Raw genomic sequence first — 55,079 nt, 5'->3', positions numbered from 1 at the left:
CGGAGCGGCCGTCGCATGCGCAGTTGCAAACGCCACAGGCAAGCGCGTCCAGGCACTTCCCTTGACCCCGCCACGCGTGCTCGAACTCCTGCTCGATCGCAAGCAGGATCTGACCCTTCACCACATTGCCGATGCGTGGGCCGACAATCTGATACGTTCGCATCAGACAGCTGCCAATACGTAGCAACAAGCTGGCGGCAGACCATTCCCGCAATAGCACGGGAGCACAGCTTCACCGCGCCCTTCAGGCTCGCCGCGCCTCCGTTCAACTCGTCAACGCGGTCGGCCGTGTCGCTAGACCCAGCCGCCGTCGACGATATGGCTCTGGTTGGTGCAGGCGCCGCTGTCATCGGCGGCGAAAAAGAGGACGACGCGGGCGATGTCGTCAGGCACGAGCTTGCGCTTGAGGCATTGGCGCTGCATCAGCTCGGCCACACCTTCGGGCGTCAACCACAGATCCTGCTGCCGCCGGGTCATGATCCATCCCGGCAGGATGGAGTTGACCCGCACGTTGTGCGGCCCGAGATCGCGGGCCAGCGCCCGGGTGAGGCCCTGAACGGCTGATTTGGCCGTGGTGTAGCAGGGCATGTTGCCCTGACCGATCACCCAACTCACCGAGCCGATGTTGACGATCGAACCGCCCCCCGCCTGTTTCATGTCGGGTGCGACCGCCTGGGCGCTGAAGAACTGATGCTTCAGGTTGACGGCGATCCGCTCGTCCCAGAATTCCGGCGTCACGTCCTCGATCGCGTGACGGTCGTCGCGCGCCGCATTGTTGACCAGGATGGTGATCGGCCCGAGCGCCTCACGGATGCCGGTAACCGCGCGCCGCAGTGCGGCGATGTCGCGCAGGTCGGCGTGTTCGAAGTGCACGCGGGCATGCGCCCCCAAATCGGACAGCAGCTGCTCCGAGGACGTCACATCGATATCGATGAATCCGACCCGCGCGCCCTGGCTGATAAACTGGCGGACGATGGCCTCGCCGATGCCGGAACCGCCACCGGTTACCAGGACGGTCCGGTCCTTGAGGCTTGGATAGATGGCACCCTGCATTGGCATTCTCTCGCTTTGGCGCCTGAAGCGCGTCGGTTGCGTTGCTGCGGCTCCGGCCAAGAGCCACGGCTCCCGAGGTTCACTCGGTCGTCTCCATGTGGTTTCGGTCCACGACCCGCAGCGTCCGCCGCACCATGCCGTCGACAATCGTCGCCGACTCGCTTGGACGCACATGGATCGCGGTAGACTTGAGCAGCCACGGCAACACTGCCCGTTCGAGCCGCTCCTCATAGGCACTGCGCATCATGTCGAATGCCTGCAGGCCCGGACCCGCGAGGATGATGTGATGTGGGCGCAGCACCGATATCGTCGTGGCGACCGCATCGGCAAGCGCGTGGCCTGCCTGCCGGAATAACTGCTCGAGACGGGGATCGCCGGCGCGCGCCCGCGCGCGCAGCAGAGCCATCTGCGCCTCGGACGGCTGCTGCGATACAGCCGGCGGCAGGTCGAGAAAGGTACGCGCGTCGCGGTAGAGCGCATAGTCGGCGAGATGGGCCTCGATGCAGCCGCGCTGACCGCAGCGGCATTGCGGACCGTTCGGCGCCAGCTTGACATGGCCGATCTCACTGCCTGCGCCGGCACCGTCGCGCGCTTCACCGTCGACAACGACGCCCATGCCGACGCCGTGGCCCACCATGATCGTGGCCGTGAGGCCCTGCGCCAGCGCCGGCTCGGCGGCTGCGAGGGCCAGCGCAACCGCAACCGCGTCGTTCGCCATCACGACTTCGACGCCGAATGCCTGGCGGACCGGCGTCGCCAGATCGACGCCGGTGATCGACAGCGCCGGGCTCCACAGATGCCGGCCGGTGTCGGAGTCAACGATGCCCTGCAACGCAATCCCGATTCCCAACAGCCGATGTCTCGGCGTGGCCGTCGCATCAATCATGGCGTCGATCTGCGCGATCACGAGATCGCACAACGCGGCTGCATCGAGCGCGCGTGTCGTCAGCTCAAGTCGCGACTGCGCCAGGGCGGAGCCGCTGAAATCGGCGATCAATGTCTCGATCAGATTCATGCGCAGCGAGACCGCAATGATGCGGCCAAACTCGGGGTTCAGGGTCAGCAGGACCGCCGGCCGGCCGCGGCGGCGGCCGTTCAGGCCATCCGTATCCTCTTCGTCGGTATCGTCGGGCCACAACGTCGCCGTCTCAGTCACTGCTTCGCACAGCAGGTCTTCCGCCATCAGTTTCGACGTGATGGCCGATATGGCCGGGAAGCTCAGCCCCGTGCTGCGTGCCAGCTCGACGCGCGGCAATGGCCCCTGACGCCGCAAGACTTCGACGAGCCGGCCGCGGTTCGATCCGCGGGCCAAACTCGAAGCGCGTCTCAGCGGTTCGGGCTGTTCATCCATATCGGCTTTTTTAATTCTCTTGATGAAGTTATTCAACGCGAGCAGCCCGTATAATGGTCAGAAGGCGCCGAGAGTGGCAACAATACATCAGCATAACACTATTCTTGCTTGAAGATACGGGCAGCAACACCCTTGACTGGACATTTTGTCGCGCTAATTTATTAGTTACGTGAATAAAATAAGGCGTGAAAAGCGCCGAGCGTGAAAGCCCCTCACCGGGGGTGTCGACAGGGAGGTGCATATGAATGACTCAATGAGAAGATTGATCGTGCCGCTGTTGGCGGGCGCGGCCGCGCTCGCGATGGCCATAGGGATAGCACAGGCACAGCAGAAAAAGACCATCGCGCTGGTGACCAATGTCGCGGCCGACTTCTGGACCATCGCGGGCCGCGGGCTCGAGAAGGCGCAGAAAGAGCACCCGGAATACAATATCGAGCTGATCGTCACCAACGAAGGCACCGCGGCTGGTCAGCGGCGCGAGTTGGACGACCTCTTGGTGCGCGGCGTCGCCGGCATCTCGATCTCGGTCGACGATGCGCCGCATGCAACCGAAGAACTCAACAAGGTCGCGGCCAAGACCGTGCTGATCACGACGGACAGCGACGCGCCGCAGAGCAACCGTCTCGCCTATATCGGCACCGACAACGTCGCGGCCGGGCGGCAGGCCGGCGAGGAGATCAAGAAGGCGCTACCGAACGGCGGCAAGATTGCGCTGTTCGTCGGAACGATGGACGCCGACAATGCCCGCGAGCGCGTACAGGGCATCAAGGAATCGATCGCCGGCACCAAGGTCGAACTGGTCGACGTGTTCACCGACCAGGTGGACTTTGCCAAGGCCAAGGCGAACATGGAGAACGTGCTCGTCAAATATCCCGACATCGCGCTGCTCTCCGGCCTGTGGAGCTACGAGACCCCGCTGATCTATGATGCGGTGAAGGCCGCAGGCAAGGCCGGCAAGGTGAAGATCGTCGGCTTCGACGAGGACCAGCGGACGCTGCGGGGCATTTCCGACGGCACGATCGAATCCACGGTCGTGCAGCAGCCCTACGAGTTCGGCTATCTCTCCGCCACCAACATCATCAAGACGCTGAACGGCGACAAGTCCTGGATTCCGAAGGACAGCAAGCTGATCGTGCCGACCAAGGTGATCAGCAAGACCAACGTCGCCGAGTTCGCCGGGCAACTGAAGGAACTGCTGAAGAAGTAACCTCAGTCGGCTTCGCCGCCCGGCCGCCACAGGCCGCCGGGCGGGATGCAGGAGGACAAGCCGAATGCCGGAGACGCTGCTCGAACTCAGCGGTATCAGCAAGACCTATCCCGGCGTCAGGGCGCTCGACGACGTCAATCTGCGCGTCTGCCGCGGCGAGGTGCTGGGCCTGATCGGCGAGAACGGCGCTGGCAAATCGACGCTGATGCGCGTGCTGGCCGGCGTGATCGCGCCGAGTGCGGGCGTGATCCGCATCGGCGGCAATGACCACGCAAGGATGACGGTGAACGAGGCGACACTGGCCGGCATCGCTTTTGTGCACCAGGAGCTGAACCTGTTCGAGAATCTCGACGTCGCGGCCAATGTCTTCATCGGACGCGAGAAGCTCGTCGGCGGCCCGCTGAAGCTGGTGGACAATGCGGAGATGCGCGCCCGCGTGACGCCGCTGCTGGAACGGCTGGGCGCCGATTTCACGCCGAGTACGCTGGTCGACAATCTGTCGATCGCGGAGCGCCAGATGGTGGAGATCGCCAAGGCGCTTTCGATCGACGCTCGCGTGATCATCATGGACGAGCCGACCTCCAGCCTGACAATTACGGAGACGGAACGGCTGCTGGGCGTGATTGCCGACCTGAAGGCGCACGGCATCTCGGTGATCTACATCTCGCACCGGCTCGGCGAGATCATGAGCTGTGCCGATCGCGTCGTGGTGCTGCGCGACGGGCGCACGGTGGGGGAACTGGCGCGGGACGAGCTGAGCTATTCCGCGATGATCCGGCTGATGATCGGCCGCGACCTGAAGGCGCTGTATACGCCGCCGGCGCGCTCGCCGCAGCCGGGCGGCTGCGATATCGCCGGCGTCGTAACGACCGCCTTTCCCGACCGGCAGATTGACCTTTCCGTGCGGCGCGGCGAGATCCTCGGCCTCGCCGGACTCGTCGGCGCCGGCCGCACCTCCCTTGCCCGCGCGGTGTTCGGCGTTGACCCGCTGCTGGGGGGTGAGATCAGGATCGACAACGAACCGGTCGGTGTCGCCTCGCCGCGCGATGCGATCAGGCAAGGAATCTATCTGGTGCCGGAGGACCGCAAGAAGTCCGGGCTGGTGCTGGAATTGCCGATCCGGGAGAACGTGACGCTCGCGAGCCTGCTGGATCATGCGCGGATGTGGCTGGTCAACGGCGCGGCCGAACGCAAGATCGCGAAAGACCAGGCCAGGAGCCTGTCGATCAAGGCGCCGAGCATCGACATCGAAGCCGTAACGCTCTCCGGCGGCAACCAGCAGAAGGTGGTGCTGGGCAAGTGGCTTTCCATGCAGCCGCGCGTGATGTTCTTCGACGAGCCGACCCGCGGCATCGATGTCGGCGCCAAGAGCGAGATCTACGCGCTGATGCGCAGCCTCGCCGACCGGGGCGTTGCGATCGTGATGATCTCCTCCGACATGGAAGAGGTCATCGGCGTCTCCGACCGCGTCGCTGTGATGCATGAAGGCAGCGTCAGCGGCGTGCTCGAGCGCGACCAGTTCAGCGAATACAACGTGTTGAGGCTGGCAGTCGGCCAGGCGCTCGAAACCCTGGAGGCCGCTGCGCCATGATGAAGAAGGAACTCGGCCTGTTCTTGCTGCTGGCGGTGATCTCCGCCATCACCGGCGCGATCAATCCGGCCTTCCTGTCGTTCGTGAACTTGCTGAACATGGCCAATTTGATCGGCCTGTTCGGTGTGTTCGCACTGGGCGAAGGTCTCGTCATCATCACCGGAGGCATCGATCTTTCGCTCGGCTCGATGTTCGCGCTGCTCGGCGTCGTCTTCATCGACCTTCTGACGACGTATCAGGTGCCATGGCCGTTCGCGCTGTTGCTGGTCCTGATGGGCGGGCTGGCGCTGGGCGGCATCCAGGGTTTCCTGATCACCCGGCTGAAAATGCAGCCCTTCATCGTGACGCTGTGCGGGTTGCTGATCTATCGCGGCGCCGCGCGCTATTATACCAGCGATTCGACACGCGGCTTCGGCTATGGTGACGAGGCCAGCACGCTGGGCAACGTCGCCTCCGGCAATGTCGCGGGCATTCCGAACACCTTCATCTTCCTGATCGTCCTGGCGCTGATCCTCGGCGTGCTGCTGCATCGTTCGGTCTACGGACGCTGGCTTTATGCCGTGGGCAAGAACGAGGAAGCGGCGCGCTTCTCCGGTATCAACACAAATATCGTGATCGCGACCGCCTATGTCATCAGCGGCGGCCTCGCCGGCGTTTCGACCGTGATGTTCGTCTTCTACACCAACTCGGTCTCTCCGAGTTCCTTCGGCAATTTCTACGAACTCTATGCGATTGCCGCTGCGGTCCTCGGCGGCTGCAGCCTGCGCGGCGGCGAGGGCTCGATTCTCGGTATCGTGCTGGGCACAGCGCTGCTCCAGGTGCTGCAGAACCTCGTGAACATCCTCGGCATTCCGAACTCCCTGAACTTCGCGGTGATGGGGACCGTGATTTTGATCGGCGTTCTGGCGGATCAGCAATTGCAGGCCCGCCGGCGGCGCAAGGCGGCGCTGGCCGGCCTCGCCCGCACGGCGCCTCGAGCAAAGGAAACCACAATTTTGCAAAGCGCATCTGCGCACGGCGCGACGGCGTTGCCGACGAGCGCGGGAGATCAGGCGTGACTCGACTGCGAAGAATCTCGACCGGGAATATAGCCACGGCGTCTCGAGTAGAGGACAACGGGAGGAGTTCGATGCGCAAGACTGATCAAGCATCCGAGGCTCACGTCCACGTTGGCGCCGCAGGTCGAGCCTGGCCGGGCCGCTGGCAGACCCTCACCACCGTCCTCAAGGGCTTTGGCGCGCGTGGATTTTCTATCTCAAGTTGACGGATCGCTACACTGAAAGGAGCGCGTTCCAGGCTGAAGGGCTTTGGGCGGGAACGCGACACAAAAATGGACAAAGCCGGGGACGCTGGGAGTGCAGAAAATGTCACTTTGGTCTGTAAACACCGCGCGGGCATGCGGCGTGGGGATCGCTTTGTTATCTTTGTTCAGCGGCGGCGCGCATGCGGCCGATCTCTTAACGAAAGCTCCGCCCATTCCTTACGCTGAGACCGATGATTTCTGGACGAGACCGTATCTGTTCGGCGATCTCGGCAGAACGCAGCTGAAGGAGCGGGGTATCTCGCTGGCCCTAACGCTGGGCGACGAAGCCGTCGGCAATCTGTCGGGCGGCAACAAGAATGTCGGCGCCAACGCCGGACAGCTGTTCTTTCAGGCCAAGTTCGATATGGCGAAGCTTGCCGGCATCCAGGGCGGCCTGGTCGGCCTTACGCTGGTCGACCGCTTCGGCCACAATCTGAACGACGACGCAGGCATTCCGGCCTTGCAGCTGACCAACGAAGTGTTCGGCCGCGGCAATATCCTGCGCCTCACCGAACTCTACTACTCGCAGAAGCTTTTCGATGACCGCCTTGAACTCAAGGGCGGCCGTCTTCCGGTCGGCTCCGACTTCTTCTTCGGCCTGTGCGAGTTCATCAACCTGACCTTCTGCGGCGGTCAGCCCGGCAATATCCAGGGTGGCTACATCTACAACTGGCCAGTGAGCCAATGGGCCGGTGTCGCACACTACAACTTCACCAAGGAATGGCAGCTTTCGGTCGGCGTCTACGACGCCAATCCAAACTATCTGACGACGTCGGACTCCGCGACCTACTTCCTGCCAGGCGTCCCCGGTTCGAGCCGAGCCTCCGGCGTGCTGGTGCCGGTCGAGGTGGTCTGGGCGCCGAGCGGTCCCCTGAACGGGACCTGGAGATTCGGCGGCTGGTATGACAGCGCGTCGACGATTGACGGCGGCCTCCCCGGTATCATCGCGATCGCCCCGGGCATCGGCGGCGTCTCGGACCAGAATCTGGGCGATCAACGCGGCCGCTATGGCGTCTATGAATCGATCCTGCAGCGACTGACCGTTGAGGGTGCAAAGGCACAGGGTTGGTACATGTTCCTCAATACGACCGTCGCCGATCACCGGACGTCGTATCAGGACTACCAGGTCGCCCTGGGCTTCAGGCACACCGGAACGTTCTCCTGGCGCCCGGAAGACGAAGTCGGCTTCGCGGTGGGTACGACCCACGTGAATTCCGCTGCGCTCACCCTGAATGCGGGCGGAAACGAAGTTCCGATCGAAGCCTGGTACGGGTGGCAGGCGACTGGCTGGATGAACCTCAAGTTCGACGCCCAGTACGTGATCAATCCCGGCGGGCGCGGCTATAATGCCGCCGGCATCAAGACCGAGAATGCCTGGGTCCTTGGTCTGCGCACGCTGGTGCACTTCTGAGCCGGAGGGGGTTTGCCAGCATGCCCGAGCGAGGCCAGCCATGGTAACCCCTCACGACGCCGGGCTGGCCGTCCTGGAGCTGAAAGGCATCGGCAAGGAGTTCGGCGCCATTCGCGCGTTGCATGGCGTCGACCTGCGCGTTTCTCCCGGCGAGGTGGTCGGCCTGATGGGAGACAACGGCGCCGGCAAGTCGACGCTCGTCAAGATCATCGCCGGCAACTTCCCGCCAAGTCACGGCGAGATCCGCTTTGACGGCAACCCGGTTCATTTCGCCCGGCCGATCGATGCCCGCACGGTCGGAATCGAAGTGGTCTATCAGGACCTCGCGCTCGCCGACAATCTCACGGCAGCGGCCAATGTCTTCCTCGGCCGTGAGCTCAAGCGCAAGCTTGGTCCGTTCGCGTTTCTCGACCACAAGGCGATGGCAGCCCGTGCGCTGGAGCTGTTCGGCGAGCTGCGTTCGGAGACCCGACCGCACGATCTCGTTAAGCAGATGTCGGGCGGCCAGCGTCAGGCGGTCGCGATCGCACGGACTCGGCTGTCCAATGCCAAGCTCGTGATGATGGACGAACCGACGGCCGCGATCTCGGTCCGCCAGGTCGAGCAGGTGCTGAGCCTGATCCATCGCCTGAAGGAACAGGGCGTCGCGGTAATGCTGATCTCGCACCGCATGCCCGACGTGTTCGCGGTCTGTGACCGCGTCGTGGTGATGCGCCGCGGCGAAAAACGTGCCGACAAGGCGATCGGCGACACCAGCCCCGAGGAAGTCACCTCCCTCATCACGGGAGCGAGAGAGGCTGCGTAATGACCACGCCCCTGGAATCTCCCATCACCTTCACCAATGTCGGCAAGACCAAATGGTGGCAGAGCGGCTTGTTTGCCTCGCAAACCGGGTACGTCCTGCTCGCGCTGGTGGCGCTGTTCGTGGTGATGAACTTCGCCAGCCCCTACTTCCTCACCGAAGGCAATATGCAGAATGTGGCGAAGAACTTTTCCTTCATCGCCATCGCCACGCTCGGCGTGACCTTCGTCATCATCACGGGCGGCATCGATCTCTCGGTGGGCTCGGTGATGTGCTTTTCCGCGATGATCACCTCAATGGTCATGACCCAAATCTCGACGCCGGGCATGCCCGGCGCGGAGTGGTTCGTGCATCTGGCCGACGACGGCAAAACCGTGATCGCAAATATGCCCGGCTTGATCCTGCTCGTCTCAATCCTGGCAGGACTCGGCGTCGCGCTGATCGTCGGTCTCGTCAATGGCTTCTGCATCGCAGTGCTCGGGCTGTCGCCTTTCGTCACCACGCTCGGCATGCTGTCGATCGTGCGCGGCCTCGGTTACGTCGTCTCCAACGGCCGCGGCAGCTTTCCCAGCGGCCCCGAAGCCGATTATCTCTACGCGCTGACATCCGGCGTCGTATTCGGCATGCCGGCGCCGTTCATCTATCTCGTGGTTCTTGCGGTGGCGATGGCGATCGTGCTCCACCACACCGGTTTCGGCCGCCACGTCTTTGCCGTCGGCGGCAACGAGAAGGCGGCCGCGCTGACCGGCATTCCGGTCGTACGGGTGAAGATCGAGATCTATGTGATCTGCGCGCTCGCCGCGGGTCTGCAGGGCATCATCATCTCGGGCTGGCTGGGATCGGCGCCGGCAAACATGGCGACGTCCTACGAGCTCAACGTGATTGCAGCCGCCGTCATCGGCGGCGCCAATCTCGCCGGCGGCGCCGGCGGCCCGCTCGGGGCGATCGTCGGCTGCGTGCTGCTCGAGGTGATCCGCAACGGCCTCGTGCTCGCGCAGATCAACTCCTACTGGCAGCAGACCTTGGTGGGCGTGATCATCATCGCAGCGGTGCTGGTCGATCGTCTTCGCTCGCGCATGGCCTGAAGAGTTCGTCCCGGAGGATCATAATGTCCGCCTATCCGCCTTCGGGAGCCGCTGATTTCAAGAGATAGGCACAAAAAATGTGGAGGGAAACAATGAAGAAGGCACTTCTTGCCGCTGCGGTCCTCGCCATGATGGCGACGCCCGGCTTTGCCCAGAGCTACAAATTCGTGATCGTGCCCAAGGCGATGAACAATCCGTTCTTCGATTTCGCGCGCGACGGTTGCCAGAAGCGCGCCAAGGAACTCGGTAACATCGAATGCATCTACAAGGGTCCCGTCGAGCACGAGCCGGCGACGCAAGCGCAGATCATCCAGGATTTCATCACCCAGAAGGTGGACGGCCTGGCCATCTCGGTGGCCGATGTCGCGGCCATGACCAAGTCGATCGAGGCGGCAAATGCGGCCGGCATTCCCGTCATCACGTTTGACGCGGATGCGCCGGGCTCGAAGCGGATTGGCTATATCGGCACCGACAACAAGGAGTTCGGCGTCGCGCTCGGCAAGCAGTTGCTGAAGCTCCGGCCCGATGGCGGCAAGTACGCGATGGTCTCCGGCGGGCCGGGTGCGAAGAATCTGGCCGAACGCGTCGATGGCGTCCGGGAAGCGCTCAAAGGCTCGAAGTGGACCGAAGTGGGGGGATCGCCGACGTTCTGCAACGACGACCCCGCGCTGGGTGTTCAGCAGATGACCGATCTGCGCACCGCTGTTCCCGATCTCGCGGCGATCATCCCGGTCGGCGGCTGGCCGATGTTCGCCCCGGAAGGCTTCAAGGCGTTCGCCAGCAAGAGCAAGAAGGACCTCGACGCCGGCAAGTTCACGCTCGTCGTGGCCGATACCCTCAAGATGCAGCTTGAACTTCTGAACGAGGGCTATGTCAACGCACTGATCGGCCAGCGTCCGTTCGAGATGGGCGAGAAAGCGATGGATACGCTGCTTGCCATCAAGAAGGGCCAGAAGGTGCCGGAGATCATCCACACCGGTCTCGACGTCGTGACAAAGGACAACGTCGCGGCGATGCTGAAGTAGCAGCGTGCGCAGCCCGGAGGCGGCGTCGCCTCTTCGTGGAAAATTGCGGCTCGGCGCACAGTCAGCGAGGGCATCAATGTAGGACCGATGTCCAACGCCTTTGATCGAACGCCGGGCCTGTGGACCGACGCGCAGACCGAGGGCTGGAAAGCGGTCGTCGAGCGGATCCACAAGCAAGGGGGCCGGATTATCGCGCAGCTCTGGCATGCCGGCCGCGCGAGCGCGCGCGGTCTGTTGTCCAACAGACAACCACTGTCACCGTCAGGCGTAAATGACGATCTGGATCGGCTGCAGGTATGGGCACTGCTTGCCAACGGCGCCTATGTGCGCGTCGCGGCCACGTCGTCGCGTGCGATGACCACCGCGGAGATTGAGGCCGTCGTGGGCGAATTTCGACGGGCGGCGGCCAACGCCGTTCGCGCCGGGTTTGACGGTGTGGAGATTCACGGCGCCAACGGCTATCTGGTTCACCAGTTTCTCTCACCGACGATCAATCTGCGAACCGATGACTATGGCGGAAGCATCGAAGCGCGCTCCAGACTGCTCGTCGAAATTGTTGCGGCGATTTCCGACGTCGTGCCGCGATCACGGATAGGACTGCGGCTGTCGCCCTTCGCCGATTACAACAGCACGCGGGACCCGAAGCCGGAAGATACCTATGGTCGGCTCGCGCCCTGGCTACAGACCGCGGGGCTCGCCTGTCTGCACCTTGCGGACACCAACGCGTGGACCGGAGCGCCGAATTACGAACGAATGCTGGCGATCTTCCGCGAGCACTATCGCGGACCGCTCATCGTCAATGCCGGCATCACCCCCGAGCGTGCCGCCGACATCGTCAATTCCGGCGAGGCTGACGCGGTCGCGTTCGGCCGCCTCTTTCTCGCCAATCCTGACCTCCCGGCGCGGATACGAGCCGGCGGTCCCTACAACTCGCCACAGCCGATCGGGATCTATGGCGGGTCGGATAAAGGGTATCTCGACTATCCGAGCCTAGCGTCCATTGACGAGGAAATCGCTCGAGGAGAATAGCGCTTCCAGGTGGCGGCAGGAGGAAATTGGGTAAGTCCGGGCGCTAACACCGAGCGCAAGAAATCGCAGAAAATCGTAGATTAGCGTGCAAAATCGTACGATTGGTAGCGGGGGAACGCTACCGCTTTTCCACACACCAACCCTACCTGCGATATCTTCTCCAATCTTGCGCACGAAGGAGGCCGTTGGTGCTTGAGGATCCTGATCTCAGTCATGGTCAATGTCCGGCTTTTACCGGCGAATGATCAACGCCGGTAGGCGATACGAGTGTTGTGAGCCAGAAGATCTCCTCGCGCGCAATTTTGGTGAAGCCGTTGGCTGCCCAAAGTTGACTGAACCGGGTAATGCAGACCAAGGAAGCATCGTTTCTCAGAGGTCGACTGCAACCTCGCCGAGATCCGCCAAGCGCGCACGGGCGCTGGTGCGTTCTTTTGCGAAGACCATGCCGGTGCACGAGCCGGTTGTGACGATGTGGCCCGGTGAAAGAGGCACGCCTCGGTCCGCACAATGGCGAATGAGCCAGCGCAGCAGACGCCAGATATCGCCTGCCGGATTGCCTCCCGTCGTTTGCCGGCTGATCTCGTCCCCCACGGAGAGATGCGCCTCGACGCCCCTCAAATCGACGGAGGGAAGGCTAACTGTCGAGGCTGGTCCGAGCAGTAACGCGCCGTGGCTCTGCAAATCCGCAAGCTGAGCCAAGGCAGCGCTATTCCTCCAATTCTCAAGACGCGTGTCGACCACTTCGATGGCGGGATACGCGGCGTCGAGCGCTGACCTAAGTGTGAATACGACGCTGTCGCGAACTAGGCCCCTCGCACCCGCGCGAGAGTCTCCGACGGCATCTCGCCGTATGCGCGGCCGTAACATCTCGCGAAATCGCTCAGATGCCAGAAGCCGTTGGCCCGCGCCGCCGCGGTCACGGTAAGGAGCGGGCCGCCTTTGACGAGGAGCTTGCGGACCGACCACATGCGTTTCGACCGCAAATGTTGATGCAGGCTAACGCCACAGACGTGCTGCACGGCGGTCTGGAGCGTACGAACGGAAACGCCGAGCGTCTGCGCGAGACTAGCGCTGTAGAGGTCGGCCTCTCCGACCGTGGCCACCAGTTCATCCAGGTGCTCGACCAGCTTCCGATGCCGGTCGAACGAGCCGGGCAGTGCCCGCTTGACGCTGTCCTCGACCAGAGCGTTGTCGAGCCCGGCTATAAGCGTTTCCTGCAGCTGCCCGCTCAACAGTTCGAACTCCCTGAGCTCCCTACAGCTGGACGCCAGGCAAAACATGTCCAGAATCGCCGATCGTATCGCCAGCATCTTCGCCGGTGTCAGCCAGAACAGCTCGATTCCGCTCTCGAAGTCGGCCCATCCGCGATTGCGCATGTCGGAGCCGAAGCGCAGCATGAGGTAGGTATTTGCATGTCGTTCGACGACATCGACGGGTGCTCGGCCGCGGATGACTCCGATCGTAGAATCGCCGACCGCGTTTCCGTTCATCGTCGCGTGAAAGGCCAGGGGGATGACGACCCCAACCCCGCGATTTGCGCCGAGATCTCCCTCCATCCGCCTGGCGAATGATCGCTGCAGCACGAGAAGGCAGTCGGGGAGCGCCAGAATGCTCCGCGAGACCGAGATGGGCGAGGAATCCAGCGGCGTGCTCCTCATTCCGCCGATAACATCGTTGGGACGGAATTCGTCGAAACTGTTGAAACGCTCGACACGCAGCACCGGCGACGGATCGAGCCAGCGGACGGGCATCGTGACCTCCTACGAAAGCGGATGATCCAGCAGGGCCTCGCCCGCGCGCGCAATTCCCTTCATCAGTTCGACCGCTGACCGGAAGCTGTCTTCGCCGAATCGTTCGGCCAGCCTCGTCTGTACTTCCCTCCAGCGTGGTAGCGCGCGGGACAAGGTCTTCCTGCCTTTCGCGGAGATAGAGATGTCGCGCACGCGACGGTCCGCTCCGGGCGCGATCCTCACCAGACCGCGACGTTCAAGAATCGTGATGTTGCGTGCAAGCGCGCTTGGGTCCATCGACATCCTCCCCGCAAGTGCTCCCATGGTCACAGTCTCTTGCCGCGCACAGGCAACGAGCAGCATAAATTGCGTTGGCTCCACCCCGATCGGCGCGAAGGCCTCGGCGTAAAGCCGGGTGATCACGCGGCTTGCCTTCCGAACATTGAATGCAGCGCAGCAACTACCCACCACGGCTAGTTCCTCGGGCATTGGCGACACAACCTGCTTCATTGAGCACCTACGTTATATGCATATACTGGTAATTTATCGGCATATGCCGTTTTCGGAAGGTTAATCACGAAATTCCCGCAATTTGCCGGATTCCGATAATCGTATTGATCAAGCAATTAAGACGGTGCACTCAATATCCCCCGAAAGGACATCGACACCGAGCACACGCCAAGGGAGAACCACCATGCCGGACATCGCGAACCTCGATCGACGTAAGCGTCACCGCCCCGCGCCGTCGCTGGCATGCCGAGCAGCGCCGATCGATCCGTTTGAGCTTTGGAGTGTTCACCGGCATAAAGCGCGCGAGGCGCTACAAGAGGCGGTTTTCGCTCTTCAGATCACTCATGCGCGAACATCCATCGTGATCGGAAAGATCGAAAATCTGGAGAACCGTAAACAATTACAGGCCCAATCCACGCGGATCGGTACGCTGATCGACCTCGCCTGGTGCAGACTCGGCGATATCTGAGCGCTGGCCGCCCGGTTCGGCTCGGAGAGCGTCGCACTCCCGCTGCTCATCCGATTGCTACCGCGATGCTGACGATCATTGGACACCTAAAAAGAAAACTCGACATTCCGATGAGCATCGGAGGCGACGGCGATCACCGATCATTGAGCGGCCCGATCTGCCCTCGGGAACGCCGATGACGCAGCCTGGCAGGATACATCCTGCCGGGCTGCGATGCACGCTGCGTCGCTTACGCATCGTTTGAGTGCGTCGAGCGGAGAGGTCTTCGCTTGCACTTCTGCTCGACGCTCCAAAGAAGCTAACTAGCTCGCGCGCCTCGTCGGACTACCCTGGCAAGAACATCAAAATGGCTGCCAGCCCCATCACGAATGTCGCAATCCAGCCGAGGACGATGATCGACCGGCCCGAGGTGTGCGGACCCATGACCGAAGGTTTGGAGGCGAGCAAGATGATCACGACCATCAGGGGCACGGCGACGACCCCGTTGATGACGGCACTCCAGAACAGCGCCTTCATCGGACTGATCGGAGAATATTGGATGAGCAACCCGGCGATGACGCTGACCGCGATCACGCCGTAGAATCCGCGCGCGTCTCGTGCCTTTCTCTCGAGACCTTCCTTCCAGCCCATGGCTTCGGCGAGCGCATACGCCGCCGAGCCCGCGAGGACCGGCACGCCGATCAGGCCGACGCCGATGATGCCAATGGCAAAGAGGATGAAGGCGAAATCTCCGGCGAGCGGCCGCAGCGCGCTGGCCGCCTGCGCCGCGGTCTCGATGTTGGTGATTCCCGCCACATGCAGCGTAACGGCGGTCGCCAGGATGATGAAATAGGCGGTGATGTCGGAATAGAACATTCCGCTCCAGGTGTCCCATTGGATCCGTTGCAACTCTTTCGGTGCGCTGGCGGGATCCTGCATCAGCGAAGTGCCGCCGTTCGCAAGCATGTCCTCCACCTCCTCGGAAGCCTGCCAGAAGAAAAGGTAGGGACTGATGGTGGTCCCGAAGACGCCGACGACGACGGCGGCCGTGTCCGAGTTCAGCTGCAATTGCGGCCATACGCTTCGTAACGCCACTTCGCCCCAGGGGACGTGGACCGTGAACAGCACCGCGGCGTAGGCCAGCAACGAGAGCGTCAGCCACTTCAGGAAGAAGACGTAGCGGTGATACGGCACCAATATCTGAAGCAGCAGCGTCGCAACGACAAAGACGACAGCCATCGCGTGCCGGTCGACGCCGGTGACGAACTCGCCGACTTCACCCATGGCCGCGACATCGGCTCCGATATTGAGGATGTTTGCGATCAACAGGAGCAGCACGACGCCCTTGAGTACAATGGGCGGAAACGCCGTCTTGATGTTGGCGGCCAGGCCTAAGCCGGTAACCCGCCCGATCCTTCCGCACATGGACTGAATCGCCGCCATTAGCGGAAATGCCAACGGCATCGTCCAGAGCATGTTCAGCCCAAACTGGGCGCCAGCCTGGGAGTAGGTGGCGATGCCGCTCGGATCGTCATCGGCCACGCCGGTGATAAGGCCTGGACCAAGGCGCGATAGCGGATGGTCCTTCAGGCGCGCCCAGACAGTATTGGATCTTCTGGGCAAATCCGCGTCGCATCGAGGCGCATCGGCCAAGCACCCGGCAACCTGCGCCTCGATCGGTTCAACCATAGTAGTTCCTGTGTTCCGGTCATTTCCAGAATACGCCGCGTTTCCGGTAATCGACTTATATCGTCTCTGTGCCGTCGCGCACATTGCGCGCCGATCGGGCAAGCTCGTCATATCCGGCAGCAATCTTCATGAAAGGATCGCGGATGGCTTGATCACGATATCGGCAGGCCTGTCGCCTCGTCCGCTCCGCGCGTGACTGCCAATAGTCTACGTCGTCCAGGCGCTTCCGTTGTCGCCCGACCACAGCGGTCTCGTGCGCGAGCTGCTTCGGCAAATGAGACGGCTCTTTGACACGTCCAGAACTCTCGATCATGAAAACTCCCGTCTTCCAACCCTCTTCAACATGGGCCGCATTCCCGGTGACCGGGTTGAGCTGTATCAAGCAACGTCGACCTCCTTGCTGCCAACCTACTCTCGGTTGAGCCACATCAATGCATCGGCGATCGAGGGTGCGATGATTGATTGTTCTAGTCAGAGGCTTCGCGGCATGCGTCGAACATTCCCCTCACTGTTCCGCTGGCTCACCCTTTTCGGGTGGCGGGACATCGCGACCGCCCCGGTCGACTGCGCGGTCGAGATTGCCGTGATCGACGTCGAACAGCACAGGCTAGGCTTCCCCTGTCTCAAGCATGGCGGCGGATGGTTCGATGCCGCGACCCTGCAGCCCATTGCGATGGCGCCGACCCACTGGCGCTACTGGCAGCCCGACGTCCCGCCGATGAGTTGTTGCTGACCATGCCACGCCTTGCCGCCATCAATCGGCTGGTCGCGGTGCTGCTGCTGCTGCGGTCACGTGCTTCTCCGTCGCAGCGGCGTCCCGACTGGACGCTGATCCTGGCGCTCGCCAGCACGGCGCTGACTGTCGCCTCGGCAGTCTCGCTGGTCTATTTTCACTATTTGGACGGGCCCTGATCGTTCGCGGGTTCGTCGTCGGCAATGGCGCGCCACGCCGCGCCATCGAGATCGTCATACTGGCCGCTCTTCAGTGACCATAGAAAGCCCAGCAGGCCGACGAAGCCGAGCGCAAGGGCGAGCGGAACCAGATAGACCAGGACTTCCATCAGACCGTCCCCCGCCCCCGCGCCCTCATCGCGTTGAGCATGACCAGCACCGACGAGCCGGACATCGCCGCGGCTGCGATGAGCGGCGTCACCAAGCCTGCGATCGCGATCGGAACCGCAATAACGTTGTAGACCACGGCAAGCCAGAGATTCTGCCGCATCAAGCGCAGCGCCTTGCGCGAGACCACGATCGCTGTCCGCACCGGCGCGAGGCGCTCGCCGAGAAAGACCGCATCCGCGACCGCCTGGCTCACGTGGGTCGCACTAACCGGCGACATCGAGGCATGCGCCGCAGCTAGCGCCGGGGCATCGTTGAGGCCGTCACCGACCATCAGCACCTTGCAGCCCTGACGCGCCAGTTCCTCGATCCGGGCGATCTTGTCGACCGGAGAAACCCCGGCGCGCCATTCATGGATGCCGAGCGTCTCGGCCGCGAGTCGAACGGCGGGTTCGCGGTCCCCGGAAACGATCTCGACCGCCAGGCCGAGCCGTTCCAGACCCGAGACAACGTCAGCCGCGTCGGCCCGCAGCTTCTGGCGAACGGCGAAGACGTGCCTGGTATCGCCATGGCTGAATGCGACGACGGAGGCCTCAGGGTCGCGATGCAGAAGCTCGTTGGCGAGGCTGTCGGCACCGCAGAACGACGGCCGGCCAAGCCGGATCGGGTGACCCTGATGGTAGCCGTGGACGCCCTGCCCCGGATCTTCCTCGATACCGGGCAGCGGCGCGGCGGCGCCGGCCGCGCGCGCCACGGCGGCCGCGACCGGGTGACGGCTCGACAGGGCCAGCCGGCCGGCAAGCTCGATGACGTCGTCGGGAATGCTTGCGAAATTGGTGACATCGAGCTCGGGCAGCGTCAGCGTGCCGGTCTTGTCAAAGATCACCCGGTCCACCTCGGCGATGCGTTCGATCGCATCGCCGGCGTTGAGCAGCACGCCCGAGCCAAACAGCGTACCGGATGCAACGGTCTGCACGGCCGGAATGGCGAGCCCCAGCGCGCAGGGACAGGTGATGATCAGGACCGCAATCGCCGTCACGATCGAATCATGGAAGGTGGCGCCATAGGCAAGCCAGCCCAGCAGCGTCAGAAACGCCGTTGCGTGCACGACCGGCGCATAGAGCCGCGACGCCCGCTCGGCGAGACGCAGATAGCGCGAGCGCGCCTGCAGCGCGTGATCGAGCAGCCGGGATATCTCATCCAGCAACGTGCCACCCGAGGCCGCCGACGCGCGGACGCGCAATGTGCCGGAACGGATCAGCGTCCCCGCGAACACGGCGCTGCCAGGCGCCGCCATCGCCGGCAAGGTTTCGCCCGTAATCAGGCTCTGATCGACCTCCGAGCGGCCCTCGATCACATTGCCGTCGACCGCGCAGCGCTCGCCGGGCCGCAGCAGCACGATGTCGCCGGGGCGGATCGCAGCTGCCGGGACCGTTCTGATCTCGGTTGCGCTAATGAACTTCGTCGCGGTCTCCGCCTTCAGCGCCGCGAGGTTACCGGCAAAGGCTCGAGTACGCCGTCGCATGTTCTGATCGAGGTAGCGACCGGCGAGCAGGAAAGCGATCAGCATGATCGCGGCATCGAAATAGGCATGTTCGGCGTGATTTATCGTCTCGATCACCGAGGTTGCCAGCGCGAGCACGATACCGATACTGATCGGAACGTCCATGTTGACGCCGCGCGCTCGCAGGGCCGACAGCGCCGACGAAAAGAAAGGCTGCGCCGAATAGGCTGCAGCCGGCAGCACGATCAATGCCGACAGCCAGTGGAAGAAGTCGCGTTGCTCGGGCAGCATGTCGGAGACGTTGCCGGACCATACGGGGATCGACAGCATCATGACGTTCATCGCCGCAAAGGCGGCGACGCCAAGCCGGCGCAACAGGCCTTGTGCCCGCTGCGCTTCCAGCGTTTCGGCATCGTCGCGTTCGAACGGATAGGCCTTGAAGCCGAGCTCCGCGAGCCGGCTTACGAACAGCGCCGGATCAAGGGTACCCGCCTTCCACTCCAGCGCTAGGCGGCTGTCGGTCAGGTTCACGCGGGCCGAGGTGACGTCCGGTATGGCCGACAAATTGCGCTCGATCTTGGCCATGCAGCCCGCGCAATTGATGCCCTCGACTGCGAGATCGAGATGGATGAGCCCGGTGCCCGCGTTCTTCAGATAATGAGAGAAATCGATATCCGCCTGCATGAGATGCGCCCTCAGTTCAGGAGGATTCGGTTCTTCGACAGGAACATGCGGCGGCCATCCGCGTCGCCCTCGATCACGAGGTCCCACTGCCCCGCGGCGACGCCCTCGGCGCGGCCGCGATAGCTGCCGGGGCCGGTCTCACTGATCTCGATCGCCCGATCGGCGCGACGATCGATTGGTCGTTCGAGCCGAGCGAGGAAATTCAATGCCGTAAGAGGCGCGCCGGCGTGATCGCGTGCCTCAAGTGCAATTGCGGCACTTCCATCAGGCCGCCGATCGATATGCGCCTGGACCTGCCAGTCGCGCTCGTTCTGCTGCCTGGCTGCGTCGATCTCGCGCTGATAGGCGAGGCTGGCACTGTAGGCACTGTCGACTTCAGTGCCCGGAAGAGTCGTGATGGCGAGGCGCATCATGACTATGTTCACGCTGATGACGACGGCGAAGAACGCGATCGTCGTGATCAGGACGAAACGTCCGGTGATGGGTCGCGCGACTGAACTTGAGGCTGCCATGGCAGGATTCCATCGTTATGGAAGGACGAAGTGGTCGGTCGCAGAGGCGACCTCTCCGAGACCGATGTCGGTGACGCGAAACGTGACCGGCACCGACTTTTCCGCTTTTTCATCTAGCGGTGCCGTCACCAGCACGCGAAGTTCGGTGGTGGTATCACGGCCGAGGACGATCATCGGACGGTCTGGCGTCACCGAATCCGCACCGATGACGTGCAACTTCGCGTCGGCCGGTCCATCGACGTCGATCGCGATCACACGATCGAAGCCGCGCTTGTTGAGGAAGCGCAGCGTGTATCCATTGCGGATCGCGCCGTCGCTGAGACGCACCGCGATCGGGTTGCGGTCGTGCAGCACGTTGACGTCGAGCAGGGTTCGCGACATCAGCGCGTAAAGCATCACCGCGCAGACCACGGTGATCAGGCCGGCGTAGACGACTGTGCGAGCGCGAACGGGCTTGAAGATTTCTTCCTTGCCGGCAATGCGTCGCTGAACGTTGATATCGTTGTCATAACCGATCAGACCGGTCTTGCGGCTGACCTTGGTCATGACGGCGTCACAGGCATCGATGCACAGGCCGCACTGGATGCAGCCGAGTTGCGCGCCATCGCGGATGTCGATCCCGGTCGGGCACACGGCAACGCACTGGTTGCAATCGATGCAATCGCCGGCCTTCTCGCCGAGCGCTCGGATGTCGAACGCCTTCTTCACCGAGCAACGCGGCTCGCCGCGATCGTATTTATAGGTGACGTTGAGCGCCCATTCGTCGGTCAGTGCGGCCTGGATCCGCGGCCACGGGCACATATAGACGCAGACCTGCTCGCGCATGTAACCGGCCAGCAGGTAGGTTGACGCGGTCAGGATCGCGATCCAGAGATAGGCGATCGTCGGTGCCTGAAAGGCCGCCAGATCGCGCACCAGGGTCGGCGCATCGGCGAAGTAGAGCACCCAGGCGCCACCGGTCCACCACGCGATCGTCAGCCAGATCGCGTGCTTCAGCACTCGGCGACCGGCGCGCTTTACGGTCATTGGCCCGGCATCGGCCTTCATCTGTGCGCGACGGTCGCCTTCGACCAGGCGCTCGACCGCATAGAACAGATCGGTCCAGACCGTCTGCGGGCAGAGATAACCGCACCAGATTCGGCCGCCCAGCGCGTTCATCAGGAACAAGGCGAACGCCGCCAGCACCAGAAGGCCCGTGAAGTAGTAGACCTCCTGCGGCCACAGCTCGATGAAGAAGAAATAGAAGCGGCGGTTGGGAAAATCGATCAGGACCGCCTGATCGGGCGCGCCGAGGCCCCGATGCCAGCGCACGAAGGGCAACAGATAGTAAACCCCGAGGCAAACGGCCATCAGCCGCCATTTGATCGAACGGAATCGGCCGGAGACGCTCTGGGGAAAAACCTTCTTGCGAGGCGCATAAAGCGGCCCGTCTTCGTCGGTTATGAGTTTATCAGGGGGCACGGGCTTGTTCATGGATTGCTCGAATGAGGCTCTTGTTGAAACCTACATCGCTGCACCAGGTCCGGGTTTGACCTCGGTCAATGAACCCGGACGCCCTCGCGGTGGCGGCTACTTGCCGCCCCCCAACGAGTGCACATAGACCGTCAGTGCCTTGACGGTGACCGGGTCCAGCCGGCTGACCCAGGCCGGCATGACGCCGGCGCGGCCATTGGTGATGGTCTCGACCAGCGTCTCCTCGTCGGAGCCGTAGAGCCAGATCTGGTCGGTCAGGTTCGGCGCGCCGAGCTCCGGGTTGCCCTTGCCGCTGTCACCATGGCAGCTGGTGCAGTTCTCGGTGAATATCTTCTTTCCGGCAGCGGGGTCGAACTTCGGCATGGTGGAAAGACCGGAAAGCGAACGCACGTAGTTGGCGACGGTCACGATCTCGTCCTTCTTGAGGACACCGTCGCGGCCGAACGCCAGCATCTGCCCTTCATGGGTCTTTGCGTGTCCGGAACGTGCGCCGAACTGGATAGTCTGCATGATCTGGTCAAGCGAGCCGCCCCACAGCCAGTCGTCGTCGTTCAGATTCGGATAACCCTTCGCGCCGGCGCCGCCGCTGCCGTGGCACGGCGCACAATTGTCGGCGAACACGGTCTTGCCGCGGGCACGAGCCAGCGCCAGCAGGGCCGGATCCTTCTCGATGTCGGCCAGCGACGCGTTGCCGAGCACCGCCATCTTCTCGCCGCGCAGCTTCTCGAGATCGGCAAGGTCGGTCGCGACACTGGCACGGGTGGAATACTGGAACAGACCGGTGGTGTAGCCCGAGACCAGTGGCCAGGCCGGATAGACGACCCAGTAACCGATCGCCCAGATGATCGTTGCATAGAATGTCAGGACCCACCACCGTGGCAGCGGCGTGTTCAGTTCCTTGATGCCGTCCCACTCATGACCGGTCGTGCTGCGGCCGGAAACGCGGTCGATCTCATTGTGCTCGCTCATGATCGGTCAGTCCTCCCGCAGCGGCATCCGGGCTGCAGCATCGAAGAGAGATTTGTTACGGGGCCAAAGCGCGTAGACGACGATGGCGATGAAGATCCCGACAAAGACGGGGGTCCAAAGTGTACCGACCAGGCTCGACGCAAAATTCTCGACTTGAATGATCGCTTTCATGCTCGTGGCCTCACCGCAGATTGGCTTTTTCGTTGTAGAGCTTGAAGTCGACGAGCGTGCCGAGCATCTGCAAATAGGCGATCAGTGCGTCGAGCTCGGTCGGATTGCCGGCCTTGCCGTCGAAGTTGCGGACCACCGCCTTCGGATAGCGCTTCTGGAACGCGTCGGAGCCGGGGCTGTCGGGATCGACCTGCGCCTTGAGATCCGCGGCCGCGTTGGCGATCTGCTCGTCGGTATAGGGCACGCCGACCGCGCGATTCGTGCGTAGATGGGCCGCGGTGTCCGATGGGTCGAGTTCCGTCCTGGCGAGCGCCGGGTATCCGGGCATCACCGATTGCGGGACGATCGAGCGTGGATTGATCAGGTGCGTGACGTGCCAGTCGTCGGAGTACTTGCCGCCGACGCGCGCAAGGTCAGGTCCGGTGCGCTTGGAGCCCCACTGGAACGGATGGTCATACATGCTCTCGGCGGCCAGCGAGTAGTGGCCATAGCGCTCGACCTCGTCGCGCAGCGGGCGGATCATCTGCGAGTGGCAGAGGTAGCAGCCCTCGCGGACATAGATGTTGCGGCCTGCGAGCTCGAGCGGCGTATAGGGCCGCACGCCGTCGACCGCCTCGATCGTGCTCTTCAGGTAGAACAGCGGCGTGATCTCGACCAGTCCGCCGATCGCAATGACGACGAGGATGCCGACGATCAGGATGATCGAGTTCTTCTCAAAGATCTTGTGTCGATTCCAAAGGGACATTGCGTGACCTATTCGGCAGGCTGGAGAGCACCGGCGCCCTCGGTTTCGCTGGCTTGGCCGGCGTTGACCGTCATCCAGAGATTGAAGGCCATGATCAGGGCGCCGACCAGGAACAGCGCGCCGCCGGCCGCGCGAATGATGTAGAAGGGGTGCATGGCCTCGACGGATTCGATGAAGGAGTATTCGAGGAAGCCGAGCGAGGTGTAGGCACGCCACATCAGGCCCTGCAGGATTCCCGACACCCACATCGCGGAAATGTAGAGCACGATGCCGATCGTCGCGATCCAGAAGTGCCAGTTGACGAGCTTCAGGCTGTAGAGCTGGCGATTCCAGAGCCACGGGACAAGGCAATACAGTGCGCCGAACGAGACGAAGCCGACCCAGCCCAATGCACCGGAATGCACATGGCCGATGGTCCAGTCGGTATAGTGGCTCAGCGAATTGACCACCTTGATCGACATCATCGGGCCTTCGAAGGTCGACATGCCGTAGAAGGCGACCGACACCACCATCATGCGCAGCACCGGGTCAGTGCGCAGCTTGTCCCAGGCTCCCGACAGCGTCATCAGGCCGTTGATCATACCGCCCCAGGACGGCATCCAGAGCATGATCGAGAATGTCATGCCGAGCGTCTGCGCCCAGTCCGGCAGTGCCGTGTAGTGCAGGTGATGTGGGCCGGCCCAGATGTAGAGGAAGATCAGCGCCCAGAAATGGATGATCGAAAGCCGGTAGGAATAGATCGGACGCTCCGCCCGCTTCGGGATGAAGTAATACATGATCGCCAGGAAGCCGGCGGTCAGAAAGAAACCGACCGCATTGTGGCCGTACCACCACTGGAACATCGCATCCTGCACACCGCCCCAGGCGATGTAGGACTTCGAGCCGAGGAAAGAGACCGGCAGCGCGGGGTTATTGCCGAGATGGAGCACCGCGATCGTGATGATGAACGCCAGGTAGAACCAGTTGGCGACGAAGATATGCGGCTCCTTGCGCTTCACCAGCGTCATCAGGAACACGAGCAGATACGTCACCCAGACGATCGTCAGCCAAAGGTCGGCGTACCATTCCGGCTCGGCGTATTCCTTCGACTGGGTGACGCCGAGCAGGTAGCCCGTGCCGGCGATCAGGATGAAGAAGTTGTAGCCGACCACGACGAACCAGGGCGACAGGTCGCCTGCAAGGCGCGTGCGGCAGGTCTTTTGCACGACATAGAACGACGTAGCGATCAGGACGTTGCCGCCGAACGCGAAGATCACGGCCGACGTATGCAGCGGCCGCAGGCGACCGAATGTCGTCCAGGGCAGATCGAAGTTAAGCGCCGGCCAGGCCAGCTGCATGGCGATGATCAAACCCACCGTGAAACCCGCGATGCCCCAGAACATCGCCATGGCCGAAGCGAACTTGATTGGGCCGAGATTGTAATTGGGGCGCCCGCCGATCTCCGCCGGAGGCAATTCGGCCGGACGGTTAAGGTAGCGATTGCCGATCATGATCACGGAGATCAGGCTGGCGGCGCAAGCAAGCGACGCGTGAAAGCTGAACGCCGTATCGTGCCCCATCGCCGCGCCGAGAAAGCTAACGAATGCAAAAACTGCGAGTACCGACGCCAAGCCGGCTTCTCCCATCGTCATCGACTTTGAAACGGAAGATGGACCTGTCATGTGGGGCTTTCTTTGGGTGCGATGACGTCATGAAAATCACAGTCTCGCTGCCAGCCGTTTGATCGGCATCAATTTCGGCGCCATGCCGCGTGCCGCTGGCGCCGCGGCTCAGCGCGGTCAGGGTCAATTCGTTCGGGCAATATTTTGCCGGACTGGCCCGCCGCTCCCGCGCGAGATCCGCGGTGCAACGTGCCTTCTCACGGCATAGACCGCAGACTCGCTGTAGATCACGTAACACATCGCAATGGGACGAGGCGAGCATCTGTTCGGACAAACCTGCATGCTCGAGACGCTTGCTGAGCAACTCCGGCGAGCCTCGCTCGCGGGCAAGCGCACGAAGGTCAGACGTCGAGAGATTGAGCTCGTGCGCGATCTCGTCGACCTCCCGATCGGTCATCAGATCGAATTCGCGGCATCGAGACAGAAACGCACGCAAGCGACCGACAAGACCCTCGAACTGCGGCGAGCTATTGCCAGCTGATCGATCGGTCATTTCTCATACCCCCTTTTTGGCTCTCCACCTTTAGCTAAAGAACCTGATTTCCGATTTGATCTTGGTCAAACCCGATGCCGCGGCAGTCGATCGCGATCGCCGCCTAAAAATCGTCAGCCGCCCCAGGCTGATGGCAAAGCCGGCGGTGTCCGAAGCTCCATGGAATCGGCAAAGATCGTCCAGTCTCGGACACCCTTCTGTCTGCAGAAGTCGGCCTCGGCCAACTGTGCAGCCGTGGAAAGCGAGGCGGCGTCGACCTTGAACGCTGCCTGACAGGCGCGATGTTCATGGCCGGTGTCGTCGCAAACGGTCTTGATGAAACGAACGTCAAATGATGGCATGGTAGCCTCGCATGGGCTGGGTTGGTTGTTGTTTAAGCTGCCATGAGTGCGCGATGCCGGTATTGATCTTTCGCAAGAATGTCGTGCAGGAGCAGATGTCGCATTGTGGAGGATCGCGAATGCGAGCTGAGCCATCAGCGATCCGACCACAACGTCCATGAGCCGCGCACTTATCGTGACGCGCAGCTCACGAGATCCGCAAACAAAACCGGACGGGAGCTGCTATTTGCGGTGGGATTTCCAGTCTGCGGATGACGGCCGGACTGCCGGTATTGACGTCGTCTTGCCGTTGACGGTCCAACCGGAGGCAACGATCGCGAAGCCGACGATCAGGCAGATCGCAAGTAACGTTACGGCGAATCCCACGACTTCTGCGCTGACCACTGCGGTCGCGATCAACGGGAACAACAGGATTGCGGGACGAGCGATCATCCTGCCCTCTCCTTCGCAGCTTTCGCGGCAGCCGCTCGTTCGTCTTCCGCGGATTGGATATAGAAGCCGGAACAGGTATCAACGTAGCACAGGTGATCGTGCACTTCCTTGACGCCCGCGGCATTCTCCGCGGCGACAATCGCTCCCTGCCTCGCCCGCTCATCCATGATAACTCCGCGGAGATGCACCACGCCGTTGCGCACCGAGACTTGCAGCCCGAGCGGGCACCAGTTTGCACCATCGAGTGCCCGCACGATGCGATCGTGGATGTGCGTGTCATCCGCCGTGGGATCCGGAATCTGGTGCGCGACGGATGCTACGGCCCGCAGCAGATCCGCACGTGTTACGAGGCCAACGAGGCGCCCGTCGCGCATCACTGGCAACCGTTTGACGCCCCTCTTCTCCATGAGATCGACCAGATCGGGCAAGGGCGTTTCTTCCGTCACGGTGACGGGATCGCTCGACATGATCTCTCCGACCTTCCGGCCGCGCTCGTGGACGAAGTCCGCGGCCGCATAGCCGGAGCCGAGAAGGAACTGAAACCAGCGGCCACGCCGGCGTTGCGTGCCGATCTCGCTTCGCCGCAAAAAGTCGCTCTCCGACAGGATGCCGACCAGTCTTCCAGCCGCATCGACCACTGGCAGGCCACTGATATGGTGATCCATCATCAGCTTCGCGGCATCGAGAATGGATGCCTCGGTTCCGACAGTGATGACGTGTCTCGCCATGATCTGATGTGCGCGCATTGCTGATCTCCTTCCATCGCTCGCCACCAAGGTCACACGCAATCGGCTCATCTGCTTTGATCTCCCTCAACGCCTGCGCTTGACGGAAATCAAGGCGACGCGACCGATGATCGACGATGCTGCTGCCCTGTCAGGAGATCAAATTCATGTTGCAGAACCTGCTTGCCTCGATGGGAGTGCTGGCGATTGTCGTCGTGACGTTCGCCTGGATGCGCTTGCCGCCAAGGCGGCCGCTAAGGCAGCCCGCCAGGTCAAGCACCCACCAGCTCCGTCGGCGCCGACCGTTCTAGGCCGCCGCCTGCCCCGATCCGACCACCCGGCCGGAATTTTGACCTGCATCAAAACCGGAGCGCCGCGCCACCGTTAAGGATGCTTATCCGTCAGGATCGTGCAAATGGCAGACATAAGGGCTTGGCGCCCCATCATCTTCTCGTGTCCCAATACCGGCGATCGGGTTCAAGGCTTGCTCCCCGCCGACGCATCCGAGCCCCTGGCTGACGAGCTGCACTCGATCTCCTGCGCTGCCTGCGACGGCGTCCACTTCATCAATCTGCGAACCGGTGCCGTCGTCAGTCCCACGCGCAGCTAGCCTGGTCACGAGAACCAGCGCGGGCCGGAAACCACCATCAAGTTGACGCGCGTCAACGCGCAGGCGGCCGGCATGAGAAACAATAGTTTCTTCAACGAAGGATTTTGGACATGACAGACCATAGCGAAGCCCGTCCCGTCTCCGACGCCGTCCAGAGCTACGCGAAGCAGGCGATGGCGGTCCAGTCGGAATTCTCGGAGAAACTGATCGAGGCAAACCAGCACTGGTTCGAGCAGATCCAGATCGAATCGAACGAAGCCTGGGAGCTTTTCCGCAGGTTCAATTCCACCGCCTCGGTGGCCGAGAAGATCACTGCCCTGCAGGACTGGGCCAAAGGCGTCACCGCGCGCGGGGCGAACGACGCGACGTACGCGATCGAGACCGCACGTTCGCTGGGCACGATCGAGCTGAACCTGCTCGCACGAAAGACCAGCAGTGTCGACGAGGGTACTCAGAAGGCTGCCTGACGTGCCAGCACGCGACGCTCCCGAACGCCCCGAGGCAGGCGTCAGCACGACATGGGAGGGGGTCGCGGTGGCCCCCTTCGGTCGAGATCTTGAACTCGCCGTGATCGAGGGTAATGCCATTCACAAGCTCGTCTTTCCATGCCGCCGCGTCCCGGGCGGCTGGGTAAAGGCGGCGACCGCCGAACGCGTCATGGTGCAGCCGACGCATTGGCGCGCCTGGATCAGATAGACCTGTCCCCGCCGTCTTGGCCAGCTCGTACCGAACGGCCGGTGGCTTCGGCCGTCCGGACGTTGTAGTATTGATCCAGCTGAGGGCTTCGCCGGGGAAATATGTCCGATCGCATCTGGTACCGCTATGGCACTGCCGTGGCAGCGGCCGCGCTCGTATTCGCAGTGCGCGCGGGGCTTGATAATTATTTCGACGACCGAGCCTTCACGATCATCTATGTGCCCGCCGTGCTGTTTGCCGCTTTCGCCGGCGGTCGCGGTCCGGCGATCGTCACCACCCTGCTCTGCCTCGTCATCAGCGTCAAATTCCTCGGGACAAGCCTGGTTACTGAACCTGCGAATCTGATCGATATCGCTTGCTTTGCGATCCTCGGCCCGATCCTCGGCTTCATGGGCGACCGGCTCTTGAGGGAAAGCGATCAGGCGCGAAATCGCCAGACCCACCTACAGTCGATCCTCGACACGGTCCCTGACGCCATGATCGTCATCGACGACCACGGTATTATTCGTTCCTTCAGCGCGGCGGCCGAGCGGCTGTTTGGCTGGAAACCGGACGAGGTCGTCGGCAAGAACGTCTCGAAGCTGATGCCCCAGCCATATCGCGGCGAGCACGACCGGTACCTCGAACGCTACCTTACGACTGGCGAACGGCGCATCATCGGCATTGGCCGCATCGTGGTTGGAGAACGGAGCGACGGCTCGACCTTTCCGATGGAACTCGCCGTCGGCGAAGCCAAGGTACGTGGAGAACGCTTTTTCACCGGCTTTATCCGCGATCTCACCGAGCGTCGAGCGCAAGAACGGCGGCTTCAGGAGCTGCAGTCCGAGCTGGTCCATGTGTCGCGGCTGACCGCCATGGGCGAGATGGCGTCCTCTATCGCCCATGAGATCAATCAGCCACTATCCGCCATTACCAACTATATGCGCGGCGCGAGCCGGCTGCTGACGCCGGAGACACCGGACGCGACACGAATTCGTGACGCGCTCGAGCGGGCCGCACAGCAAGCGCTGCGAGCCGGCGACATCATCAAGCGCTTGCGCGAATTCGTTGCCAAAGGCGAGACCCAACACTCCCTGGAGAGCCCCGCCACCCTGCTCGAAGAGGCTGTCGCACTGGCGCTGCTCGGCGCCAAGGAGCAGGGAGTCAGGTTCGCGATCCGCAGCGACCGGGACATGCCCTCGATCATCGTCGACAAGATCCAGATTCAGCAGGTCGTGCTCAACCTGATTCGCAATGCGATCGAGGCGATGGCCTCCAGCCCGCGCCGCGAATTGACCGTCGGCGTCACCAAGACTAACGGTGTAGCGACGTTCACCATTGCCGATACCGGTCCGGGCATCAGCCCTGACATCGCCGACCGCCTGTTTCAGCCCTTTATCACGACAAAGGAGCATGGCATGGGCGTCGGCCTCTCGATCTGCCGGACCATCATCGAATCCCATGGTGGACGCATCGATGTGATGCCAAACTCCGGAGGCGGCACGGTTTTTCAGTTCATCCTCCCGTTCGCGGAGGACGGAGAAGAAGCATGACGACGCGGCATACAATTCTTGTCATCGACGACGATCCGGCGATGCGGGACTCACTGGCATTCCTGCTCGATGTCAACGGCTTTGCCGTAACGACTTATGAGACGGCAACCAGTTTTCTCGATCATCTCAAGAGCAGCACGGTCGACTGCATCGTATGCGACATACGCATGCCCGGCATGAGCGGCCTCGAACTGGTCCGCAAACTCAAGGCTGACGCAGCGGCATGCCCCGTCATTCTGATGACTGGCCATGGTGACGTCGCACTTGCGGTCGAGGCGATGAAGGCTGGCGCGGTTGACTTCATCGAAAAGCCGTTCGAGGACGAAGCGCTGTTGCGTGCGATCCGCGAGGCTCTGCAAACACAGTCCGCGGCACCGGCCGACGAAACGGTCAAGCGCGACGCTGAAGCTCGTCTGGTGGACCTCTCGCCGCGCGAACGTGATGTCTTGCGAGGGCTGGTGGCGGGCAAGATCAACAAGGTGATCGCCCATGACCTTGGCATCAGCCCGCGCACGGTCGAGGTCTATCGAGCAAATCTGATGGCCAAGACCAACGTGCGCAGCATGTCGGAGCTGATGCGGATCGCGATCGCTGCCGGGCTTTAACCTTAAGCTGCTGCCGAGCGCGCACGCCCGCTCCAGAGCACCGCAGCCAACTTTTGCGCAGTTTCCGGCCACTGATTCAGGTTAATCAATACCGACCCGGGATCCATACGCGCTACGACACCGCCAAGTCGGAACGAGAGCCCATCAATCTCCAGTTCGACGGGCTCGCCTGTCGCTGCGTCCGGCAATGCGCACTCGATCGATACCGCCTGGATAGCGGCCAGCCCGGTCAGCCCGCAAAAGCTCAGCCCAACAATTGCGTAGATGCGCTGCGCCAGAGAGATCCTGAAATTCATCGCTTTTCACCAACTGATTTACCGCAAACGGGTTGCCCGATCTGACCTGGGCGTGGGCAAGTCAATATCGGCCACTGGGGCTGCGCGGACTATTGGGCGGCGAGATTTAACTCACGTAAAATCCCCTATCGAAATCCTGCAGCAAGGCTCATTTTTCGCATGGCGACGAGCGGGACGATCTATCGTCAATCCGATGAAATGTCGCGCCTCGGCGAACGGTGCCGCCCGCAATGTGGGCCGACATCAATCGCCGATCAGCGCTCGCGCATGCTGTCGCGTGACCGCAAGGCGACCAAGTAGTTGGTCGTGCTGCTGCTGCAGCTTCGTCCTGGCCCCTCCGGCCGGACACACGGCGACCAGGCCGCCGATCTGGAGCAGTTGCAGTTCGAGCATCAACAACGCTTGACGGAAGGAATGGCGAATGTCCGCTCTCGACGCAACCTCTTCGTGGTTCGCCCGACGCGATTCCGGAAAATACACGAGGTTTCCCATGACCCTGACCAGCCCATGTTCGAGAGGAGGAAGCTCAATGGCAAGCAAGCTCCCTTTCGAACCCATCAACAGCGACGAGATGCGCCTATTCCGCCTTGATCCGGATCAAACGAAATGAGCTGAGGCAGATCAAAATGGCTGTCACCGCACAATGCTTTGCTGGGTGACATCGACCGAACGAGAAAGGGGCACCAATGGACGGGATCACGCAATTCATTGCCCTGCCGTACGACCGGACCGATGGCGGGCTCGTTCCGGGCCAGCAGGCCAAGTGCGGCAGCCCTGCAGCGGCGATAGAGCATGCCAAGCACTTATGGAAGACATTCGGCCACGCTGGTGCCGCAGCTATCGTCTGTACCGGCTATCCGGAGACGAGAACCACCGTGCTGCGGACATATGGAATGGTGCCAAACGACCTGGAGCAAGAACCATCCGCTCTCCATTTGCGGTGAGGCGCAATCTTCGGTTCCTTGCGCTGGATCAAACCGCCCCGGGCCGCCGCATGCCTATATCTCAAGCTACCAGGACGAGCACCCATACTCCCGTGATGTTGTCTCGGTATTTAATGCCCGGCTCGCTTTTGCCGGGCATCTTTTTGTCCCACCGCGCGAGCTGACGACAGAGCGCAGGCAGGTGATGGATGTTGTCCTCGACCGCGGAGCGCCGCACCAGCGCAGGCAATGCTCACGAAGCGACGCATCACCGGAACTCCTGGAGCGCGAGCGAAACTGACCTCGTGGGGTTCCGTTTCCGACATCGAGCTTTCCGTTCCTTGAACGTCCCGTGTTGATGGACGTTGGGAGGAACGTGGGCGTTGCGGCCCGAATTGGCGTGCATCTTTGAGCTGGCTCAAGCCATTCCCGTCATATTCGCCCTCTAACGTGGAACCGATAGCGGCGTCCGAGGTCATCTTTGAATCCCTGGAGAGCGACATGCAATCTGCGACCACTCCAAACGAGCAAGCACGCACGAATGATCTTGAGCTGCTCGACCGTTATTGGCGCGCCGCCAATTACCTTTCCGTTGGACAAATCTATCTGCTTGCGAATCCCCTCCTGAAAGAGCCGCTGAAGCCGGAGCATATCAAGCCGCGCCTGCTCGGGCATTGGGGCACCACGCCTGGGCTCAATTTCATCTATGCCCACCTCAATCGCGCAATCCGCGCTTCCGACCTCAACGTCATCTATATTTGCGGTCCCGGCCATGGTGGTCCCGGTATGGTTGCGAACACCTATCTCGAAGGCACCTACACCGAAATCTATCCGGAGGTGACGCGCGATACGGACGGCTTGCGCAAGCTGTTCCGCCAATTCTCCTTCCCCGGCGGCATTCCAAGCCACGCGGCGCCGGAGACGCCCGGCTCGATCCACGAAGGCGGTGAGCTCGGCTATGCACTGGTTCACGCGTATGGCGCAGTGTTCGACAACCCCGATTTGATTGCCGTTTGCGTCGTCGGCGACGGCGAGGCGGAGACCGGTCCGCTCGCGGCGTCCTGGCATTCCAACAAATTCTTGAACCCGGTGCAGGACGGCGCGGTGCTGCCAATCCTGCACCTCAATGGCTACAAGATTGCCAATCCCACCGTGCTTGGGCGGATGGATGATGAGGAAGTCCGCAGCCTCTTCATCGGCTACGGCTACGAGCCGCTGTTCGTCGAAGGCGACGATCCGCATGCCATGCATCGGTTGATGGCCGACACGCTCGATACCGCGCTCGCCGGCATCCGCTCGATCCAGCAAGCCGCGCACCAGCAGACCGGCGGCCTTAAGCGACCGCGATGGCCGATGATCGTGCTGCGCAGCCCGAAGGGCTGGACCGGACCGAAGGAAGTCGACGGGCTGAAGGTCGAAGGCTTCTGGCGTGCACATCAGGTGCCGATCGCCAACCCGCGCGGCAACCCCGAGCATCTGAAACTGCTCGAACATTGGATGAGCACCTACGAGCCCGACAAGCTGTTCGATTCGAACGGCCGGCTCGTACCTGAATTGCAAGCCCTTGCGCCCGCAGGCGACCGTCGGATGGGGGCCAACCCGCACGCCAACGGGGGCCTCCTGAAGCGGGAATTGAAGCTGCCGGATTTCCGTGCGCATGCGGTCGAGGTCACCGCTCCGGGTGACGCCGTCGCCGAAGCCACGCGAGAACTCGGCAAATTCTTGCGCGAGGTCGTAGAGCTGAATGCGGAGGCCCGCAATTTCCGCATCATGGGTCCGGACGAAACCGCATCCAACCGTCTCGACGCGGTCTTCGAGGCCACCGACCGAGTCTGGATGGAGGGCATCGAACCTTATGACGTCCACCTCGCCCATGACGGCCGCGTGATGGAGGTCCTAAGCGAGCATCTCTGCCAAGGCTGGCTCGAGGGCTACCTGCTTACCGGCCGCCACGGCTTCTTCTCCTGCTATGAGGCCTTCATCCACATCGTGGATTCAATGTTCAACCAGCATGCCAAATGGCTGAAGGTCTCGCGCGCGCTGCCCTGGCGGCGGCCGATCGCGTCGTTGAACTATCTCCTCACCTCGCATGTCTGGCGTCAGGACCACAATGGATTCAGTCATCAGGATCCCGGCTTCGTCGATCTCGTCACCAACAAGAAGGCCGACATCGTCCGCGTCTACTTCCCGCCTGATGCGAACACCCTGCTCTGGGTCGCAGACCACTGCCTGCGCACCTATGACCGCATCAATGTGATTGTCGCCGGCAAGCAACCCGCGCCGCAATGGCTTTCGATGCGCGATGCAATGACCCATTGCGAAGCGGGCATCGGCATCTGGAAATGGGCCGGCACCGAAGCAGTCAACGCCGAGCCAGACGTGGTGATGGCCTGCGCCGGCGACGTTCCGACGCTGGAAACGCTCGCCGCCGTCGATCTGCTCCGCAAGGCGCTGCCGCAATTGAATATCCGCGTCGTCAACGTGGTCGACCTGATGACGCTGCAGCCGACGGAGCAGCATCCGCACGGCCTGTCCGACCGCGACTTCGACAGCCTGTTCACCGGCGACAAGCCTGTCATCTTCGCCTATCACGGCTATCCCTATCTGATCCATCGCCTGACCTACAGCCGCACCAATCACGACGGAATGCACGTGCGGGGCTTTGCGGAGGAAGGCACCACCACGACGCCGTTCGACATGGTGGTGTTGAATGGCCTCGACCGCTTCCATCTCGCCATCGAAGCAATCGAACGCGTGCCGGGGCTCGACATCGCGGCCGCCCACGTCAAGCAGCAGTTCCGTGACGCCCTGATCGAGCATACGCGCTACGTGCGCGAGCATGGCGAGGACATGCCGCAAATCCGTGACTGGATCTGGCCCTATGGAGCGACAGGTCACAAATCCGTTGACTGAGGCAGCGAACGCGAGAGAGACCACCCATGTCCGACAGCGTCCTGGTGCTTAACGCCGGCTCGTCCAGCATCAAGTTCGGCCTGTTCGACATCGCGCCGTCCGAGCCAGAGCTGCAATGCAAGGGCCTGCTTGACGAGCAGGAGAAGGTCCCGCGCATCGTGGTGAGCGATGCCTCGGGCAGGCAGCTGTTCGAGAAGCGCCGCGCGAGCGGCACGTTGGAAGACAACGGTCTGTTCGGTGATATATTTGCCTGGATCGAGGACTATCTCGACGGCGGAAGGCTCGCCGCCGTTGGCCATCGCATCGTCCATGGCGGCCGCGAGTTCTACGGGCCGGTCGTCATCGCAGGGCAGACTCTCGCTGCGCTGGAGGCGTTGACGCCGCTGGCGCCGCTACACCAGCCGCGCTGTCTTGCGCCGGTCCGGGCCGTGCAGTCACTGCAGCCGGAGCTGACGCAGATCGCCTGCTTCGACACGGCCTTTCATCACGGCCTGGCGCCGCCGGTGAGCCGCTTTGCCATTCCGCGGCAATTTGAGCAGCGTGGCATCCGCCGCTACGGTTTCCACGGCCTCTCCTTCGAATACGTCGCCAGCCGGCTCGCCGCGATCGCCCCGCATTGGGCCGACAAGCGCGTCGTCGTGGCACACCTCGGCAATGGCGCGAGCCTCTGTGCCTTGCGAAAGGGCGACAGCGTCGACACCACGATGGGATTGACCCCACTCGACGGTCTCGTGATGGGGACACGCTGTGGAACGATCGACCCCGGCGTGCTGCTTTATCTCATGCAGGAAGAGAAAATGTCGGTCGATGACGTGCAGCACCTGCTGTACGAACGTTCGGGTCTGCTCGGCGTCTCCGGGGTGTCAGCCGACATGCGCGCCCTGCTGGCGAGCCACGATCCTGCGGCTCGCGAAGCCGTCGATCTCTTCACATTTCGTGTCGCCGCAGAAGTCGCCGTGATGGCAAATACCCTCGCCGGCCTCGATGGCCTGGTGTTCACCGGCGGCATCGGCGAGCACGCCCCGGAAATACGGCAGCGCATCTGCGATCGCCTCTCCTGGCTCGGGGTCAGCATCGATGCAGCCGCAAATGCTCAGGGCGCGCAGCGTATCGCCGCGAAGGGCAACCCGGTCGACGTACTGGTCATTCCGACCAATGAGGAAGTCAGTATTGCGCGGCACTGCCGCAGCCTGCTGGTCACAGGTCGTTAGGTCGAGACGACCTTGGCTTGGCGGCAGCCGCCGAGCAAGTCTGATCCAGGACGTTCGTTGTGAGACGCTGCAACGATCCGGTTCAGTCCGTCGCCGCAACCCACATCACGAGCTCCCTCGCGAGGGTGCCGAAAGCCTTATCGAATGCGGCGGCCGCCTCGGACGGCGTCAGCGAGCTAATTCCTTCGGATCCCTCGATAAGCTTTGCAGCCTTTACCTGCCCATTTCGATCCACGATCTTCGCGGACAACGAGATCGTCGCGCGCGGTTGAGGTCCCCACACGATTTCGAACCGGCGCAGGTCGATCAGCAGACGCGGCGCACCTTCTACGCCGCTGTCGGCGCGCAGTGGCGCATGCTCGACGTCGTAATTCTCGAAGCTCTGCAGCAACCGCGCCTGCACCAGCACCGGGAGACTATCGCTCCACTGCGCACCTTCGAATCCCTGAATTTCCTCATCCGGCGTGAACAAGAAGCGCTGGGTCTGGAGGCGGGCGATCGCGGTCGGCTCCGCCATCACCAGCTGCTCGGGCAGCTTCGCATGGCGTTGCGCGCCGAAGCTGTCCACCGCGTGAAGGTCATACGCCACCTTGCGCGGCGCGGGCGCACCGCCGCCGGTCATGCGTTCGAGTCCGGCCACAATTCCATCGAGCTTCGGCGTATTGCGCGCGAGCCCTTCAGCGAACGTGCTGAGATTGTCGATCGTGCTGTGCAGCGGCGCGGCGTTGTCGGACAGGACGGCATCGACCCGGCGTAGCGCATCGCGGGCGGCCTGCGTCATGCTCCGCCCGGCCCCCTTTTCGGCCACCAGCGGTTCGCGCGCCGGCGGCGCCTGGGGATCATCACCGCCTTCCAGCGCGATCACCGGGACACCAGTCAACCCCTGGAAGTCGAGGCCGACACGCGTATCGGTATGCACCGGCGTGCGCTCGGCGACTGCGATCCCGGCGCGAACCTCGCGCGGGCGTTCCGGGACCAGTTCAAGGGCCGTGACCTCGCCGACGCGGATACCGTTGAAGAGAACGCCCGCCCCGACGAGCAGGCCAGGCACGGGGTCGGTAAACACGAGCTGGTATGTCTCCCGCTTTCCGATCCCACCGAAATTGTTCAGCCAGTAGACGAAGCCGAACACGGCGACGATTGCCGACAATACGAATGCACCAACGACAATGTAGGGCGCGCGGATTTCCATTTGCGTCTCTCTCTCTGCCTAATTGCCGAGGCCAAGCTTCTGCGCCCGGGCTCCGTGAAAGTAAGCCTGGACCCAGGGGTGATCGGACTTGAGCACCGATGACAGCCGCCCGATGGCCGCGATCCTGCCGTCGGCAAGCGCGGCGACGCGGTCGCAGATGGCTTGCAGGCTGTTCAAGTCGTGCGTCACCATGAACACAGTGAAGCGCAACGTCCGATGTAGCGTCCGGATCAGGGTATCGAATTCGCCTGCAGCGATGGGATCGAGCCCGGACGTTGGCTCATCGAGAAACAAGAGCGAGGGGTCGAGCGCCAGTGCCCGCGCGAGCGCAACCCGCTTGGTCATGCCGCCCGAGAGCTCGGACGGATACTTGTCCCCGTCTTCGCGCGTCAGGCCGACCATCTCGAGCTTGGCGTCCGCAATTTCGTCCAGCAGCCCCGGGGAAAGCCGCGCACGCTCGCGCAACGGAAATTGGATGTTCTGGCGAGCCGTCAAGGCCGAGAACAGCGCTCCCTGCTGGAACAGCACGCCCCAGCGGCGTTCGTCATCGCTGTCGTCCACGAAATCGATCTGCCCGCTCCGCTTCGGAAGCAGACCGACCAATGTCCGCATCAGCACCGACTTTCCGCCGCCCGACGCGCCCACGAGGCCGAGAATTTCGCCATCGTTCACGTCGAGATCGAGATGATCGAGGATGATTTTCTCGCCGAAGCCGACCACGAGGTCGCGGATATGGATCGCTGGCGTGTCGACCATGGCTACATCCCGATCGAAGCAAAGAAGACCGCGAACAATCCGTCGAGCACGATCACCAGGAAGATCGATTTCACGACCGACGCCGTCGTCTGCTGCCCCAACGACTCCGCGCTGCCCTTGACGCTCAATCCCTCCACCGCCGCGACAAGCCCGATCACGAGCGCCATGAATGGCGCTTTGATGATACCGACCTCGAAATGAGTGACTGAAACCGCGTCGTGAAGGCGTGCGATGAAGATCGCCGGACTCATGCCGCCATAGAGCCAGGCGACGAGCCCGCCGCCATAGAGCGCTGCGAGCGAGCCGAGGAAGGCGAGAATCGGCAGCGCCACCACCAGTGCCAGGATCCGCGGCAGAATCAGGACTGCGACAGGATCGAGCCCCATGGTGCTGAGCGCATCGATCTCCTCACGCATCTTCATCGCGCCGATCTCGGCCGTATAGGCGCTGCCCGAGCGCCCAGCCACCATGATGGCCACGATCAGCACGCCAATCTCGCGCAGCACGAGGATGCCGACCATGTCGACGACATAGGATTCCGCGCCGAAGCGTCGGAAATGGAAGATGCCTTGCTGAGCAATGATGGCGCCGATCAGGAACGTGATCAGCACCATGATCGGCACCGCTTGCCAGCCCACCCGGCCGAGCTGATAGACGGTCGACGTCAACCGGAACGATCGCGGATGCCTGAAAATGCCGAGCAGCGCTGCGCTGAAGGCGCCGAGCATGTGCAGGAATGCCGCCGAATCAGACGCCAACCGCCTGCTGCCGCGGCCGAGCTGATCGAGTTTCTGCAGCACGGGGTTGACTGATCTGCGTTCGGCGGGGTGCCCACGGTTCAGCCCTCGCACCTCTTCCAGCAGGTCGCCATATGGACCATCTGCACCGGTGAGCGCTGCCCTGGCCGCACCGCCGCGGGCGAGCCTTTCAAGAAGCCAGGCCCCGACGGTGTCGAGCGCGGTGACGCGACGCACATCGATCGAGCCGATGTCGGTGCGCGCGGCGTTCGTACACAGCCGCTCCAGCGCTTCGACGTTGGCAACGTTCCAGGCCCCACATGCGGTAAGCACGCGCGGATCGTCCGCATTCGCTGTCAGGGCCGGGGCGTTGAGCAAGATTCTGACTCCAATTTGGGGCTTACCTTAGGCTGCTGGAGAAGGTTGTGTTTGACCCAGCGCAATCGGCTTCACCGTGCCCCAGACATGCGCTTGACCCAAATCAACGGTTTGGCGCGCCGCGGCTCTAGAATTGAACAAATTGCCCGGCAGCTTGGGCACGTTCAGGGAGATTTCTGATGAATCGCGCCGCCTTCACGCCTCTGCAAAACACTGCGTTGCCGCACTCGTTCAGGCAGGTTCGGCTCGAGCGCGCGCGCGAGCATGATCACCCCGAGGGCGCGCCCGCGATCGGCTATATCATCGTTGCCCCGCTCGACACGGCATCGCGGATCGATGTCGAGACCTGGAAAACCCATCGCGAGGCTTGCCGCGTCGTTCGTCAGCGCCCCACGGAAGACGATCAGCTCGGTCACCTCGTTCATGGTCCGGGCGGCAGCTGGCGCTTCCATTACGACGTGACCGGTTCGACAGCCGATGAAGCCGGATATCATTTCGGCAACGAGCGCTTTCGGCTCGGCGAATACGTTTCCGTTCATGAGGCGGACGGCATGCACCCCTATCGGGTCGTCTCCGTCACGCCGCTTTGATCGCGACTGCGCCGGATCAGGATGTCGGCCCCCAAGGCATCCACCGCTGAAAGGGAGAGGTCGAGGACGACATTGACGATCCGGTGGTCGGTCGGCTCTGTCACGGCGGTGAACCCGAGTTCATGGCACATGTTCAGCATGGTGGTGTTCTCGGCCAGCACTTCACCCGACAGCCGCTTCAGCCCTTCCGACCTCGCATACTGAATCAGAAGCTGCATCAGCGCCCACCCATATCCTCTGCCCTTGAGGTCGGACTGCAGCAGGATAGCGTATTCGGCATTCTCGTAGAGCGAGTCCGAATGAAGCTGGACTGCTCCCACCATGGCGCCGGTGCTCGGATCCAGCGCCGCAAAGGCCATCGCACGCGCGTAGTCGAGCTGGGTCAGCCGCGCAATGAACGCATGCGAAAAATTCTTCATTGCCTGGAAGAACCGAAGCCTGAGATCCTCGGCCGTTACACGCCTGAAGAAGCTCTCGACCATGGGCTCATCTTCCGGCCGCAACGGTCTTATCACGACGCGCGAGCCGTCCCTCAGGGCAAGCTCTCCTTCCCATTGCGACGGGTAAGGCCGCACCGCGAGGCGAGTCTGGCCGGCAAACAGCCGCGCCGGCTTGCGGACGGCCACGCGTGCGTCGAGCGCCAGCACGCCGGCCTCGTCCGCCAGTAGCGGATTGATGTCGAGCTCTGCGACTTCCGGAATATCGGCCGCCATCTGCGCCAGCTTGACGAGGGTGAGGGGCACGACCTCGGCCGGGACAGCGGGTACATCGCGATAGGCCGCCAGGAGCCGCGAGACCCGTGTCCGGCTCACCAGGTCGCGCGCCAGGTTCATGTCGAGCGGTGGCAGCGCCAGCGCCTTGTCGTTGATCACCTCGACCGCGGTGCCACCGCGGCCAAACACGACCACGGGACCAAAGGTCGGATCGTCGGCAATGCCGAGGATCAGCTCACGCGCCGCCCGCCGCTCGATCATCGGCTGGATCGTCACGCCTTGCAGGACGGCATCCGGCCGCGCGTGCCGCGCGCGCGACAACACTGCCCTCGCTGCCTCGGCGACACGTTCGCGCGTCCGCAAGCCGAGGATGACGCCGCCGACATCGGACTTGTGGCTGATGTCGCGGGAGAACACCTTGACCGCAACCGCAAGTCCCTGGGCCAGAAACGGCGCGGCCTTGTCTGCGGCATCGTCGGCGTCACGGGCGGCGACGGTGGGAACGATCGGAATATCGTAAGCCTCAAACAAGGCGACGATCTCGGCCGGGTCGAGCCATTCCCGCCCTTCAGACAGCGTCTTCCCTATCACGCTCCTTGCCGCCGCCGTTTTCGGCGTAAACGTCGAGGCGATACTGGGCGGGGTTGCGGTCAGTGCGACGGAGGCTTCGCGGTATCGCACCAGGTACATGAAAGCGCGCACCGCGTCATCTTCGGTAGGAAAATGCGGGACGCGGGCAGCTTCAAAGGTTGCCGCGGTGCGCTCATCGGCACCATCCCACGATGCAAGCACCAGCGCGGCGACGTCACTCTTCCTGGTCCGACGGTCACGAACGCATTGTGCCACCGCTTCGGCGATTCCTTCGGTCGGCGCGACCGCCGTTTCCACATTCATGACCAGCACAGCGTCGCTGTTGGCGTCCCCGAGCAGCACGTCGAGCGCAGATACGTAGCGGGCAGCATCGGCATCGCCGGAGATGTCGACGGGGTTGGCGCGAGACCAACCTTGCGGCAGAACCCGATCGAGCGCCGCAATCGTCTCCGCCGACAGGCTCGCTGGAACACCCCCGAGCTCAACAAGCCGGTCGATCGCGAGGATGCCGAGCCCGCCGCCATTGGTCAAGATCGACAGCCGGTTGCCGTGCGGAACGAAGCCGCGGCCGAGCAACTCGGCGCAGTCGAACAATTCCCGAAGGTCGTACACGCGCAGCATGCCGGCCCGGCGGAACGCTGCATCATAGACCGCGTCCGAACCGGCCAGCGCGCCGGTATGGGTAGCGGCGGCCTTGGCGCCCTGGGCCATCCGGCCCCCTTTCACGACAATCAGTGGCTTGAGCCGCGCCGCGGCGCGCGCGGCCGACATGAATTTGCGCGCGTCCTTGACGGCCTCGAGGTAGAGCAGGATCGCGGTGGTGTGATCGTCCTGCGCGAAATAGTCGAGCAAATCAGCGACATCGACGTCGAGCTGGTCTCCGATCGATACGATGCCGGAGAAGCCGAGCCGCCGCTCTGCCGCCCATTCGATCATCGCTGCAGCGACGGCCCCGGACTGCGAGATCAGGGCAAGACGCCCTTCGGCGGGCTGATGCGCGGCAAAGCTCGCATTGAGCTTTGCGCGCGGCACCATGACGCCGAGACAGTTCGGCCCGATCAGGCGCATGCCGTGCATGCGCGCCGTCAGCGCGACCGTCTCGGCAAGCGAGCCGGCGCCGTGCCCGAGGCCGGCGGACAGGATCACCGCACCGGCGACACCGACCGCGGCAGCGTCCGAGACGATTCCGGGAATCGCGGCCGCGGGCGCCGTGATCTCAACGAGGTCCGGAACGAATGGAAGTGACTTGAGATCCGGGGACGTAATCTCGCCGTCGATCGCGGCGTAGTTCGGATTGACCACGGCGATGCGGCCGGAAAAGCCGCACGCCTTGAGGTTCATGAGCACCGCCAGGCCGAGCGAAGATGGACGCGAACTGCCGCCGACAAGTGCGACCGTTCGAGGCGAAAGAACCCGTTCTAGGCCAAACGTAGACATCGGACGGTCTCGCAAGGAACGAGCGGAGGCGCCTGCCGCTTCGTGCAGCGTGCCAGCGCCCGCATGACATCCTCGCGAGCAATGATCCCGACCAGGTGGCGATAGTTGTCAATCACGGGCAGGCTCTTGAGCCGATGTGCTACCATCATCTGCAGAACACGCTGCAGACTTGTGTCCGGCTCAACCGCGATCACATCGGACGACATGATCTCATCGACCGTCGTTCCCATCCGATCGTCGTAACGTGGCAAGATGTGATCTGTCGGACAGGCGAACACTTTCAGGGCGTCGAGTTTCGTGACGAACCCGACCACGACATCGTCGCGGAGCACGGGATAGGCGTCATAGTCGTCTTTTGCGAACAACCGGTACAAGTCGCTGACGGTCATTTCGGGAGCGACGCTTCGTACCGACCTCGTCATGTTGCTCGCGACGGTTTCCTGAAGAAACTCGTACATGGCTGATCCCCTTGGATGGATGGTTATTTCGTGGGCGCGTCGCTGCCTGACGAGCGGCGCGCCCGGCAGGGCGGCTACGCCGCCGTCTTGATGTCGATCTGCCTGCTCTGCTTGGGAGCCGGCTTCTTGACGGTGACCTTGAGCACGCCCTTGGCGATTTCGGCGCTGACGTCCTCCGCCTTGACGCCCTCGGGCAATGCAACGGACCGCGAGAACGCGCCGAAGCTGCGCTCGATCAGGTGATAGTCCTTGTCCTTCTCCTCGCGCTCACTCTTCTTCTCGCCCCGGATCGTGAGGGTGTTGTCGGCGAGGTTGAGCTGAACGTCCTTGGTCTCGAGGCCGGGCAGTTCGGCGGAGATCTCGACGGTCTTGTCGGTCTCGCTGACGTCCATGCGCGGCATCATTGCCGGCGGCGCGGCGAATGCCGGAAAATTGCGGCCGAGTCCATCGAACAGCCGATCGATTTCCTGCTGCAGAAATGTGAAGGGGTTGCCCTCCCGCCGCGCCACGGCGCGCTCGGTTCGAACGGGGATCATGTCGTTGACCATCAGTACCTCCTTTTGAGTGTCGCTCGCATGCCAACATTAGTCAGGAGCAGCCACTCGGCTGTTGACCGGGATCAAAACCGGGCCAATGTCATGTGATCAAAGGAGGGGCACAGACCCAAGCGAGTCCCGTCATGCACGCCATGATCCTGCCCGCGCGAGGCGCGCGGCTGCAATATACGGAACGGCCCGACCCACTTCCGGGACCGGGCGAGGTCCGCGTCAAGGTCGGCGCCTGTGGCGTTTGCCGCACCGACCTGCATGTCGTCGACGGAGAACTGCCCGACATCGCCTATCCGATCGTTCCCGGCCATGAGGTGGTTGGCCGTATCGATGCGATCGGTGACGGCGTAGACCATGCGCATCTTGGCACACGCGTCGGCGTCCCTTGGCTTGGATCGACCTGCGGGCACTGTCCCTACTGTCGGGAAGGCAAGGAAAACCTCTGCGACGCCCCCCTGTTCACCGGCTATACGCGGGACGGCGGCTTTGCCACCCACCTGGTGGCAGACGCGCGCTACTGCTTTCCGCTCGGTGAAGACGGCGAGGACGCGGAGCTTGCACCGCTGCTCTGCGCCGGCCTGATCGGCTGGCGCTCCCTGGTGATGGCTGGCGACGGCCGCAAACTCGGCATCTACGGCTTTGGCGCGGCGGGACATATCGTCGCGCAAGTGGCGCGTTGGCAAGGGCGGGATGTGTACGCTTTCACCCGTGCGGGCGACACCGAGGCCCAGCACTTGGCTTTATCGCTCGGCGCATGCTGGGCCGGCGCTTCGGGAGATCGGCCGCCGGCCGAGCTTGATGCCGCAATCATCTACGCCCCGACCGGGCCGCTTGTCCCGCTCGCGCTGCGCACGCTGCGCAAAGGCGGACGCGTGGTCTGTGCCGGCATTCACATGTCGGATATTCCGAGCTTTCCCTACGACATCCTTTGGGGTGAACGGCAGATCGTTTCCGTTGCCAACCTGACGCGACAAGATGGCGTCGACTTTCTCAAGACGGCGGCAAGAGCTCGAATCCGGACACACGTCACCGTCTTTCCCTTGGAACAGGCGAATGAAGCACTGGCGCGCTTGCGGGACGGCAAGCTCGTCGGCGCAGCCGTTTTGAAACCATGACGACGCCGACATCAACACCCGACGCGGCCACAGGCGAGACTGGCCAAGCCGCTGTATTGTCGTTCCTAGCCGGGTCTGGCCAGCCGACCGTGCCGGTAAAGCGGATCGACACCCATTGTTCGATCGTCTTTCTCGAACCTTCGCGTGTTCTGAAGATCAAGCGAGCTGTCAAGCTGCCTTATCTCGACTTCTCGACACTGGAGAAGCGGCGGCGCGCCTGCGAGGATGAGATCGCCATCAACAAGCGCAACGCCCCCGCCATCTATCACAGGGTGGTTCCGATCACGCGCGGGCGCGATGGGCTTGCGGTCGGGGGGACCGGACCGGTTGTCGAATGGGCCGTCGAAATGGCTCGCTTCGACGAAAACAAGACGCTCGATCATCTTGCCGAGCAAGATGCAATCCGGCCGGAGCTTGGCGAGAGACTGGCCGCCATCCTGCTCGAATCCCATCGGACCGCAACCGGACGCGAAGGATCTCCATGGCTTGCCTCGCTCCCTGTCATCATCAAGCGCAATACGGAGCAGTTTTGCGCCGAGCCGGTTCTCTCCCGAGAGGAAATCGATAGATTGCACGAACTGAGTCATCAGGCCCTCGCGCGCAACCTCGAACTGCTGCGCCGCCGCGCCGCCGCTGGGCAGGTCCGGCATTGTCACGGCGACGCACATCTCGGCAACATCGTCCTGCTCGACGGCCAGCCCGTTCTGTTCGATGCGATCGAGTTTGACCCCAATATCGCGACGACCGACGTCCTCTATGACCTCGCATTCCCCGTGATGGACCTGCTGTACTTTGGGCAGGAGTCGACGGCCAACAGATTGTTCAACAGCTACGTGCAAGCCACCTGGGATGCGCAATCGAACGCGCTGTCCTTGCTACCGCTGTTTCTGTCGATGCGCGCTGGAATACGCGCCAACGTGCTCTTCACCAAGCAGCGACAATACCAAAGCGATCAAACGATCACCGCCCACGCAAAACGGTATTTCCAGCTTGCACGCCGGCTCATTGAACCGGCGCCGTCCCGCCTGCTTGCAATTGGCGGGAAGTCCGGTACCGGCAAGAGCGTGCTGGCGCGCGACATGGCGCATCTGATCGCGCCGCCCCCGGGCGCCCTGGTTCTGCGATCGGATGTCATTCGCAAGCAGCTCTATCACGTCGCCGAGCACGCCACACTGCCGCCCGAGACTTACACTCCCGAAGCATCCGACCGCGTCTACCAGGCCATGCTCGATCGTGCCGGGCACGCCTTGGCGCAAGGAATCTCGGTTATCCTCGACGCCGTATTCCTGCAGCAAGCCGAACGCGACGCCGCAAAAGCCGTTGCCCGCAGCGCCAGGGTCGAATTCAGCGGGATATTTCTGACTGCCGATGACGCCGCGCGGCTGCAACGTGTCGCATCGCGACGGCACGACGCCTCCGATGCGACGGTCGACGTTGTCAACGCCCAAGCAAAGATTGATACCGGCGACATCGATTGGGGAATCGTGGACGCCTCCGGTTCGGCCGCCACGACACTCCACCGCAGCATGTCCTGTTTTCAAAACGAACCGTGGCCTTCCGACGTGCGGAACGCCCCCTAAGGGAATATCCGGAATTGGTCGAACCGGCGAAGTCTGTCAGCATCCTTTCACGAGAACAGGAGGATGCTATGAACCGCGCATTGGGTCTTCTTTTTGCCGGAAGCGCCATCGCTACGGCGGCGCTTGTTGTATTCTACAACTGGTTCTTCCCCGACGCGATGCCGCTTGCCTCGACCGAGCCGCTTCTGGCTTGGCGATTTGAGGCGGCCTTTGTCGTATCGGCGGCAGCCTGGACCGCAGCCTTTGTGGCAGCGGCGTCTGCGCTGTCGTTGCTGCTGATAGCCTTCACCGGTCGTGACGCTACCGTCGGACGCTAGAATGAGCGCACTCGCTTAGCTTAGCTTAACTTAGCTTGCCTTGACGTCTGCTATGCATCGAGGGCCGACCTTGCAGGGCCGGCCCTCGGTGCATTCGCATGAAAGATCATCCGCAAGCTGGCGATCCGCGGTTGGGCTCGAAGCAGACGTTCAAGCCTCGTCGACGTGAGCCGATCCGGCGCTTCCAAAGAGCAACAGCGCTGCAGGATTGCAGCGAGCCGAGTCGCTATGCTGGAGCGTCGCCACTCACGCGAATGGTGGACGGTTACGCCTGGCGCCGCCACACACTCCAGAGAGCACCGACCATCAGAAGTCCGGTTACGAGTAGAACGACGACGAACATCTGCATGATGTCGAAGTTGAGGGTATCGCGCGCGACAAACAGCGCTGCGACGAACCCCGCGAGTATGAAGAGAATTCGAATAATGAGACTCACGGCTCTCTCCTGCAGACGGGCGCGGCTCATGGCCCGCGAATTTCGCTCCCGGAACGTTGAGCCAGACCCTCAATCCTGCGGGCGACGTTGCTACCATAAGGACTTGGCACCGCTGGACTTTGCTGCAGATCAAGCCCCTCCAAGGCGACAGCTGGCCGGATCAATGCTGCAGGACGTACTGTCCAGGCGCATCGTCGAGCGGCGATCTACCCCCGGGCGCGTAAAGCGCCGACTGCGCCGGCACCCACGCACCGGAATGTGCCGTGAGGAAGCGAACCCACTCCAGCCACCAGGATCCGTCGCGATTCACCGCCTTCCGCAACCACTGGTCGGGGCCGACATAAGGTTGATCCGCCTTCTTCTCCAACAACTGATAGCTGTGCCCCTCCTCCGACGGCGGAGCAACGATGCCGGCGTTGTGACCGCCGCTCGCCAGCACGAAGGCGATATCGGCATCGGCCAACAGGTGAATCTTGTGAACCGACCGCCAGGGCGCGACGTGATCACGAACGGTGCCGACCACGAACATGGGGGCGCGAAGATCGGAAAGTGCCACCGGCTGCCCGTCCGCCAAATAGCGGCCCTCGGCAAGGTCGTTGTTGAGAAACAGCTTGCGCAGATAATCCGAATGCATCCGATAGGGCATGCGAGTCGCGTCCGCGTTCCATGACATCAGGTCACTCGGTGCGGCGCGCTCGCCCATGAGATAATCGCGTACCAGGCGCGACCAGATCATATCGTTCGACCGCAGCAACTGGAACGCACCGGCCATCTGCGCCGTCTCGAGCACGCCGCGCTGCCGCATCATATCCTCCAGGAACGCAACCTGGCTTTCATTGATGAAGAGCGTCAGCTCGCCAGCATCGGTGAAATCGACCTGGGCTGCCAAGAGCGTCACCGAGCGCAGGCAGCCGGGCCGCTCCTTCTGCAGCCGAGCAGCCGCAATGGCGAGTAGCGTCCCGCCAAGACAGTAGCCAGCCGCATGGATTGGACGTTCGGGAACAAGCTGATTGATCACGTCGATCGCGGCGTCGATCCCAAGCTTGCGATAGTGATCGAGGCCAAGTTCGCGATCGGCTGGCCCGGGGTTGCGCCATGAGATCATGAACACCGTAAAGCCGCGTTGAACCAGGAAGCGCACGAGCGAATTCTGCGGCGAGAGATCGAGGATGTAATACTTCATGATCCACGCCGGCACGATAAGTACCGGTTCGGGGCAAACGTCGGCCGTCTCGGGTGCGTATTGGATGAGCTCGATCAGCTCATTCCGGTAGACAACCTTGCCCTTGGTCGCGGCAACGTCCTTGCCGACCACAAATGGGGCGGGTCCGGACGGACTGGCGCTCAACAGGTCCTTGCAATCTTCCAGCCAGTTATGCCAGCCCGACACGAAGTTGCCGCCACCTGAATCCATCGCTCGCCGCAGCACCTCGGGGTTGCTGAACGCGAAGTTGGACGGCGCCACGACATCGAGACATTGGCGGACGGTGAAATCCACAATTGCTGCATTTGCCTTCGAGACGCCACGCAGGTCGCTCGCCGCCGAATGCCACCACTGTTCGCCCAGCAGGAAAGCCTGGGCCATGATATTGAAGGCCGGCAGCGACCAATCCTGGCCGGAAAACCTATTGTCGCCCGGCTGAGGCTTGACCATGAACCAGGGCTGCCAAGCCGCATGCGGCGTCGACACCATTCGCGCGAAGCGCGAGCCGTCACCAAGAGCTTTCAGTGCAAGCTCAAGCCGTTTTCCGGGCGACGCCGCGAGGTGGAGCTGCCAATCGGCAAACGCCAGCGCAAGGCTCGCCGGCGAGATGCCCCCAGTCCATCGCGCCATCGCCGCGTGAGCCAGCTGGTCGATCGATTCGGCCGCCGTCGATCCTTCACTCTCAGGGACCACGGAGGCTGGCATTCTTGCAGCCGCCACGTCGTCGTTGGCGGGGGATGTGGTTTGGTCGAGAACTGCTTGGACTGTCATCGCTCACCTCCTTGCTCGAGCGGAATGAGCTCGGCCCTTACCTGTCTTTGCGTTCGGCGCCTGCTCCAACGCCAGACGTCCCTGCCTAGTCGAAACGGAACCGTTTCCGGCCCAACGCCACGATCTCGCCGTCCGTCGGATGATTGCTCGGCTCAACATGCAAATTGAGGTCGGGCCTTGCCGTTCTGAGATACTGCATCAGTTCAGTCCTCTCGATACCTGGTCCGATGACGAGCAGATCGCTGCAACCGCCCACGGCCTCCCCTACCCGGGCGAGGAATGTCGCGTCGGCCTGGACGCGGCCATCGCCGATCGTATTCGCCTTGTGATGCAGATGCTGCGAGGGCAAATGAGCATGAACGGCCGTGGCGCTGACTCCTGTCAACCCAATGCCGAAAACCTTCGCGACAAGGTGATCGATCCAAACGACGGCATGCGCATGTGTTTGCAAGGCAATCTCGCTCATGAAGTGACTCCGCTGCTTGCTTTCTCTGCTTCTCTCAATCGTCGCGCCAATGCTGCAAGCAGTTCCCTGCGACTGACAATGCCGACGACAGCGCCGGCGCATACCACGGGAACCTGGGCAACATCGTAGATATCCATCTGCGCGACGACGTCCTCGATCGATGCCTCGACATCGACGGTGATTGGAGAAGAACTCATGAGCGAACCGACCCGCAAGGTGCGCATACGTTCGCGTTCGGGCGTGTTCTCGGCAATGCCGAGCAGCGACTCCAGCCAGTTTCCGGACGGCGGGCTGATGCCAAGCTCGTCACGGTGAAGGAAATCGCCCTCCGAAACCATGCCAATGAGAGCTCCAGCATCGTCGATCACCGGCAGGCCGCGCTGATCAGTCTCAAGCAGCAGTTGGACGGCGTTGAGCACCGTGGCGGTCGGCTTGATCGTCGCGAATGAACTGCGCATCACGTCAGTTGCGAGCATGGTCATTCTCCCATTCAGCACATGTGCTGGCCGCCATTGATCGACAGCGTCGACCCGGTGATGAAACCCGCTTCGTCGGCGGCAAGAAATGCGACGGCACGGGCAATTTCTTCCGGCTGCCCCAGCCGCCCAACCGGGATCTGCGGCAGAATGGAGTTCTGCATGACATCAGTCGGCACCGCGGCCAGCATCTCGGTATTGATGTAACCCGGGCAGATCGCATTGACCGTGATCCCAAATCGCGCGCTTTCGAGCGCGAGCGCGCGGGTGAAGCCGAGCTCGGCGGCCTTCGCCGCGGCATAGTTCGTCTGACCGATCTGGCCCTTCTGCCCATTGATCGACGAGATGTTGATGATCCGCCCGAACTTGCGCGCCCGCATGCCCTCGATCAGCGGCCTGCACATGTTGAACAGCGAATCCAGATCAGTTCGGAGCACCGCGTCCCATTGCGGCTTCGTCATGCGGTGCAGCGTGGCGTCGCGCACGATGCCGGCATTGTTGACCAGGATATCGATCGGACCGAGCGCGGCTTCGACCTCACGGACACCAGCTGCACAGACATCGAAATCGGCAACATCCCACCGGAAGGTGCGAATTCCGGTCTGCTCGCCAAATCGGCGCGCAGCGTCCGCATTTCCGGCATAGCAGGCCGCAACCCGGCACCCGCCAGCAGCGAGGGCCCGCGAAATCGCCGCGCCAATTCCCCTGCTTCCACCTGTAACCAATGCGACGCGCGCCATGCCGACTCCTCCAAGCTGGGCACAACATTTGCGCGAAGTACACGCTCGATGAATTGATCTCGCTCAATCAGAATCCACGAACGCGCATGAGGCAGATCAAATCGGCCCGCCTCGACCGGTGCTTTGATGGCACTTGCTCTTCCATCCCCCTTTGGAGAACGGCCCATGTTCAAGAACATCCTCGTCCACATTCCGACGGAGCTGTCGCCACGTCCCGCGGTCGACGGATCGGTTTCGCTCGCGCTCGGCATCGGCGCGCATCTCGACGCAATGGCGATCGGCTACGAGACTGCCAGCGTACCGTTGGTCGCTGAAGGGGGGGTGGCGGTCGCCTCGCTGTTCGAGGCCGAACACGATCAGGCCCTCGAACGCGCCGAGGCGGCGCTGCGCGTCTTCGACGTCGAGGCACGGAATGCAGGGATATCCTACGCGACCCGCGCGGTGGGTGCGCTTCCGATCGATGCGCGCGAGATCATCTGCGCGAACGCGCGTCTGCACGACCTCACCGTGGTCGCCCAGCCGCTGGGCGACTACAACAGCTATGACAATGTGATCCCACGTGAGCTTTTGTTCCAGGCCGGCGGTCCCGTCCTGTTCATGCCCTACACGTTCCATGGCGCATTCTCGGCGAAACGAATCGGGATCTGCTGGGACGGCAGCCGGCTTGCTGCCCGCGCCCTCCACGACGCAATGCCGCTGCTGCGCGCTGCCGACGCCCTTGCCATCATCACCATCGATGGCCCTGACCCTATCCCTGCGGAGAGCTCCGCCGACCATCTGGTGCGATATCTTGCCAAGGCCGGTCTTCCGGCCAAGATCACATCGTTGCCGGCGTCCAAGTCGGAGGTTCAGTCGATCTTGCTGTCGATCGCGGCGGATGAGAGCCTGGATCTTCTGGTGATGGGTGGATACGGCCACTCCCGTCTGCAGGAAATTCTGCTCGGCGGCGTCACGCGCGACATGCTGCGCGCGATGACCGTTCCGGTCCTGATGTCTCACTAAGCGAGGGTCGAATTGTGAAGTATCCTGCCGGAACATTTCCAAGGCATGTGGCCCGCGGATTCGTCATCATCGGCGCGATCTGCGCCGCACTGACTCCAGCTGCTGCGGACCAGGCGCAAGGCCGTCGCCTTGCGCAGCTCTACTGCGCCCGCTGCCATGCAATCGACAAGGTGAGCCCGAGCCCGCTGAAGATAGCACCTCCGTTCCGGACATTGCACGAACGCTATCCGGTCGAGATGCTGCAGGAATCGCTGGCGGAAGGAATCGTCACCGGCCATCCGACCATGCCCCAGTTCAGCTTCGAGGCGGACCAGGTGGGCGACTTCATTCTGTTCTTGAAATCGCTGGAGCGCGGGCAAGCAGACCGTTGAGCCAGGTCAATGTGCGGAGTGCACGGAGCTTTATTCTATTTTTATCAACACGGAGGTCCGACATGCGTGCGCATCAGATCATGACCAAGCATATCATCGCTGTCAGTCCGCACACGAAGATCCTGGATGCGGCCAACATCATGCTGCGATGTCACCTCAGCGGTCTGCCGGTGATGGACGAAGACGGCACGCTCAGGGGCATGGTATCCGAGGGAGATTTCCTGCAGCGCGGCGAGATCGGCACGGGCCACAAGCGCTCAGCATGGCTGGAACTGTTCACCGGCGTGGGTCGTGCCGCGACCGATTTCGTGCACGAGCGCGGTCGCAAGGTCGAGGATGTCATGACGGCGAACCCGATCACCGTCGAGGAGCAGACGCCGCTCGACGAGATCGTGCATCTGATGCACAAGCATGGCGTGAAGCGGGTGCCGGTCGTGAACGGCAAGACCATGGTCGGGATCGTCACCCGGGCGGACATCCTGCAGGCCGTCGCATCGCTGGCGCGCGAGGTTCCCGACCCGACCGCCGACGACAGCCATATCCGCGAACGGATCCTGCGCGAAATCAACGCCACCGGCTGGCGTCCCGCCGGCTTCCAGGTCTGGGTGCGCAACGGCGTCGTGCATCTGCACGGCCTGATCTTCGATGACCGCGCGCGCCAGGCCGCGATCGTGCTCGCCGAGAACACCTCGGGCGTCCAGGAGGTCCATGATCACCTCTGCTTCGTCGACGGTTATTCCGGGTACTATGTGGAATCGCCGGAAGACATCAAGGCGGCCGGCTGATCCGATCGAGGAGATCAACATGGCAATGAGTACGCTGCTTGTCGTCACAGCCGTCTGTCTCATCTTCTCGATCTTTGCGCTCGCGCTCGTCCTGACCGATCGCAGCACGACGCGCTGGCGTGAGGAACAGGACGGGAATCGAGCCACCACACGCGCTGCCTATCCCGACAAGAACGGGACCTAGCCTCGCTTTTCGCCCCGCGCGCCGAGACACTGACGTCTCGGCGTGCGGCCACCGTCTATTCCTCTGTACCCCCCTGGACCTACGTACAAATACGTAAGTGGCTTCTACTTAGGGGAAATATCCAAATTTCCCAATCCGTCAGATGCGATCAACCTGGCTCCATCGATCTTCCCATCCATGGAGCGTCGCCATGCAGACCCAGAACGCCATTTCTCTCGAGAACAGCCGTCACCCGACCAGCATCCTCAACCGACAGGCGCGTGTTGAAGGGCCCTTCGGCATGATTGGGACGCCGATGCGGTTCGCACGCAACAGCGAGATTTACGGTGAGGATGAGGCCTCGGAATACCTCTACCAGGTCGTCTCCGGCGCCGTCCGAACTTACAGGATTCTGGAAGACGGGCGTCGCCAGATCGGTGCTTTTTATCTCCCCGGCGATATCTTCGGTTTCGAGGCCGGCGAGACACATATCTCCTCGGCTGAGGCCGTCTCCGAGGCCCGGGTCATCGTGGTCAAGCGCGCCGCGCTCATGGTCCGTGCCGGCCACGAAAAGGATCTGGCACGGCAGCTGTGGGATGCTACGGCCCAGGAGCTGCGCCGTTTCCAGGAGCATCTGATGCTCCTGATCTGCAGCGCCGAAGATCGTGTCGTCGGCTTCCTTCATGACATGGCGCGCCGCGCCTTCAAGAATGCCGCCATCGAGCTTCCGATGTCGCGCCAGGATATCGCGGACTATCTCGGACTGACGATCGAAACGGTGTCACGCACCTTTACCCAGCTTGAGCAGAACGGCGTGATCTCGCTTCCGACCTCGCGCCGGGTGGAACTGCGCAACCGTGCGATGTCGAACCGGATCATGGCGGCGTGAGAAGGGCGCGCCAGGCTCCGAGAGCCGGCGGCGAGTGAGAGGCAAGGAATCGAATGCGGTCGAACCTGGCGATCACCTATGGGCAGGACAGGCTGCCACGCTACACCAGCTATCCCACGGCTCCGCATTTTTCTGCGGAGGTCGGCGAGGCTGACTACCGGACATGGCTCAGGTCGGTTCCAACTCGCCGGCCGGCGTCGATCTACCTGCATGTGCCGTTTTGCCGGTCGATGTGCTGGTACTGCGGGTGCCACACCTCCATCTCCCAGCGCGACGAACCGGTCGCCATTTACGCCGCCGGCCTTCGCACCGAAGCGCACCTCGTTGCGGAAGCGGTCGGTCAGCGATTACCCGTCTCCCACATCCATTTCGGAGGCGGCACCCCGACGATCATGACGCCCGAAACCTTCGCCGATCTCGTCAGCGCGCTACGTTACTCGTTCTTCGTGCAGCCCGATGCCGAGATCGCCGTCGAGATCGATCCCCGCACCCTGACCGAGCCGATGGCGGAGGCATTGGGCTACAGCGGCGTCAACCGTGCGAGCCTTGGCGTCCAGAGCTTCGATCCTGTCGTTCAGCACGCCATTAATCGTTCGCAGAGCCTTGAGCAGACCGCGGAAGTGGTCGAGCGGCTGCGCCGTGCTGGCGTCGGTCGCATCAACTTCGACCTGCTCTACGGCCTGCCCTCTCAGACTGTCGCGTCCTGCCTGGATACTGTCGGCAAATGCGTCGCGCTGCGGCCCGACCGATTTTCCGTGTTCGGATATGCCCATATTCCCTCCTTCAAGAAGCACCAGCGCATGATCGACGAAGCGTCGCTGCCGGATAGTCTCGAGCGGCATCGTCAGTCCGAAGCAATCGCGCAGGCGCTGACCGATGCCGGATACATCCGCATCGGCCTCGACCATTTCGCGCTCCCTGGCGACAATCTGGCCATGGCAAAGCGCGAGGGCCGGCTGCGGCGTAACTTCCAAGGCTATACGGACGATTCTGCCGAGACCCTGATTGGTCTGGGCGCCAGCGCAATCGGCCGCATGCCGCAGGGCTTCGTGCAGAATGCAGTCGCGACACGCGACTACCTTGCGCGTATCGCCGAGGACCGGCTTGCCACCGTCAAGGGCTACATGCTGACCGCAGAGGACCGTTTCCGTGCCGACATCATCGAGCGCATCATGTGCGACATGGCCGTGGACCTGCCGGGAATGTGCCGCCGACACCGCTGGGATCCTAGTTCGGCCGTCGTCGATCGTTCCCGGCTCGACAGGCTGATCGCGGACGGTGCCGTGACGATGATGGGTGATCGCCTCTCGATCAACGATGACGCGGAATTCCTGGCCCGAAGCGTCGCCTCGGCGTTCGACGCTCACCTTGGTCGCGCCACGGCCCGGCATAGCCGAGCGGTCTAGGTTGCGACCATGGCGGGGGTGCACCCCTTTTAGAGCAGCTTTGGATGTTGCCTGCTCCGTTTGCTGATCCAGGTCATGCATGTCGCAAGCAGAACGAGCACCGCGATCCCTGCAGCGCTCACCACGAACTGCGACGCGATGCCGTTGGACACTTCGGTGAGATACCAAC

General features: G+C 62.6%; 61 protein-coding genes (2 of these 61 only partly in view). 28 read left to right on the top strand and 33 right to left on the bottom strand.

Going from position 1 to position 55,079, the window contains the following annotated elements:
* Positions 1-184, top strand: partial view of a xanthine dehydrogenase family protein molybdopterin-binding subunit gene (locus HU230_RS01195; RefSeq protein ID WP_224942845.1) — the final stretch only. It extends 1,988 nt beyond the left edge of the window; the window shows 184 of its 2,172 coding nt (coding positions 1,989-2,172); the start codon falls outside the window, past its left edge; the stop codon is at positions 182-184.
* A gap of 110 nt (positions 185-294) precedes the next feature.
* Here the strand turns inward: HU230_RS01195 and HU230_RS01190 are convergent, their stop codons facing one another.
* Both HU230_RS01190 and HU230_RS01185 read right to left on the bottom strand, forming a co-directional pair.
* Entirely contained in the window at positions 295-1,053 is a 759-nt protein-coding gene (locus HU230_RS01190; protein ID WP_176533329.1) for an SDR family NAD(P)-dependent oxidoreductase, read from the bottom strand.
* A 79-nt stretch (positions 1,054-1,132) separates the two neighbouring features.
* Entirely contained in the window at positions 1,133-2,404 is a 1,272-nt protein-coding gene (locus HU230_RS01185; protein WP_176533330.1) for an ROK family protein, read from the bottom strand.
* Between the two features lie 241 nt (positions 2,405-2,645).
* On the opposite strand from HU230_RS01185, the gene HU230_RS01180 reads away from it, so the two are divergent.
* The 8 genes from HU230_RS01180 to HU230_RS01145 all read left to right on the top strand — a co-directional run bounded on the left by HU230_RS01180 (position 2,646) and on the right by HU230_RS01145 (position 11,857).
* Positions 2,646-3,611: a sugar-binding protein gene (locus HU230_RS01180; protein ID WP_176533331.1), complete on the top strand. Its 966-nt coding sequence runs from the start codon at positions 2,646-2,648 to the stop codon at positions 3,609-3,611.
* A gap of 64 nt (positions 3,612-3,675) precedes the next feature.
* The gene (locus HU230_RS01175; protein ID WP_176533332.1) at positions 3,676-5,202 is read left to right on the top strand and encodes a sugar ABC transporter ATP-binding protein; all 1,527 of its coding nucleotides are present in this window, start codon (positions 3,676-3,678) and stop codon (positions 5,200-5,202) included.
* Entirely contained in the window at positions 5,199-6,260 is a 1,062-nt protein-coding gene (locus HU230_RS01170; RefSeq protein ID WP_176533333.1) for an ABC transporter permease, read from the top strand. Before HU230_RS01175 ends, HU230_RS01170 begins: the two co-directional genes overlap by 4 nt.
* A gap of 306 nt (positions 6,261-6,566) precedes the next feature.
* Entirely contained in the window at positions 6,567-7,916 is a 1,350-nt protein-coding gene (locus HU230_RS01165; protein WP_176535192.1) for a carbohydrate porin, read from the top strand.
* Positions 7,917-7,956: 40 nt separating this feature from the next.
* Positions 7,957-8,721, top strand: coding sequence for an ATP-binding cassette domain-containing protein (locus HU230_RS01160; protein WP_176533334.1), 765 nt, complete (start codon positions 7,957-7,959; stop codon positions 8,719-8,721).
* Positions 8,721-9,803, top strand: a complete 1,083-nt coding sequence (locus HU230_RS01155; RefSeq protein WP_176533335.1) for an ABC transporter permease — start codon at positions 8,721-8,723, stop codon at positions 9,801-9,803. The genes HU230_RS01160 and HU230_RS01155 overlap by 1 nt, the downstream gene beginning before the upstream one ends.
* A gap of 92 nt (positions 9,804-9,895) precedes the next feature.
* Positions 9,896-10,828, top strand: a complete 933-nt coding sequence (locus HU230_RS01150) for a sugar-binding protein (protein WP_176533336.1) — start codon at positions 9,896-9,898, stop codon at positions 10,826-10,828.
* 87 nt (positions 10,829-10,915) lie between these two features.
* Positions 10,916-11,857 (top strand): oxidoreductase, encoded by a 942-nt coding sequence (locus HU230_RS01145; RefSeq protein ID WP_210284296.1) that lies wholly within the window; start codon positions 10,916-10,918, stop codon positions 11,855-11,857.
* Positions 11,858-12,226: 369 nt separating this feature from the next.
* Here the strand turns inward: HU230_RS01145 and HU230_RS01140 are convergent, their stop codons facing one another.
* The 3 genes from HU230_RS01140 to HU230_RS01130 form a co-directional block, all read right to left on the bottom strand.
* Positions 12,227-12,556 carry a fumarylacetoacetate hydrolase family protein gene (locus tag HU230_RS01140; RefSeq protein WP_224942842.1) on the bottom strand — a complete coding sequence of 110 codons (330 nt, stop codon included), beginning with the start codon at positions 12,554-12,556 and terminating at the stop codon, positions 12,227-12,229.
* Positions 12,557-12,660: 104 nt separating this feature from the next.
* Positions 12,661-13,608 (bottom strand): AraC family transcriptional regulator, encoded by a 948-nt coding sequence (locus HU230_RS01135; protein ID WP_176533337.1) that lies wholly within the window; start codon positions 13,606-13,608, stop codon positions 12,661-12,663.
* Between the two features lie 9 nt (positions 13,609-13,617).
* The gene (locus HU230_RS01130) at positions 13,618-14,097 is read right to left on the bottom strand and encodes a MarR family winged helix-turn-helix transcriptional regulator (RefSeq protein WP_224942839.1); all 480 of its coding nucleotides are present in this window, start codon (positions 14,095-14,097) and stop codon (positions 13,618-13,620) included.
* Positions 14,098-14,281: 184 nt separating this feature from the next.
* Here HU230_RS01130 and HU230_RS01125 point away from each other — a divergent pair, with 184 nt between their 5' ends.
* Positions 14,282-14,566 carry a hypothetical protein gene (locus HU230_RS01125; RefSeq protein WP_176533338.1) on the top strand — a complete coding sequence of 95 codons (285 nt, stop codon included), beginning with the start codon at positions 14,282-14,284 and terminating at the stop codon, positions 14,564-14,566.
* Positions 14,567-14,890: 324 nt separating this feature from the next.
* Here HU230_RS01125 and HU230_RS01120 read toward each other — a convergent pair whose 3' ends face one another.
* Together HU230_RS01120 and HU230_RS01115 are read right to left on the bottom strand one after the other, a co-directional pair.
* Positions 14,891-16,234: an NRAMP family divalent metal transporter gene (locus HU230_RS01120; protein ID WP_176533339.1), complete on the bottom strand. Its 1,344-nt coding sequence runs from the start codon at positions 16,232-16,234 to the stop codon at positions 14,891-14,893.
* 55 nt (positions 16,235-16,289) lie between these two features.
* The gene (locus HU230_RS01115; protein WP_176528446.1) at positions 16,290-16,616 is read right to left on the bottom strand and encodes a hypothetical protein; all 327 of its coding nucleotides are present in this window, start codon (positions 16,614-16,616) and stop codon (positions 16,290-16,292) included.
* 105 nt (positions 16,617-16,721) lie between these two features.
* Between HU230_RS01115 and HU230_RS01110 the strand changes: the two genes are divergently transcribed.
* Entirely contained in the window at positions 16,722-16,967 is a 246-nt protein-coding gene (locus HU230_RS01110) for a hypothetical protein (RefSeq protein ID WP_176533340.1), read from the top strand.
* Between the two features lie 2 nt (positions 16,968-16,969).
* The gene (locus HU230_RS01105; RefSeq protein ID WP_176533341.1) at positions 16,970-17,146 is read left to right on the top strand and encodes a hypothetical protein; all 177 of its coding nucleotides are present in this window, start codon (positions 16,970-16,972) and stop codon (positions 17,144-17,146) included.
* Here HU230_RS01105 and ccoS read toward each other — a convergent pair.
* From ccoS to HU230_RS01045, 12 genes are all read right to left on the bottom strand, one after another.
* Positions 17,128-17,295, bottom strand: a complete 168-nt coding sequence (ccoS, locus tag HU230_RS01100; protein WP_176533342.1) for a cbb3-type cytochrome oxidase assembly protein CcoS — start codon at positions 17,293-17,295, stop codon at positions 17,128-17,130. The genes HU230_RS01105 and ccoS overlap by 19 nt on opposite strands.
* Positions 17,295-19,481, bottom strand: coding sequence for a heavy metal translocating P-type ATPase (locus HU230_RS01095; protein WP_176533343.1), 2,187 nt, complete (start codon positions 19,479-19,481; stop codon positions 17,295-17,297). Before HU230_RS01095 ends, ccoS begins: the two co-directional genes overlap by 1 nt.
* Before the next feature lie 11 nt (positions 19,482-19,492).
* The gene (locus tag HU230_RS01090) at positions 19,493-19,993 is read right to left on the bottom strand and encodes a FixH family protein (RefSeq protein WP_176533344.1); all 501 of its coding nucleotides are present in this window, start codon (positions 19,991-19,993) and stop codon (positions 19,493-19,495) included.
* 15 nt (positions 19,994-20,008) lie between these two features.
* The gene (ccoG, locus tag HU230_RS01085) at positions 20,009-21,466 is read right to left on the bottom strand and encodes a cytochrome c oxidase accessory protein CcoG (RefSeq protein ID WP_176533345.1); all 1,458 of its coding nucleotides are present in this window, start codon (positions 21,464-21,466) and stop codon (positions 20,009-20,011) included.
* 96 nt (positions 21,467-21,562) lie between these two features.
* A complete protein-coding gene (gene ccoP / locus HU230_RS01080; RefSeq protein WP_176533346.1) occupies positions 21,563-22,435 on the bottom strand; it encodes a cytochrome-c oxidase, cbb3-type subunit III in 873 nt (290 codons plus the stop codon).
* Positions 22,436-22,441: 6 nt separating this feature from the next.
* Positions 22,442-22,606: a cbb3-type cytochrome c oxidase subunit 3 gene (locus HU230_RS01075; RefSeq protein ID WP_050402627.1), complete on the bottom strand. Its 165-nt coding sequence runs from the start codon at positions 22,604-22,606 to the stop codon at positions 22,442-22,444.
* A gap of 10 nt (positions 22,607-22,616) precedes the next feature.
* Complete coding sequence (ccoO, locus tag HU230_RS01070) at positions 22,617-23,351, bottom strand: cytochrome-c oxidase, cbb3-type subunit II (RefSeq protein ID WP_176533347.1); 735 nt, start codon at positions 23,349-23,351, stop codon at positions 22,617-22,619.
* Between the two features lie 8 nt (positions 23,352-23,359).
* Complete coding sequence (gene ccoN, locus HU230_RS01065) at positions 23,360-24,982, bottom strand: cytochrome-c oxidase, cbb3-type subunit I (protein ID WP_420831885.1); 1,623 nt, start codon at positions 24,980-24,982, stop codon at positions 23,360-23,362.
* Complete coding sequence (locus HU230_RS01060) at positions 24,927-25,505, bottom strand: hypothetical protein (protein WP_224942824.1); 579 nt, start codon at positions 25,503-25,505, stop codon at positions 24,927-24,929. Before HU230_RS01060 ends, ccoN begins: the two co-directional genes overlap by 56 nt.
* Positions 25,506-25,618: 113 nt before the next feature.
* The gene (locus tag HU230_RS01055) at positions 25,619-25,846 is read right to left on the bottom strand and encodes a hypothetical protein (RefSeq protein ID WP_106320070.1); all 228 of its coding nucleotides are present in this window, start codon (positions 25,844-25,846) and stop codon (positions 25,619-25,621) included.
* 222 nt (positions 25,847-26,068) lie between these two features.
* Positions 26,069-26,278 (bottom strand): hypothetical protein, encoded by a 210-nt coding sequence (locus HU230_RS01050; protein ID WP_176528447.1) that lies wholly within the window; start codon positions 26,276-26,278, stop codon positions 26,069-26,071.
* Positions 26,275-27,024 carry a CBS domain-containing protein gene (locus tag HU230_RS01045; RefSeq protein WP_176533350.1) on the bottom strand — a complete coding sequence of 250 codons (750 nt, stop codon included), beginning with the start codon at positions 27,022-27,024 and terminating at the stop codon, positions 26,275-26,277. The genes HU230_RS01050 and HU230_RS01045 overlap by 4 nt, the downstream gene beginning before the upstream one ends.
* Positions 27,025-27,723: 699 nt before the next feature.
* On the opposite strand from HU230_RS01045, the gene HU230_RS01040 reads away from it, so the two are divergent.
* The 3 genes from HU230_RS01040 (at position 27,724) to fixJ (ending at position 30,446) form a co-directional block, all read left to right on the top strand.
* The gene (locus HU230_RS01040; RefSeq protein WP_176533351.1) at positions 27,724-28,080 is read left to right on the top strand and encodes a hypothetical protein; all 357 of its coding nucleotides are present in this window, start codon (positions 27,724-27,726) and stop codon (positions 28,078-28,080) included.
* A 330-nt stretch (positions 28,081-28,410) separates the two neighbouring features.
* Complete coding sequence (locus tag HU230_RS01035; protein ID WP_176533352.1) at positions 28,411-29,841, top strand: PAS domain S-box protein; 1,431 nt, start codon at positions 28,411-28,413, stop codon at positions 29,839-29,841.
* The gene (gene fixJ / locus HU230_RS01030) at positions 29,838-30,446 is read left to right on the top strand and encodes a response regulator FixJ (protein ID WP_176533353.1); all 609 of its coding nucleotides are present in this window, start codon (positions 29,838-29,840) and stop codon (positions 30,444-30,446) included. Before HU230_RS01035 ends, fixJ begins: the two co-directional genes overlap by 4 nt.
* A 2-nt stretch (positions 30,447-30,448) precedes the next feature.
* Here fixJ and HU230_RS01025 read toward each other — a convergent pair whose 3' ends face one another.
* Both HU230_RS01025 and HU230_RS01020 read right to left on the bottom strand, forming a co-directional pair.
* Positions 30,449-30,742 carry a hypothetical protein gene (locus HU230_RS01025; RefSeq protein ID WP_176533354.1) on the bottom strand — a complete coding sequence of 98 codons (294 nt, stop codon included), beginning with the start codon at positions 30,740-30,742 and terminating at the stop codon, positions 30,449-30,451.
* Positions 30,743-30,985: 243 nt separating this feature from the next.
* Positions 30,986-31,282 (bottom strand): hypothetical protein, encoded by a 297-nt coding sequence (locus HU230_RS01020; protein ID WP_224942810.1) that lies wholly within the window; start codon positions 31,280-31,282, stop codon positions 30,986-30,988.
* 146 nt (positions 31,283-31,428) lie between these two features.
* Between HU230_RS01020 and HU230_RS01015 the strand changes: the two genes are divergently transcribed.
* From HU230_RS01015 to HU230_RS01005, 3 genes are all read left to right on the top strand, one after another.
* Positions 31,429-31,686, top strand: a complete 258-nt coding sequence (locus HU230_RS01015; protein ID WP_176533355.1) for a hypothetical protein — start codon at positions 31,429-31,431, stop codon at positions 31,684-31,686.
* Positions 31,687-32,166: 480 nt separating this feature from the next.
* Positions 32,167-34,578, top strand: a complete 2,412-nt coding sequence (locus HU230_RS01010; protein WP_176533356.1) for a phosphoketolase family protein — start codon at positions 32,167-32,169, stop codon at positions 34,576-34,578.
* A gap of 26 nt (positions 34,579-34,604) precedes the next feature.
* Positions 34,605-35,789 (top strand): acetate/propionate family kinase, encoded by a 1,185-nt coding sequence (locus HU230_RS01005; RefSeq protein WP_176533357.1) that lies wholly within the window; start codon positions 34,605-34,607, stop codon positions 35,787-35,789.
* Positions 35,790-35,871: 82 nt separating this feature from the next.
* Here the strand turns inward: HU230_RS01005 and HU230_RS01000 are convergent, their stop codons facing one another.
* The 3 genes from HU230_RS01000 to HU230_RS00990 are packed head-to-tail and all read right to left on the bottom strand — an operon-like array spanning position 35,872 to position 38,852.
* A complete protein-coding gene (locus tag HU230_RS01000; RefSeq protein WP_176533358.1) occupies positions 35,872-36,981 on the bottom strand; it encodes an ABC-type transport auxiliary lipoprotein family protein in 1,110 nt (369 codons plus the stop codon).
* A gap of 18 nt (positions 36,982-36,999) precedes the next feature.
* Positions 37,000-37,737, bottom strand: coding sequence for an ABC transporter ATP-binding protein (locus HU230_RS00995; protein WP_176533359.1), 738 nt, complete (start codon positions 37,735-37,737; stop codon positions 37,000-37,002).
* A 2-nt stretch (positions 37,738-37,739) separates the two neighbouring features.
* Complete coding sequence (locus tag HU230_RS00990) at positions 37,740-38,852, bottom strand: MlaE family ABC transporter permease (RefSeq protein WP_224942809.1); 1,113 nt, start codon at positions 38,850-38,852, stop codon at positions 37,740-37,742.
* A 179-nt stretch (positions 38,853-39,031) separates the two neighbouring features.
* Between HU230_RS00990 and HU230_RS00985 the strand changes: the two genes are divergently transcribed.
* Positions 39,032-39,442: a hypothetical protein gene (locus HU230_RS00985; RefSeq protein ID WP_176533360.1), complete on the top strand. Its 411-nt coding sequence runs from the start codon at positions 39,032-39,034 to the stop codon at positions 39,440-39,442.
* On the opposite strand, the gene HU230_RS00980 is transcribed toward HU230_RS00985, so the two are convergent.
* From HU230_RS00980 to HU230_RS00970, 3 genes are all read right to left on the bottom strand, one after another.
* Complete coding sequence (locus HU230_RS00980; RefSeq protein ID WP_176533361.1) at positions 39,412-42,183, bottom strand: bifunctional acetate--CoA ligase family protein/GNAT family N-acetyltransferase; 2,772 nt, start codon at positions 42,181-42,183, stop codon at positions 39,412-39,414. The two genes, HU230_RS00985 and HU230_RS00980, sit on opposite strands and share 31 nt — an antisense overlap.
* On the bottom strand, positions 42,165-42,641 hold the full coding sequence (locus HU230_RS00975) for a CBS domain-containing protein (protein ID WP_176533362.1): 477 nt from the start codon (positions 42,639-42,641) through the stop codon (positions 42,165-42,167). Before HU230_RS00975 ends, HU230_RS00980 begins: the two co-directional genes overlap by 19 nt.
* 74 nt (positions 42,642-42,715) lie before the next feature.
* On the bottom strand, positions 42,716-43,189 hold the full coding sequence (locus tag HU230_RS00970) for an Hsp20/alpha crystallin family protein (RefSeq protein WP_176533363.1): 474 nt from the start codon (positions 43,187-43,189) through the stop codon (positions 42,716-42,718).
* A gap of 131 nt (positions 43,190-43,320) precedes the next feature.
* Between HU230_RS00970 and HU230_RS00965 the strand changes: the two genes are divergently transcribed.
* The 3 genes from HU230_RS00965 (at position 43,321) to HU230_RS00955 (ending at position 46,201) form a co-directional block, all read left to right on the top strand.
* The gene (locus HU230_RS00965) at positions 43,321-44,304 is read left to right on the top strand and encodes a zinc-dependent alcohol dehydrogenase family protein (RefSeq protein ID WP_176533364.1); all 984 of its coding nucleotides are present in this window, start codon (positions 43,321-43,323) and stop codon (positions 44,302-44,304) included.
* Entirely contained in the window at positions 44,301-45,884 is a 1,584-nt protein-coding gene (locus tag HU230_RS00960) for a bifunctional aminoglycoside phosphotransferase/ATP-binding protein (RefSeq protein WP_176533365.1), read from the top strand. Before HU230_RS00965 ends, HU230_RS00960 begins: the two co-directional genes overlap by 4 nt.
* A 68-nt stretch (positions 45,885-45,952) precedes the next feature.
* The gene (locus HU230_RS00955; RefSeq protein WP_176533366.1) at positions 45,953-46,201 is read left to right on the top strand and encodes a hypothetical protein; all 249 of its coding nucleotides are present in this window, start codon (positions 45,953-45,955) and stop codon (positions 46,199-46,201) included.
* Between the two features lie 265 nt (positions 46,202-46,466).
* On the opposite strand, the gene HU230_RS00950 is transcribed toward HU230_RS00955, so the two are convergent.
* The 5 genes from HU230_RS00950 to phbB form a co-directional block, all read right to left on the bottom strand.
* A complete protein-coding gene (locus tag HU230_RS00950) occupies positions 46,467-46,637 on the bottom strand; it encodes a hypothetical protein (protein ID WP_176533367.1) in 171 nt (56 codons plus the stop codon).
* 160 nt (positions 46,638-46,797) lie between these two features.
* On the bottom strand, positions 46,798-48,612 hold the full coding sequence (locus HU230_RS00945) for a PHA/PHB synthase family protein (RefSeq protein WP_420840829.1): 1,815 nt from the start codon (positions 48,610-48,612) through the stop codon (positions 46,798-46,800).
* Positions 48,613-48,697: 85 nt separating this feature from the next.
* On the bottom strand, positions 48,698-49,078 hold the full coding sequence (locus HU230_RS00940; protein ID WP_176533368.1) for a hypothetical protein: 381 nt from the start codon (positions 49,076-49,078) through the stop codon (positions 48,698-48,700).
* Positions 49,075-49,554 (bottom strand): CBS domain-containing protein, encoded by a 480-nt coding sequence (locus tag HU230_RS00935; RefSeq protein ID WP_224942808.1) that lies wholly within the window; start codon positions 49,552-49,554, stop codon positions 49,075-49,077. Before HU230_RS00935 ends, HU230_RS00940 begins: the two co-directional genes overlap by 4 nt.
* A gap of 14 nt (positions 49,555-49,568) precedes the next feature.
* On the bottom strand, positions 49,569-50,294 hold the full coding sequence (phbB, locus tag HU230_RS00930; RefSeq protein WP_176533370.1) for an acetoacetyl-CoA reductase: 726 nt from the start codon (positions 50,292-50,294) through the stop codon (positions 49,569-49,571).
* Positions 50,295-50,459: 165 nt separating this feature from the next.
* On the opposite strand from phbB, the gene HU230_RS00925 reads away from it, so the two are divergent.
* The 6 genes from HU230_RS00925 (at position 50,460) to hemN (ending at position 54,910) form a co-directional block, all read left to right on the top strand.
* Complete coding sequence (locus tag HU230_RS00925; protein ID WP_176533371.1) at positions 50,460-51,296, top strand: universal stress protein; 837 nt, start codon at positions 50,460-50,462, stop codon at positions 51,294-51,296.
* 47 nt (positions 51,297-51,343) lie between these two features.
* Positions 51,344-51,667, top strand: a complete 324-nt coding sequence (locus tag HU230_RS00920) for a c-type cytochrome (protein WP_176533372.1) — start codon at positions 51,344-51,346, stop codon at positions 51,665-51,667.
* 62 nt (positions 51,668-51,729) lie between these two features.
* A complete protein-coding gene (locus tag HU230_RS00915) occupies positions 51,730-52,452 on the top strand; it encodes a CBS domain-containing protein (protein ID WP_176533373.1) in 723 nt (240 codons plus the stop codon).
* Positions 52,453-52,471: 19 nt separating this feature from the next.
* On the top strand, positions 52,472-52,636 hold the full coding sequence (locus HU230_RS00910; RefSeq protein ID WP_176533374.1) for a hypothetical protein: 165 nt from the start codon (positions 52,472-52,474) through the stop codon (positions 52,634-52,636).
* A gap of 190 nt (positions 52,637-52,826) precedes the next feature.
* Positions 52,827-53,504: a helix-turn-helix domain-containing protein gene (locus tag HU230_RS00905; protein ID WP_176533375.1), complete on the top strand. Its 678-nt coding sequence runs from the start codon at positions 52,827-52,829 to the stop codon at positions 53,502-53,504.
* A 53-nt stretch (positions 53,505-53,557) separates the two neighbouring features.
* Complete coding sequence (hemN, locus tag HU230_RS00900) at positions 53,558-54,910, top strand: oxygen-independent coproporphyrinogen III oxidase (protein ID WP_176533376.1); 1,353 nt, start codon at positions 53,558-53,560, stop codon at positions 54,908-54,910.
* A 29-nt stretch (positions 54,911-54,939) separates the two neighbouring features.
* Here hemN and HU230_RS00895 read toward each other — a convergent pair whose 3' ends face one another.
* On the bottom strand, positions 54,940-55,079 hold the 3' end of the coding sequence (locus HU230_RS00895; RefSeq protein ID WP_176533377.1) for an OpgC domain-containing protein. It continues 1,054 nt past the right edge of the window; only the last 140 of its 1,194 coding nucleotides appear in the window; its start codon lies off the right edge, out of view; its stop codon occupies positions 54,940-54,942.

It is taken from the genome of Bradyrhizobium quebecense (genome assembly GCF_013373795.3).
GTDB lineage: Bacteria > Pseudomonadota > Alphaproteobacteria > Rhizobiales > Xanthobacteraceae > Bradyrhizobium > Bradyrhizobium quebecense.
Note: the sequence above shows the minus strand (reverse complement) of the source record. Positions and strands in the feature narration are given on the sequence as shown.

What these genes read in the sequence shown, in the direction of transcription:
- ccoN (WP_420831885.1), bottom strand. Translation starts at nt 24,982, where the DNA reads ATGACGATGGGAGAAGCCGGCTTGGCGTCGGTACTCGCAGTTTTTGCA.
- HU230_RS01050 (WP_176528447.1), bottom strand. Translation starts at nt 26,278, where the DNA reads ATGATCGCTCGTCCCGCAATCCTGTTGTTCCCGTTGATCGCGACCGCA.
- HU230_RS00940 (WP_176533368.1), bottom strand. Translation starts at nt 49,078, where the DNA reads ATGAGCGAGATTGCCTTGCAAACACATGCGCATGCCGTCGTTTGGATC.
- HU230_RS00935 (WP_224942808.1), bottom strand. Translation starts at nt 49,554, where the DNA reads ATGCTCGCAACTGACGTGATGCGCAGTTCATTCGCGACGATCAAGCCG.
- HU230_RS01005 (WP_176533357.1), top strand. Translation starts at nt 34,605, where the DNA reads ATGTCCGACAGCGTCCTGGTGCTTAACGCCGGCTCGTCCAGCATCAAG.
- HU230_RS00985 (WP_176533360.1), top strand. Translation starts at nt 39,032, where the DNA reads ATGAATCGCGCCGCCTTCACGCCTCTGCAAAACACTGCGTTGCCGCAC.
- HU230_RS01190 (WP_176533329.1), bottom strand. Translation starts at nt 1,053, where the DNA reads ATGCAGGGTGCCATCTATCCAAGCCTCAAGGACCGGACCGTCCTGGTA.
- HU230_RS01160 (WP_176533334.1), top strand. Translation starts at nt 7,957, where the DNA reads ATGGTAACCCCTCACGACGCCGGGCTGGCCGTCCTGGAGCTGAAAGGC.
- HU230_RS01180 (WP_176533331.1), top strand. Translation starts at nt 2,646, where the DNA reads ATGAATGACTCAATGAGAAGATTGATCGTGCCGCTGTTGGCGGGCGCG.
- HU230_RS00965 (WP_176533364.1), top strand. Translation starts at nt 43,321, where the DNA reads ATGCACGCCATGATCCTGCCCGCGCGAGGCGCGCGGCTGCAATATACG.
- HU230_RS01170 (WP_176533333.1), top strand. Translation starts at nt 5,199, where the DNA reads ATGATGAAGAAGGAACTCGGCCTGTTCTTGCTGCTGGCGGTGATCTCC.
- HU230_RS00970 (WP_176533363.1), bottom strand. Translation starts at nt 43,189, where the DNA reads ATGGTCAACGACATGATCCCCGTTCGAACCGAGCGCGCCGTGGCGCGG.
- ccoO (WP_176533347.1), bottom strand. Translation starts at nt 23,351, where the DNA reads ATGTCCCTTTGGAATCGACACAAGATCTTTGAGAAGAACTCGATCATC.
- HU230_RS01040 (WP_176533351.1), top strand. Translation starts at nt 27,724, where the DNA reads ATGACAGACCATAGCGAAGCCCGTCCCGTCTCCGACGCCGTCCAGAGC.
- HU230_RS01025 (WP_176533354.1), bottom strand. Translation starts at nt 30,742, where the DNA reads ATGAATTTCAGGATCTCTCTGGCGCAGCGCATCTACGCAATTGTTGGG.
- HU230_RS00975 (WP_176533362.1), bottom strand. Translation starts at nt 42,641, where the DNA reads ATGTACGAGTTTCTTCAGGAAACCGTCGCGAGCAACATGACGAGGTCG.
- HU230_RS00955 (WP_176533366.1), top strand. Translation starts at nt 45,953, where the DNA reads ATGAACCGCGCATTGGGTCTTCTTTTTGCCGGAAGCGCCATCGCTACG.
- HU230_RS01120 (WP_176533339.1), bottom strand. Translation starts at nt 16,234, where the DNA reads ATGGTTGAACCGATCGAGGCGCAGGTTGCCGGGTGCTTGGCCGATGCG.
- HU230_RS01035 (WP_176533352.1), top strand. Translation starts at nt 28,411, where the DNA reads ATGTCCGATCGCATCTGGTACCGCTATGGCACTGCCGTGGCAGCGGCC.
- HU230_RS01105 (WP_176533341.1), top strand. Translation starts at nt 16,970, where the DNA reads ATGCCACGCCTTGCCGCCATCAATCGGCTGGTCGCGGTGCTGCTGCTG.
- HU230_RS01015 (WP_176533355.1), top strand. Translation starts at nt 31,429, where the DNA reads ATGGACGGGATCACGCAATTCATTGCCCTGCCGTACGACCGGACCGAT.
- HU230_RS01045 (WP_176533350.1), bottom strand. Translation starts at nt 27,024, where the DNA reads ATGCGCGCACATCAGATCATGGCGAGACACGTCATCACTGTCGGAACC.
- HU230_RS00980 (WP_176533361.1), bottom strand. Translation starts at nt 42,183, where the DNA reads ATGTCTACGTTTGGCCTAGAACGGGTTCTTTCGCCTCGAACGGTCGCA.
- HU230_RS01095 (WP_176533343.1), bottom strand. Translation starts at nt 19,481, where the DNA reads ATGCAGGCGGATATCGATTTCTCTCATTATCTGAAGAACGCGGGCACC.
- HU230_RS01060 (WP_224942824.1), bottom strand. Translation starts at nt 25,505, where the DNA reads ATGACCGATCGATCAGCTGGCAATAGCTCGCCGCAGTTCGAGGGTCTT.
- HU230_RS01055 (WP_106320070.1), bottom strand. Translation starts at nt 25,846, where the DNA reads ATGCCATCATTTGACGTTCGTTTCATCAAGACCGTTTGCGACGACACC.
- HU230_RS00960 (WP_176533365.1), top strand. Translation starts at nt 44,301, where the DNA reads ATGACGACGCCGACATCAACACCCGACGCGGCCACAGGCGAGACTGGC.
- HU230_RS00910 (WP_176533374.1), top strand. Translation starts at nt 52,472, where the DNA reads ATGGCAATGAGTACGCTGCTTGTCGTCACAGCCGTCTGTCTCATCTTC.
- HU230_RS01130 (WP_224942839.1), bottom strand. Translation starts at nt 14,097, where the DNA reads ATGAAGCAGGTTGTGTCGCCAATGCCCGAGGAACTAGCCGTGGTGGGT.
- HU230_RS00915 (WP_176533373.1), top strand. Translation starts at nt 51,730, where the DNA reads ATGCGTGCGCATCAGATCATGACCAAGCATATCATCGCTGTCAGTCCG.
- HU230_RS00995 (WP_176533359.1), bottom strand. Translation starts at nt 37,737, where the DNA reads ATGGTCGACACGCCAGCGATCCATATCCGCGACCTCGTGGTCGGCTTC.
- HU230_RS01165 (WP_176535192.1), top strand. Translation starts at nt 6,567, where the DNA reads ATGTCACTTTGGTCTGTAAACACCGCGCGGGCATGCGGCGTGGGGATC.
- HU230_RS01135 (WP_176533337.1), bottom strand. Translation starts at nt 13,608, where the DNA reads ATGCCCGTCCGCTGGCTCGATCCGTCGCCGGTGCTGCGTGTCGAGCGT.
- hemN (WP_176533376.1), top strand. Translation starts at nt 53,558, where the DNA reads ATGCGGTCGAACCTGGCGATCACCTATGGGCAGGACAGGCTGCCACGC.
- HU230_RS01155 (WP_176533335.1), top strand. Translation starts at nt 8,721, where the DNA reads ATGACCACGCCCCTGGAATCTCCCATCACCTTCACCAATGTCGGCAAG.
- ccoG (WP_176533345.1), bottom strand. Translation starts at nt 21,466, where the DNA reads ATGAACAAGCCCGTGCCCCCTGATAAACTCATAACCGACGAAGACGGG.
- HU230_RS01090 (WP_176533344.1), bottom strand. Translation starts at nt 19,993, where the DNA reads ATGGCAGCCTCAAGTTCAGTCGCGCGACCCATCACCGGACGTTTCGTC.
- HU230_RS01110 (WP_176533340.1), top strand. Translation starts at nt 16,722, where the DNA reads ATGCGTCGAACATTCCCCTCACTGTTCCGCTGGCTCACCCTTTTCGGG.
- HU230_RS01075 (WP_050402627.1), bottom strand. Translation starts at nt 22,606, where the DNA reads ATGAAAGCGATCATTCAAGTCGAGAATTTTGCGTCGAGCCTGGTCGGT.
- HU230_RS01145 (WP_210284296.1), top strand. Translation starts at nt 10,916, where the DNA reads ATGTCCAACGCCTTTGATCGAACGCCGGGCCTGTGGACCGACGCGCAG.
- HU230_RS00945 (WP_420840829.1), bottom strand. Translation starts at nt 48,612, where the DNA reads ATGACAGTCCAAGCAGTTCTCGACCAAACCACATCCCCCGCCAACGAC.
- HU230_RS01010 (WP_176533356.1), top strand. Translation starts at nt 32,167, where the DNA reads ATGCAATCTGCGACCACTCCAAACGAGCAAGCACGCACGAATGATCTT.
- HU230_RS01185 (WP_176533330.1), bottom strand. Translation starts at nt 2,404, where the DNA reads ATGGATGAACAGCCCGAACCGCTGAGACGCGCTTCGAGTTTGGCCCGC.
- fixJ (WP_176533353.1), top strand. Translation starts at nt 29,838, where the DNA reads ATGACGACGCGGCATACAATTCTTGTCATCGACGACGATCCGGCGATG.
- HU230_RS01175 (WP_176533332.1), top strand. Translation starts at nt 3,676, where the DNA reads ATGCCGGAGACGCTGCTCGAACTCAGCGGTATCAGCAAGACCTATCCC.
- phbB (WP_176533370.1), bottom strand. Translation starts at nt 50,294, where the DNA reads ATGGCGCGCGTCGCATTGGTTACAGGTGGAAGCAGGGGAATTGGCGCG.
- HU230_RS00905 (WP_176533375.1), top strand. Translation starts at nt 52,827, where the DNA reads ATGCAGACCCAGAACGCCATTTCTCTCGAGAACAGCCGTCACCCGACC.
- ccoS (WP_176533342.1), bottom strand. Translation starts at nt 17,295, where the DNA reads ATGGAAGTCCTGGTCTATCTGGTTCCGCTCGCCCTTGCGCTCGGCTTC.
- HU230_RS00925 (WP_176533371.1), top strand. Translation starts at nt 50,460, where the DNA reads ATGTTCAAGAACATCCTCGTCCACATTCCGACGGAGCTGTCGCCACGT.
- HU230_RS01000 (WP_176533358.1), bottom strand. Translation starts at nt 36,981, where the DNA reads ATGGAAATCCGCGCGCCCTACATTGTCGTTGGTGCATTCGTATTGTCG.
- HU230_RS01150 (WP_176533336.1), top strand. Translation starts at nt 9,896, where the DNA reads ATGAAGAAGGCACTTCTTGCCGCTGCGGTCCTCGCCATGATGGCGACG.
- HU230_RS01125 (WP_176533338.1), top strand. Translation starts at nt 14,282, where the DNA reads ATGCCGGACATCGCGAACCTCGATCGACGTAAGCGTCACCGCCCCGCG.
- ccoP (WP_176533346.1), bottom strand. Translation starts at nt 22,435, where the DNA reads ATGAGCGAGCACAATGAGATCGACCGCGTTTCCGGCCGCAGCACGACC.